This window comes from Acinetobacter schindleri CIP 107287 (assembly GCF_000368625.1).
Classification (GTDB): domain Bacteria; phylum Pseudomonadota; class Gammaproteobacteria; order Pseudomonadales; family Moraxellaceae; genus Acinetobacter; species Acinetobacter schindleri.
The window spans coordinates 1-56,042 of the sequence record NZ_KB849578.1; the positions used below are offsets into that span (position 1 = coordinate 1).

General features: G+C 35.4%; 72 protein-coding genes. 58 read left to right on the top strand and 14 right to left on the bottom strand.

Going from position 1 to position 56,042, the window contains the following annotated elements; translation table 11 throughout:
• Positions 1-57: 57 nt before the first annotated feature.
• Entirely contained in the window at positions 58-264 is a 207-nt protein-coding gene (locus tag F955_RS16415; RefSeq protein ID WP_080543942.1) for a hypothetical protein, read from the bottom strand.
• Between the two features lie 451 nt (positions 265-715).
• Here F955_RS16415 and F955_RS12845 point away from each other — a divergent pair, with 451 nt between their 5' ends.
• The 7 genes from F955_RS12845 (at position 716) to F955_RS12875 (ending at position 4,219) form a co-directional block, all read left to right on the top strand.
• Positions 716-1,390 carry a recombinase family protein gene (locus tag F955_RS12845; protein WP_004895483.1) on the top strand — a complete coding sequence of 225 codons (675 nt, stop codon included), beginning with the start codon at positions 716-718 and terminating at the stop codon, positions 1,388-1,390.
• Position 1,391: 1 nt separating this feature from the next.
• Positions 1,392-1,571, top strand: coding sequence for a hypothetical protein (locus F955_RS12850; protein ID WP_004895485.1), 180 nt, complete (start codon positions 1,392-1,394; stop codon positions 1,569-1,571).
• Positions 1,572-1,611: 40 nt separating this feature from the next.
• Complete coding sequence (locus F955_RS12855) at positions 1,612-2,253, top strand: hypothetical protein (protein WP_004895487.1); 642 nt, start codon at positions 1,612-1,614, stop codon at positions 2,251-2,253.
• Between the two features lie 54 nt (positions 2,254-2,307).
• Complete coding sequence (locus tag F955_RS12860; protein WP_004895488.1) at positions 2,308-2,814, top strand: hypothetical protein; 507 nt, start codon at positions 2,308-2,310, stop codon at positions 2,812-2,814.
• Positions 2,815-2,859: 45 nt separating this feature from the next.
• The gene (locus F955_RS12865; RefSeq protein ID WP_004895491.1) at positions 2,860-3,375 is read left to right on the top strand and encodes a thermonuclease family protein; all 516 of its coding nucleotides are present in this window, start codon (positions 2,860-2,862) and stop codon (positions 3,373-3,375) included.
• Positions 3,348-3,845: a hypothetical protein gene (locus F955_RS12870; RefSeq protein WP_004895493.1), complete on the top strand. Its 498-nt coding sequence runs from the start codon at positions 3,348-3,350 to the stop codon at positions 3,843-3,845. The genes F955_RS12865 and F955_RS12870 overlap by 28 nt, the downstream gene beginning before the upstream one ends.
• A gap of 125 nt (positions 3,846-3,970) precedes the next feature.
• Positions 3,971-4,219, top strand: coding sequence for a hypothetical protein (locus F955_RS12875; protein ID WP_155757528.1), 249 nt, complete (start codon positions 3,971-3,973; stop codon positions 4,217-4,219).
• A gap of 120 nt (positions 4,220-4,339) precedes the next feature.
• Here F955_RS12875 and F955_RS12880 read toward each other — a convergent pair whose 3' ends face one another.
• The gene (locus tag F955_RS12880) at positions 4,340-4,777 is read right to left on the bottom strand and encodes a hypothetical protein (protein WP_004895497.1); all 438 of its coding nucleotides are present in this window, start codon (positions 4,775-4,777) and stop codon (positions 4,340-4,342) included.
• 104 nt (positions 4,778-4,881) lie between these two features.
• Positions 4,882-5,130 carry a hypothetical protein gene (locus tag F955_RS12885; protein ID WP_004895499.1) on the bottom strand — a complete coding sequence of 83 codons (249 nt, stop codon included), beginning with the start codon at positions 5,128-5,130 and terminating at the stop codon, positions 4,882-4,884.
• A gap of 473 nt (positions 5,131-5,603) precedes the next feature.
• Between F955_RS12885 and F955_RS12890 the strand changes: the two genes are divergently transcribed.
• The 9 genes from F955_RS12890 (at position 5,604) to F955_RS12930 (ending at position 9,087) form a co-directional block, all read left to right on the top strand.
• A complete protein-coding gene (locus F955_RS12890) occupies positions 5,604-5,897 on the top strand; it encodes a hypothetical protein (RefSeq protein WP_004895500.1) in 294 nt (97 codons plus the stop codon).
• A 55-nt stretch (positions 5,898-5,952) separates the two neighbouring features.
• Complete coding sequence (locus F955_RS12895) at positions 5,953-6,270, top strand: hypothetical protein (RefSeq protein ID WP_004895502.1); 318 nt, start codon at positions 5,953-5,955, stop codon at positions 6,268-6,270.
• Positions 6,271-6,415: 145 nt separating this feature from the next.
• Positions 6,416-6,727, top strand: a complete 312-nt coding sequence (locus F955_RS12900; RefSeq protein ID WP_004895506.1) for a hypothetical protein — start codon at positions 6,416-6,418, stop codon at positions 6,725-6,727.
• Positions 6,702-7,214: a hypothetical protein gene (locus F955_RS12905; RefSeq protein ID WP_228127695.1), complete on the top strand. Its 513-nt coding sequence runs from the start codon at positions 6,702-6,704 to the stop codon at positions 7,212-7,214. Before F955_RS12900 ends, F955_RS12905 begins: the two co-directional genes overlap by 26 nt.
• Before the next feature lie 41 nt (positions 7,215-7,255).
• The gene (locus F955_RS12910; RefSeq protein WP_004895510.1) at positions 7,256-7,660 is read left to right on the top strand and encodes a hypothetical protein; all 405 of its coding nucleotides are present in this window, start codon (positions 7,256-7,258) and stop codon (positions 7,658-7,660) included.
• A gap of 12 nt (positions 7,661-7,672) precedes the next feature.
• Positions 7,673-7,975, top strand: coding sequence for a hypothetical protein (locus F955_RS12915; RefSeq protein ID WP_004895512.1), 303 nt, complete (start codon positions 7,673-7,675; stop codon positions 7,973-7,975).
• Positions 7,976-8,140: 165 nt separating this feature from the next.
• Complete coding sequence (locus F955_RS12920) at positions 8,141-8,362, top strand: hypothetical protein (RefSeq protein WP_228127696.1); 222 nt, start codon at positions 8,141-8,143, stop codon at positions 8,360-8,362.
• A 3-nt stretch (positions 8,363-8,365) separates the two neighbouring features.
• Positions 8,366-8,782 carry a hypothetical protein gene (locus F955_RS12925; protein WP_004895516.1) on the top strand — a complete coding sequence of 139 codons (417 nt, stop codon included), beginning with the start codon at positions 8,366-8,368 and terminating at the stop codon, positions 8,780-8,782.
• 23 nt (positions 8,783-8,805) lie between these two features.
• Entirely contained in the window at positions 8,806-9,087 is a 282-nt protein-coding gene (locus tag F955_RS12930) for a hypothetical protein (protein ID WP_004895518.1), read from the top strand.
• 124 nt (positions 9,088-9,211) lie between these two features.
• On the opposite strand, the gene F955_RS12935 is transcribed toward F955_RS12930, so the two are convergent.
• On the bottom strand, positions 9,212-10,294 hold the full coding sequence (locus F955_RS12935; RefSeq protein WP_004895519.1) for an AcrVA2 family anti-CRISPR protein: 1,083 nt from the start codon (positions 10,292-10,294) through the stop codon (positions 9,212-9,214).
• Positions 10,295-10,455: 161 nt separating this feature from the next.
• Between F955_RS12935 and F955_RS12940 the strand changes: the two genes are divergently transcribed.
• The 8 genes from F955_RS12940 to F955_RS12975 all read left to right on the top strand — a co-directional run bounded on the left by F955_RS12940 (position 10,456) and on the right by F955_RS12975 (position 16,307).
• Entirely contained in the window at positions 10,456-11,181 is a 726-nt protein-coding gene (locus F955_RS12940) for an N-6 DNA methylase (RefSeq protein ID WP_004895522.1), read from the top strand.
• A gap of 46 nt (positions 11,182-11,227) precedes the next feature.
• Positions 11,228-11,521 carry a hypothetical protein gene (locus F955_RS12945; RefSeq protein ID WP_004895525.1) on the top strand — a complete coding sequence of 98 codons (294 nt, stop codon included), beginning with the start codon at positions 11,228-11,230 and terminating at the stop codon, positions 11,519-11,521.
• Positions 11,522-11,544: 23 nt separating this feature from the next.
• Positions 11,545-12,087 carry a hypothetical protein gene (locus tag F955_RS12950; protein WP_004895527.1) on the top strand — a complete coding sequence of 181 codons (543 nt, stop codon included), beginning with the start codon at positions 11,545-11,547 and terminating at the stop codon, positions 12,085-12,087.
• 692 nt (positions 12,088-12,779) lie between these two features.
• A complete protein-coding gene (locus tag F955_RS12955) occupies positions 12,780-13,334 on the top strand; it encodes a hypothetical protein (RefSeq protein WP_004895530.1) in 555 nt (184 codons plus the stop codon).
• 205 nt (positions 13,335-13,539) lie between these two features.
• Positions 13,540-14,022, top strand: a complete 483-nt coding sequence (locus F955_RS12960) for a hypothetical protein (RefSeq protein WP_004895532.1) — start codon at positions 13,540-13,542, stop codon at positions 14,020-14,022.
• Positions 14,023-14,091: 69 nt separating this feature from the next.
• On the top strand, positions 14,092-14,385 hold the full coding sequence (locus F955_RS12965) for a hypothetical protein (protein ID WP_004895533.1): 294 nt from the start codon (positions 14,092-14,094) through the stop codon (positions 14,383-14,385).
• Positions 14,386-14,583: 198 nt separating this feature from the next.
• Positions 14,584-15,660 (top strand): hypothetical protein, encoded by a 1,077-nt coding sequence (locus F955_RS12970; RefSeq protein WP_004895536.1) that lies wholly within the window; start codon positions 14,584-14,586, stop codon positions 15,658-15,660.
• A gap of 140 nt (positions 15,661-15,800) precedes the next feature.
• The gene (locus F955_RS12975) at positions 15,801-16,307 is read left to right on the top strand and encodes a hypothetical protein (RefSeq protein ID WP_004895538.1); all 507 of its coding nucleotides are present in this window, start codon (positions 15,801-15,803) and stop codon (positions 16,305-16,307) included.
• 59 nt (positions 16,308-16,366) lie between these two features.
• Here the strand turns inward: F955_RS12975 and F955_RS12980 are convergent, their stop codons facing one another.
• Positions 16,367-16,597, bottom strand: coding sequence for a hypothetical protein (locus tag F955_RS12980; RefSeq protein WP_004895539.1), 231 nt, complete (start codon positions 16,595-16,597; stop codon positions 16,367-16,369).
• Positions 16,598-17,451: 854 nt separating this feature from the next.
• Here F955_RS12980 and F955_RS12985 point away from each other — a divergent pair.
• Entirely contained in the window at positions 17,452-17,709 is a 258-nt protein-coding gene (locus F955_RS12985; RefSeq protein WP_004895542.1) for a hypothetical protein, read from the top strand.
• 33 nt (positions 17,710-17,742) lie between these two features.
• Here F955_RS12985 and F955_RS16750 read toward each other — a convergent pair whose 3' ends face one another.
• Positions 17,743-17,919 carry a hypothetical protein gene (locus F955_RS16750; protein WP_004895544.1) on the bottom strand — a complete coding sequence of 59 codons (177 nt, stop codon included), beginning with the start codon at positions 17,917-17,919 and terminating at the stop codon, positions 17,743-17,745.
• Positions 17,920-18,077: 158 nt separating this feature from the next.
• Here F955_RS16750 and F955_RS12990 point away from each other — a divergent pair, with 158 nt between their 5' ends.
• Positions 18,078-18,365: a hypothetical protein gene (locus F955_RS12990; RefSeq protein WP_004895546.1), complete on the top strand. Its 288-nt coding sequence runs from the start codon at positions 18,078-18,080 to the stop codon at positions 18,363-18,365.
• 45 nt (positions 18,366-18,410) lie between these two features.
• Here F955_RS12990 and F955_RS12995 read toward each other — a convergent pair whose 3' ends face one another.
• Positions 18,411-18,767 carry a hypothetical protein gene (locus tag F955_RS12995; RefSeq protein ID WP_004895548.1) on the bottom strand — a complete coding sequence of 119 codons (357 nt, stop codon included), beginning with the start codon at positions 18,765-18,767 and terminating at the stop codon, positions 18,411-18,413.
• Positions 18,768-19,241: 474 nt separating this feature from the next.
• Between F955_RS12995 and F955_RS13000 the strand changes: the two genes are divergently transcribed.
• The 24 genes from F955_RS13000 to F955_RS13115 all read left to right on the top strand — a co-directional run bounded on the left by F955_RS13000 (position 19,242) and on the right by F955_RS13115 (position 46,105).
• The gene (locus tag F955_RS13000; RefSeq protein ID WP_034429780.1) at positions 19,242-19,631 is read left to right on the top strand and encodes a hypothetical protein; all 390 of its coding nucleotides are present in this window, start codon (positions 19,242-19,244) and stop codon (positions 19,629-19,631) included.
• Complete coding sequence (locus tag F955_RS13005; protein ID WP_034429782.1) at positions 19,628-21,730, top strand: type IV secretion system DNA-binding domain-containing protein; 2,103 nt, start codon at positions 19,628-19,630, stop codon at positions 21,728-21,730. Before F955_RS13000 ends, F955_RS13005 begins: the two co-directional genes overlap by 4 nt.
• On the top strand, positions 21,730-24,960 hold the full coding sequence (gene mobF, locus F955_RS13010) for a MobF family relaxase (RefSeq protein ID WP_004895554.1): 3,231 nt from the start codon (positions 21,730-21,732) through the stop codon (positions 24,958-24,960). Before F955_RS13005 ends, mobF begins: the two co-directional genes overlap by 1 nt.
• An 88-nt stretch (positions 24,961-25,048) precedes the next feature.
• Positions 25,049-25,474: a hypothetical protein gene (locus F955_RS13015; RefSeq protein WP_004895555.1), complete on the top strand. Its 426-nt coding sequence runs from the start codon at positions 25,049-25,051 to the stop codon at positions 25,472-25,474.
• Between the two features lie 355 nt (positions 25,475-25,829).
• Positions 25,830-26,399, top strand: coding sequence for a lytic transglycosylase domain-containing protein (locus tag F955_RS13020; protein WP_004895558.1), 570 nt, complete (start codon positions 25,830-25,832; stop codon positions 26,397-26,399).
• A 28-nt stretch (positions 26,400-26,427) separates the two neighbouring features.
• Positions 26,428-26,733: a hypothetical protein gene (locus F955_RS13025; protein ID WP_004895559.1), complete on the top strand. Its 306-nt coding sequence runs from the start codon at positions 26,428-26,430 to the stop codon at positions 26,731-26,733.
• 76 nt (positions 26,734-26,809) lie between these two features.
• A complete protein-coding gene (locus F955_RS13030) occupies positions 26,810-27,166 on the top strand; it encodes a hypothetical protein (RefSeq protein ID WP_004895562.1) in 357 nt (118 codons plus the stop codon).
• Positions 27,167-27,198: 32 nt separating this feature from the next.
• Positions 27,199-27,486 (top strand): type IV conjugative transfer system protein TraL, encoded by a 288-nt coding sequence (gene traL, locus F955_RS13035; RefSeq protein WP_004895563.1) that lies wholly within the window; start codon positions 27,199-27,201, stop codon positions 27,484-27,486.
• Positions 27,487-27,493: 7 nt separating this feature from the next.
• Positions 27,494-28,066 carry a TraE/TraK family type IV conjugative transfer system protein gene (locus tag F955_RS13040; RefSeq protein ID WP_004895566.1) on the top strand — a complete coding sequence of 191 codons (573 nt, stop codon included), beginning with the start codon at positions 27,494-27,496 and terminating at the stop codon, positions 28,064-28,066.
• Complete coding sequence (locus F955_RS13045) at positions 28,053-28,784, top strand: TraK domain-containing protein (protein WP_004895568.1); 732 nt, start codon at positions 28,053-28,055, stop codon at positions 28,782-28,784. Before F955_RS13040 ends, F955_RS13045 begins: the two co-directional genes overlap by 14 nt.
• Positions 28,785-28,794: 10 nt before the next feature.
• Complete coding sequence (locus F955_RS13050) at positions 28,795-30,117, top strand: TraB/TrbI/VirB10 family type IV secretion system protein (protein WP_004895570.1); 1,323 nt, start codon at positions 28,795-28,797, stop codon at positions 30,115-30,117.
• Between the two features lie 2 nt (positions 30,118-30,119).
• Positions 30,120-30,848, top strand: a complete 729-nt coding sequence (locus tag F955_RS13055; RefSeq protein ID WP_004895572.1) for a DsbC family protein — start codon at positions 30,120-30,122, stop codon at positions 30,846-30,848.
• Positions 30,838-31,533, top strand: a complete 696-nt coding sequence (gene traV, locus F955_RS13060; RefSeq protein WP_004895574.1) for a type IV conjugative transfer system lipoprotein TraV — start codon at positions 30,838-30,840, stop codon at positions 31,531-31,533. The genes F955_RS13055 and traV overlap by 11 nt, the downstream gene beginning before the upstream one ends.
• A gap of 2 nt (positions 31,534-31,535) precedes the next feature.
• On the top strand, positions 31,536-34,145 hold the full coding sequence (gene traC, locus F955_RS13065) for a type IV secretion system protein TraC (protein WP_004895577.1): 2,610 nt from the start codon (positions 31,536-31,538) through the stop codon (positions 34,143-34,145).
• Positions 34,142-34,690 (top strand): hypothetical protein, encoded by a 549-nt coding sequence (locus F955_RS13070; protein ID WP_004895579.1) that lies wholly within the window; start codon positions 34,142-34,144, stop codon positions 34,688-34,690. Before traC ends, F955_RS13070 begins: the two co-directional genes overlap by 4 nt.
• The gene (locus F955_RS13075) at positions 34,687-35,178 is read left to right on the top strand and encodes a S26 family signal peptidase (RefSeq protein ID WP_004895580.1); all 492 of its coding nucleotides are present in this window, start codon (positions 34,687-34,689) and stop codon (positions 35,176-35,178) included. The genes F955_RS13070 and F955_RS13075 overlap by 4 nt, the downstream gene beginning before the upstream one ends.
• Positions 35,165-35,806, top strand: a complete 642-nt coding sequence (traW, locus tag F955_RS13080) for a type-F conjugative transfer system protein TraW (RefSeq protein ID WP_004895582.1) — start codon at positions 35,165-35,167, stop codon at positions 35,804-35,806. The genes F955_RS13075 and traW overlap by 14 nt, the downstream gene beginning before the upstream one ends.
• The gene (traU, locus tag F955_RS13085; RefSeq protein WP_004895584.1) at positions 35,803-36,843 is read left to right on the top strand and encodes a conjugal transfer pilus assembly protein TraU; all 1,041 of its coding nucleotides are present in this window, start codon (positions 35,803-35,805) and stop codon (positions 36,841-36,843) included. The genes traW and traU overlap by 4 nt, the downstream gene beginning before the upstream one ends.
• A gap of 9 nt (positions 36,844-36,852) precedes the next feature.
• Positions 36,853-37,584 (top strand): type-F conjugative transfer system pilin assembly protein TrbC, encoded by a 732-nt coding sequence (gene trbC, locus F955_RS13090; RefSeq protein WP_004895587.1) that lies wholly within the window; start codon positions 36,853-36,855, stop codon positions 37,582-37,584.
• On the top strand, positions 37,577-40,279 hold the full coding sequence (gene traN, locus F955_RS13095; RefSeq protein WP_004895590.1) for a conjugal transfer protein TraN: 2,703 nt from the start codon (positions 37,577-37,579) through the stop codon (positions 40,277-40,279). Before trbC ends, traN begins: the two co-directional genes overlap by 8 nt.
• Positions 40,266-41,099 (top strand): conjugal transfer protein TraF, encoded by an 834-nt coding sequence (locus F955_RS13100; protein WP_004895593.1) that lies wholly within the window; start codon positions 40,266-40,268, stop codon positions 41,097-41,099. Before traN ends, F955_RS13100 begins: the two co-directional genes overlap by 14 nt.
• Before the next feature lie 10 nt (positions 41,100-41,109).
• Positions 41,110-42,528: a conjugal transfer protein TraH gene (locus F955_RS13105; RefSeq protein WP_004895595.1), complete on the top strand. Its 1,419-nt coding sequence runs from the start codon at positions 41,110-41,112 to the stop codon at positions 42,526-42,528.
• Between the two features lie 14 nt (positions 42,529-42,542).
• Positions 42,543-45,512: a conjugal transfer protein TraG N-terminal domain-containing protein gene (locus F955_RS13110; RefSeq protein WP_004895598.1), complete on the top strand. Its 2,970-nt coding sequence runs from the start codon at positions 42,543-42,545 to the stop codon at positions 45,510-45,512.
• Positions 45,513-45,559: 47 nt separating this feature from the next.
• A complete protein-coding gene (locus tag F955_RS13115) occupies positions 45,560-46,105 on the top strand; it encodes a transglycosylase SLT domain-containing protein (RefSeq protein ID WP_228127698.1) in 546 nt (181 codons plus the stop codon).
• A 160-nt stretch (positions 46,106-46,265) separates the two neighbouring features.
• Here the strand turns inward: F955_RS13115 and F955_RS13120 are convergent, their stop codons facing one another.
• The 7 genes from F955_RS13120 to F955_RS16425 all read right to left on the bottom strand — a co-directional run bounded on the left by F955_RS13120 (position 46,266) and on the right by F955_RS16425 (position 49,146).
• A complete protein-coding gene (locus F955_RS13120; RefSeq protein WP_155757529.1) occupies positions 46,266-46,688 on the bottom strand; it encodes a hypothetical protein in 423 nt (140 codons plus the stop codon).
• Positions 46,689-46,874: 186 nt separating this feature from the next.
• Positions 46,875-47,183 carry a hypothetical protein gene (locus F955_RS13125; protein WP_004895603.1) on the bottom strand — a complete coding sequence of 103 codons (309 nt, stop codon included), beginning with the start codon at positions 47,181-47,183 and terminating at the stop codon, positions 46,875-46,877.
• 58 nt (positions 47,184-47,241) lie between these two features.
• Complete coding sequence (locus F955_RS13130; RefSeq protein ID WP_004895605.1) at positions 47,242-47,655, bottom strand: hypothetical protein; 414 nt, start codon at positions 47,653-47,655, stop codon at positions 47,242-47,244.
• Positions 47,656-47,670: 15 nt separating this feature from the next.
• Positions 47,671-48,015 carry a hypothetical protein gene (locus tag F955_RS13135; protein ID WP_004895609.1) on the bottom strand — a complete coding sequence of 115 codons (345 nt, stop codon included), beginning with the start codon at positions 48,013-48,015 and terminating at the stop codon, positions 47,671-47,673.
• Between the two features lie 78 nt (positions 48,016-48,093).
• A complete protein-coding gene (locus F955_RS13140) occupies positions 48,094-48,537 on the bottom strand; it encodes a hypothetical protein (protein WP_004895610.1) in 444 nt (147 codons plus the stop codon).
• A 34-nt stretch (positions 48,538-48,571) separates the two neighbouring features.
• Complete coding sequence (locus F955_RS13145) at positions 48,572-48,847, bottom strand: hypothetical protein (RefSeq protein WP_004895612.1); 276 nt, start codon at positions 48,845-48,847, stop codon at positions 48,572-48,574.
• A gap of 41 nt (positions 48,848-48,888) precedes the next feature.
• Positions 48,889-49,146: a hypothetical protein gene (locus F955_RS16425; RefSeq protein ID WP_004895613.1), complete on the bottom strand. Its 258-nt coding sequence runs from the start codon at positions 49,144-49,146 to the stop codon at positions 48,889-48,891.
• 647 nt (positions 49,147-49,793) lie between these two features.
• Between F955_RS16425 and F955_RS13150 the strand changes: the two genes are divergently transcribed.
• The 8 genes from F955_RS13150 (at position 49,794) to F955_RS13185 (ending at position 55,850) form a co-directional block, all read left to right on the top strand.
• A complete protein-coding gene (locus F955_RS13150; protein ID WP_004895614.1) occupies positions 49,794-51,071 on the top strand; it encodes a replication initiation protein in 1,278 nt (425 codons plus the stop codon).
• A gap of 125 nt (positions 51,072-51,196) precedes the next feature.
• Positions 51,197-51,679 carry a hypothetical protein gene (locus F955_RS13155; RefSeq protein ID WP_004895616.1) on the top strand — a complete coding sequence of 161 codons (483 nt, stop codon included), beginning with the start codon at positions 51,197-51,199 and terminating at the stop codon, positions 51,677-51,679.
• A gap of 115 nt (positions 51,680-51,794) precedes the next feature.
• Positions 51,795-52,049 (top strand): hypothetical protein, encoded by a 255-nt coding sequence (locus F955_RS13160; protein ID WP_004895618.1) that lies wholly within the window; start codon positions 51,795-51,797, stop codon positions 52,047-52,049.
• Positions 52,039-53,211, top strand: a complete 1,173-nt coding sequence (locus F955_RS13165) for a zeta toxin family protein (RefSeq protein ID WP_004895620.1) — start codon at positions 52,039-52,041, stop codon at positions 53,209-53,211. Before F955_RS13160 ends, F955_RS13165 begins: the two co-directional genes overlap by 11 nt.
• Positions 53,212-53,213: 2 nt before the next feature.
• Complete coding sequence (locus F955_RS13170; protein ID WP_004895621.1) at positions 53,214-54,425, top strand: DUF1173 domain-containing protein; 1,212 nt, start codon at positions 53,214-53,216, stop codon at positions 54,423-54,425.
• Complete coding sequence (locus F955_RS13175; protein WP_004895623.1) at positions 54,426-54,932, top strand: hypothetical protein; 507 nt, start codon at positions 54,426-54,428, stop codon at positions 54,930-54,932. It abuts the gene before it with no gap.
• A gap of 28 nt (positions 54,933-54,960) precedes the next feature.
• On the top strand, positions 54,961-55,350 hold the full coding sequence (locus tag F955_RS13180) for a type II toxin-antitoxin system HicB family antitoxin (protein WP_005401852.1): 390 nt from the start codon (positions 54,961-54,963) through the stop codon (positions 55,348-55,350).
• A gap of 125 nt (positions 55,351-55,475) precedes the next feature.
• Positions 55,476-55,850 (top strand): hypothetical protein, encoded by a 375-nt coding sequence (locus tag F955_RS13185; protein ID WP_004895626.1) that lies wholly within the window; start codon positions 55,476-55,478, stop codon positions 55,848-55,850.
• The last annotated feature ends 192 nt before the right edge of the window (positions 55,851-56,042 follow it).

Below are 56,042 nucleotides of genomic sequence, written 5' to 3' on the forward strand. Positions count from 1 at the left end.
TCCAATGACAAACTATGTGTCGTCCAATGACAAACTATGTGTCGCAATACGATGACTTTAATAGCCAGTACATAAATAAGAGTGATCAACAGCTTTTTCTTTTGTTTGATCAATAACCTTTGAACACATAGAACATTTTATATAACGATGTTTTTTTATGTCGGTGGATATGCGACCGCTAAGTGATATTTCAGGCATAGACTGCATTGATTCACTATTTTCACTTATAACTATATGTTTTTTCTCAGATGTGTTTTGAGACATTTTTATTAGCCTTTGAACTTATGCTTTAGTTGCGGTGACGCAACACAACGACCATTTTTTTAATAAATATGATTGGTGTGTTCTTGGTGTATAAATTTTATAATACACTCTCTTAATAAATGCTTCAATAGGGTATACCCTATTGAAACATTTTGAGAGGTCTAAAATAATGTTTCAATTGAGTTCCAAACGAACTTATGAAACAATGTTTCATTGAAATATGTTTCATAATGAGGAAGTTTTAATGGGTAATATGAACCAACCAAGTTTTGCAAAGCAGCAAGGCATTATTGTTTTTCCACGTCCATGCACGTTCTGTGACAGCAATCATAATGTCGCATTGAATTTTGGGTTGTGGGTATGTGAAAGTTGTGTGAGTAATATTAATCAAGCAAATTCGGATGTGCTTCACCTGGATAATAAAAAGCTACCAGTGAATTTGTAATTCAGTATGAATGTTCAAGCTAAGGCTGTTACAGGCTGCAAAGTTGGTTATGCACGTGTATCGTCAGAGGATCAAAATCTTGAACGTCAATTTGAAGAGTTCAGACGATTTGATGTTGAGAAAATTTATTTTGAAAAAGTTCAAGGTGATAAGCTCGATGGAGATAGGCCGGAACTTTTAAAATTAATGGATTATATCCGTGAGGGTGATACCGTTTATTTTGCTAGTTTTGATCGGTTAAGCAGAAGGCATCTTAGGTTGCTGAGTTTGATTGAAGAGATTAAAGCAAAGGGTGTAGCAATACACTTTATTGAAGAAGCTATTTATATAAGCCCTACTGTTGAAAATCCATACGATGAATTGAATGCTAATATATTTTCTGCATTTGCCCAGTTCTTCAAAAAACAGCTAAAGATTAGGCAAAGACAGGGAATTAAGAATGCAAAGAAAGACCCCACTAAATATAAGGGGAGAAAGCCTAAGCTAGAGAAACAGCAAAAACTAGACGTAATGGAAAACATTATATTAGGTAATTGTTGCTACTCGATAATGCAAAAAAAATATGAAATCAGCAGAAGTACAGTGTGGAGGATAGCTTATCAAGATCCAACACTGGCAGATGAGAGAAATGATTTTATAAAAGCTAACTTAGAGAATCAGTTAGGTAAATTAGAGCCATAATATGGAAAAAAATGAATGGTATAGGAAAGGCTACAAAGCAGGTTGTGAATTCTTATCTAAGCAATCTGATGATGACCTACTCTATTGGGTAGATCATTATGAATGGGATGAAGATTGTCCTGAATATGAAGCATTTTGTAGTGGCTTTGGTTCAGCTTATGGTTGTGATGATTTAATTTGAATTAATTGGCTTAACAAGCCGAAAGGCTAGGAGTAAACAGTTGAAAAACAAGATAGTGAAAATTGTTGTTTTGGCATTAAGTGGTTTAGCATTGAGTGGTTGCTCAAGCTTGGATGTTGAATCAGAAGATTATAAAGAAGCAGTTGAGAGCGCAGGGTATTCAATAGCTAGTTCTTTCCTAGAAGGTAAGGTAGAAATACTAAATAATTTAAAAGTTAATACAGAACACAAGCCTTATATGTCTGATGTGGAAATTCAATCAAATAAAAATGTAATTAGCAGTAGATTTAGTGAAGAGTATTATCCAGGGCGATTCAATAAGCAATGCATACATCTTCTAAAAGTTAATCCTGATGATTTTGAAGAAAAAAACGGGTGGGTAACAACAAATAAGTATTATGTTCTAAAAGATATAAATGATCCAAAATTAAATGATTTTAAAAAATGTATTGAAATAAAGTACAAAACAAGTGCGATTTTTGAAGATGATTTAAGGTTGTTTTTATCGGAACCAGTTTTGATTGCTTATCGTGATAATGAAGTCGTTAGAGAGCAGTTAGATCTAATAAAAAAAGATGGTGTGTTGACTTTAAGTGAAGTGATTGAAACATATAAGCTACTGGATCAAGTGTATGATCAGGATTTTATTAATGAAAATGAAAGCTTATTAAATGAAATCTAATTCTTTATCTATCGTTGCGGTGACGCAACATTTAAATATTTTGTAGTGTGCTAAATGAATATATACGGAACCGTAAAACCCCATAGTGAGCAGCGTAAAATTAGATTGATGGAAGTTGCCAAATCATGCGGTATTTACATAGTGCTTTCAATTACTGTGTTGTTTTTATTGTGGGTGTACTTTGATATAAATCTTGGCAAAATCATGATACCTATTATTGGGGTTCCGTGTATTTGGATCGCTATTGATTTATTGAAAGATCTAAAAAAAGTGAAAGTTGATGATCTTGCTCAACTAATAGCTTTGGGTGAGAAAAACACTACTTTTGTGAATACAATAAACTGTATGTTAGAGAAAAATAGCAGTCTAAATTTTAGTGATTTGAAAGGTTTGCAAAGTGAAATGCATTGGGCAAATTTAGAGATAAAAAGAGTATTAGATCTTGCTGCTAAAGGTGCGATTGTAGGCAGTCAGAATGATAAAAACATGGCTGCAACTTACATTGAATATGAAAATAATAATTCGATAATTGAGCAGATCAAAAAAGTTATAAGCAAATAACTTTTGTTGTTAATAGAAATGCCCTCATTAGAGATAGCCTGTAAAATGAGGGCATTCTTTTATGTAAAATTTGGTGGATCATTGAAAATAATAAAGTGCTTTTCTATCGTGGTGCTTTCCCTGGGGGCAAGCTGCTTAAGTTATGCTGATTTTGTAGGCCGGGTGGTTGGTGTACATGATGGGGATACTATCACTGTCTTAACTCAAGATAATGTCCAGTATAAAATTCGCCTGGCGAATATAGATGCTCCGGAACTAGGGCAACCATTTGGCCAAAAAGCAAAACAAGTGCTTTCTGATTTTGTTTACAACCATCCAGTCTATATCAAAGAACATGGCGAAGATCGCTATGGGAGAGTCATAGGAACAGTTTTAAAAGGTAATGATAATGTGAATAGGCTTATGGTGCGATATGGGTATGCATGGGCTTATCGGCAGTATTTAAACGACAATGTTATCTTAAATCTTGAGACATACGCACAACAACAAAAGGTTGGTATATGGAAAGATGCTAATAATATTTCACCGGCACAATGGCGAAGAATGCAGAATCAAAAGTAGGGTTTATGGATATATATAATTTTTATGCACACTACTTTTATGTGGGTGTGCCCTACGGTATAGGGCTTGCTATTGTTTGGTTTCTTATTAAAGTTGCTGTAAGACATTTCCGAACAGCTATACCATCACAATTTCTTAGAATGGTAATGGTAAAGAGAAAAGCACTGCAACTAGAAGCATTGGGGTATCAAGTTTATTGCTATATATCTTGGGCTGATGGTAAGAAAATTCGGGTTAAGGACATGGAGAAAGAAAACAGTATTCAGGTTAAAGATCCACTAATTTTCGAGCACCATAGAGTAAAAGATCTTCCGTTTGTACTTGATGATAGTTTCTTGTTTTATAACAATAAAAAAAGAAATATTGTAGGTTATTTTCATAGAATAAATTCAAAGGAACGAGAGGTTTTTAAAGGAAAATTGGTAGAAATTGAATATAGAGCTGAAACTGAACAAGGGAAAGATAAATGATCTTCATAAAAATTGTCATCGTATTGTTTGGTGCTTATATTTTTTTTGTTTTCACATCAATTATTCTAAACTGGATCAGATCTAAATATATTAAGTTGAAAAGTAAGGAAAACGAAAATTTACACATGGTCAACCAGGCCGGTGAAGAGGTTCTTAAATTTGACGTTGATAGTTGCTTTGTAATAGAGGACTGGAAATTTATAGGTGATTTACCAGTTAAGGATCGTATAAAATTTCATGATTTTATTGAATGCTTAGAAGAATATAGGGTTCCATATATTTATGTAGCAGATAAAGAAGGTAAAAATTTGATCCATATTGCAATTGGCAGAGATTTTAATAGAGCAAAAATTGAGTTAGAAAAAATCCATTAAATGCCAGGTAAAAAAAAGTGGATGTTTGAGCATCCACTTGAAAAAAACTACAGCAAAATTAATCATTCATATCTTAAATAAAATCAGAAAAATATCAATAAGTTTATTTAATTAGTGCCATTATTTATCATCTCCATTATTCAAGATTTTAATAAGGTCTGATCTATTGCCTTGATTGAAATTTCTTGATGCTTCAATAAGCTGTGCGGATTCCATTTTTTCTTTAGCGATCAATTGAGTAATTTGTTGATCATCTAAAGTTCGGATGACAGCATCTTTTTTTATGCGCTTGATTGATCTAATAGCATTTTTAATGTCTGTGAAAATCCATGCTGTACCATCATAAGCTTTTCCGGCCTGAATCAAATAATGAATATGATGAGCACCGCTATTCATTGGAACATAAGCAATAGCTACAAAAGAGCCATCCCTTTCTTTGCGTTTATGGTAGGCATCACCAAAACTTGCAGCCATATAAGCGTTATAGCTTGAGATAATTATCTCTGCTGAAGAAATAATTGCGTCTTTACCGAATTTGTTAATCCGTTCTTTAAACATGGTCAACATCCCTTGAGCAAACACATTGCTTTTGACCACTAAATTACCACTAAACCACCGCTATTCCAAGTAGCTTTTTTAAATAGCCTAAGCGAAAAAGAAGCTTAAAGCTGCTTTTCATTTTCTATTAAAGAAATAAGTCTACCTTCTTCATATTGGAGGTTGTTATCACACCAGGCTAGTTGAGCATGGGTTTTTGCTGTGATACCAGTTTTATAGTCATCAAATAGATAGTTCTCATTACCTAAAAGGAAAGCTAAATTTTCATCATTTAAGTATTTTTTGCCGAGCATCTTTTTGAATTGTTCAATAAGGTCATTCTTCCAAATGGGAAATGTTATTTCATTGGTCATTCTTTAGCCCTATAGATTGAGTGAGGTAAGCTTTAATAATCAGCCATAAAAATACTAATTTGAATATCTGTAATTATATCAGTAAAAAAACTATGGTTATTTATTTGTTGCAGTCACAAGATATTAGTGAGCTGCAAAAAATCACAGATTTTTATGGCTCCCGAAACCTTGTTCTGTGGCCACCACGGATGAACCGACTTAAGGGATGGTTGTAATCAAGGAGTAGGAAGGTGGATAAGCGAAGATCCCGGCTGTGGCGGTAGACACCGCCTACAGATTTCTTTCATTGAGGATTTAAAAAAGCATAAGCTATTGATTTAATTGATAAAATAATAATTAAAACCAGGCAAAATAAATCATAAGTCATTGTTTTATAAAGGTTTAATTATGGTAAAAAGATTGCATTTATAACCTAGGTTATCTATAATTAAGGCTCAAGATTCAATCAAACCGAAAGGTTAGGAGTAGCAGAAATGCCAAGTAATTTAAACCGGAACCATGTTCTAAAACTGGTTGAAGAGCAATTCACCAATCGTGAAAACATAAAAAAATCACAGTATTGTGATCAGGTCTACCACACAACCGGGAAAGTCGGTCTATCTATTTTAATAACTGAAAATGAAAATATTAGCGTCTTTCATAAAGGCGAAGTGGTTGAAACAATACTTGTTATCCCACCTAGTAGTGAAGATCGTGCAAAGTATCAAGCAAGTCGGATCATGGATAAAATTGATCTTGTGATTGAAAAAGAAGCTGCTGCAATATAAGTCAGTCAGCCAAAGCCAGGTTAGAACTTGGCTTTTTTTGATGTTGGAGAATCATGTGGGTATCAAACTAAGTTTTAGTAATCAATTAGGTGAAGAACTTAAGAGTCTAATCAATCATATAGATCAAATTGAATCTAAAATATTAAGAGCTTTAGGGAGTTCAAGCATTGAGCACAATAAACTTTATGCGCTTCCAGTGGCGTTTTTAGAGGATCTACAGCGTTATTTAGATGGGTTTTGGTCTGAATCAAACCTAGATAAAAATGACGATAAATTTCAAGAATACAGTGATTTATTGGTAAATTTGACGAATGCAGTTGAGAGTGGCAGTGAATTATTTGTTCAGTATTGTTGCGGTGACGCAACGACTTAATTAGTGTTTTTTAAGTTGTAAATAAATCTTATCTTATTGTTTTATAACTATTTAAATAGTGTTGATATTGTTGTATTTATAACCTAGGTTATATATAATTAAGATTCAAGATTCAATCAAACCGAAAGGTTAGGAGTGTTGGAAAGTGGGAAATTGGATAGCTAATAAATTAATCGAGCATGATGCAAGTCGTGAAATCCATGTTTTTAAGAAATTCAAAGAAGGTGCGAAACAAGTTACCTATGGGACTTTTTCACGCACATTGGGTACAGATCTTCTTGATATGGTTCGGAACAAAATGAACTACGTTAAAGATAAGCGTTCAGGTTTAACCATATCAGCCGATGAAGAAGTAAAAATATACCGTGGTTATTATGACCAAAAGCTTGCCCTGGTGATTGAAAACAATAAAAACAGAATGGTGTTTACTTATGAAGCCGGACACTTTGGAGGTTGATGATATGCCATATAAAATCTTAGCCTTGAAAAACTTCTGTATTGGCCAGTTTGGATACCCTAACTTTATGGGCGAAATTAAAGGAATTAAGCCTGATTTTGAGTTTAATGATGGGATTGATTACCTAGGCTCAAAGATGTACCAATTTGAGGATTTTATGCTTACTGAGCTTGGGAGCTGTAAACAGTTCAGAAGTTATCTAAAGTGCCTTGAGCAAATCAATGAGATCCTACAGGATTGCCCTTTTATTGATGCATATAAAGCAACCAATACGTTTACAGGTGAGATTATAGAAGAGTGCAAAAACTGGTGGGAATCGAACCTAAATCTAATTTTTCAACCGCATTTAGTTAAAGATTTCTTTGAAAATGAAGTAGATCATTTGCAATTTCAAGTTACCCATTTAAAAATGCTGGAAATTTTTAGATTTTGTTCAGGTTATGGCTTCTTGCAATTGGCAACGAATAAGGAATTAAGTGAACAATGAAAAATAAACTAAAACAGCTTTTTGTGGCTTAGGAGTACTCTATGGATATGCTTTTCTTTTACTGGAGCAATGTTGGTGCGGTAAATTGGATTATTTTGGGAGCAATTTTTCTATGCATGTTTGTTGTTTTATCAATGATGGATGAAGTTTGGTTGGGTGCTTCGGTCACTCTATTTTTCTTAGCAGTATTTTTTTTCGGAACAATGTTATATGCAAAACTTCCCTGGGAAATTAATGAAAACGAGTACCAGGAGGTTCTAAATTTTAAAAAAGTTGCTGTAGAAGGAAAGCATTATTCAAATGAATATAATCAAAATATTTTGCATGTGTTCGATATGGCGCTAGAAGATAGAAAGATAAATCAATTTGAAAAAATGGTGATTGACGCAGTTAAAGAAGCTGCTGATAAAGATGTTTATGTATCAGAATTAAAGAATCTAAAATAAGAAGGGTGATTAATGAAAAATCAGTTAAAAATAGCAGTCATGCTCGTTTTGAGTGTTTTATTGGTTGGGTGTGACAATACACCACCATCACAGCAATTGATTGAGTTTATTGCGAAATTCTATAACTGGATGTTTGCATTTGGATGGTTGGCGTTTTTATTTGGTTTGGTGAAAATGTACTGGCGACCACAAAAGGGATTTATGATAGTTGGTGCATCTGTGATTTTTTTGATAGCTGCATACATGGCATTTTATTGTGCCATTATCTTTGATCCAAGATTTACTATCAAACTTGTTATACCGTTTTTGAATTGAAATATAGAATTAAAGAACTAAATAAAACAGTTATCAAGCCGAAAGGTTAGGAGTACAGAAAATGTCAGTAAAACGAATACAAATTTTTGTTGAAGTATTTGCCCAGGGCTTAAAGGTTAGTTCCTGGTCAAGCTGCTTGTTGCGTTGACGCAACATGAATTATCTGTGAGTAAAAAAATGTTTTTCTTATTAATTCTAATCACCATTGTAAGCATTGTTTTTGTCGTTGCTTTAATTGTATATGCATACAAATACCCTAAGCGTAAAACATATTTCTTTGCTTGTGCATGGGTTATTGCTTTAGGTGGGCTTGGTATAGGTGTAATGCTGATTGATTATGAAAAGAATCAAGCTAAGCATGAACATGGTTTAAATCAAAAAAGGTGAGTCGTGGAATTATTTAATCTATTTCAAATCGTAGGTGCTTTGCTGTTACTTATTGCGGGGCTTATTTTTATGATAGCAGGAAGGGAGCGTGGGCTGTTTCTAGCAATCATATTCTTTGGTGGTGGCTGCCTATCGGTTCTTACTGGAACATTGCTTGAAACGCAAAATAATCCGTCTAAGCGCTATATCAGTAAAGATGAAGCACGTGCAGCTAAAATGTTTAAGCAAAACTGTAAACAAGTGAGCTTTATACAGGCAAATAATACGTCAGGCATTGGCGTGGGAATGACTGGCCAAGGTTCACCAGTATTAGGAACTGTTTCAAGCTCAAATGAGGATAGTTTTGTTTATGTTTGTGATGGGAACGTTCAGTACACATTAACCTATGATATTGAGAAATACAGAAAGTTTTATCAATAAATCTTTTTTGGAGGGTATGAAATATGTCCGAATCTAATCAAAGCCCAGGTATTAAACTTACACCGCTTCTATTGTTGGCCATTCCATTAGCTATGTATTCCCATAGTAAAGGCATTGGTATTGAAGACATTAGAAATTATCTTTTTTGGATATGGATTGTTTGTTTTGTGGCTACATTTGCAATAATGACAATAGGGGAGTCAAACACTAAGAATCCTATGCACTTTCAAAAGAGTGTAATGGCCTTCGGCATGTTTGGAACAGTAAATTTTATACTATGGCTTTTTGCTAAGTTGATGGGTTAAGGCATAGCGAGAGTTCAAAATCTTATTTTTATGTTGAAGCAAAATCACTTTTCAAATTTTTGCGAAAAATTAATAATATTTAAAGACACCTTTTATGTGTCTTTAAATAGGTGCATATTCTTACTTAAGCTATCTTATCTTTTGGTACTCCACCAACAATTTTAAAAGGTATCCAATGGTTCACCCACTTTTCACGGCTGCCACGTTTACCTAACCAATAAAAGTTCCAATGAGGTTTACGTGGGTGGGGTTTTTTTGTGGTGACATAGTTTCCACTTTTCAAATCATCTTCACGCTGTTTAAGCGCATCATTAATTTTCCGATTTGTTTCAGTACCAACAATGGTTGGCTTATATTTATTTGCTTCAAATAAACGCAGCTCACGTTTAACAAGTTCAAGCTTGGGTTTATATTTGACTGGCTCATTGGTTAAATTTCTAAAATCGGGTTCCTTTTGGCTAAACCATAGAATCAGGTTAATCAGTTTTTTTTGTAGTTCCATGTAGGTTGTAATTTCATCTTCATCCGGCTTCTTATTTTCATCAAAGAATGTATCAATGAAGTCTGTCATGCAGTCTTCAACTGTCGAATCAAAATCACCATCTTCCGGGAAATTCATTGTTATAGTTTTGGCCATACCTGAATCAGTGTATACCGTGGTAAACAAGACTGGCTTATCATGAAGTGTGTTTTTAGCAAAAATAACCCCCACGACCATTTCATCATTCACATACAAATTTGCATTATCTGTTTGGATGTAAATTGCGAGGTCAGGCAAGTTAAGTAAGAATCCGGGCAAACTTCGGTTGTATTCCGTTTTAACAAGCATTTGGATTACTTGATCTTCAAAGCGGTAAATGTTCTTTGTAAGTGACCAGGAACCCAGGGTAATAATTTCACCAATGTTGCAAGGCAATTGGTTGATAAAGGATAGGGGAATTTCCGTAGACTCAGATTGAATACCCATAATATTCTGAGTTCTTTTTAACCGGGTGCGCCAAATAGGATCTTTACAATCTAAAGCTGCATAAGTCCACTCGTCACCACTAATTAAACACTCATGTAAATCATCTGATTTTTGGCGGTCTATTGCATACGCTTCAACTCTTTTAATCAAACCAGTTAGATTTATTTTTACGTGCTCTAATCGGGCTGTAATAACTTTTAAAGGTAATCCAATTTTAGGATCTAAGTCTTTGTTACGCATTTATGTGAACTGCCATATAAAATATAAATAGTATTCATTACGATGCTATAGCTTAACTCTAGCTTGATTTGCAGCAAGAATAAAGTTGTATTTATAACCTAGGTTATATATAATAAAGGCTCAACTATCAATCAAACCGAAAGGTTAGGAGTAGAGAGAAAATGAATTCTCATGTGGATTTTGAGCCAACTAAAAAGAAGTTCTCATTTCAAGAACTTGAAAAATTGTTCGATGAAATCTTTCTTAAAATTGACCGCAGCAAAAGCCGTTTTGAAGTGTTTAAAGACTTTGTTACTTGTTCAGCTTGTGCCTTAAGAAATAGTTTGTCCGGTATCAGTAAAAATCTAGTTGTGCAAAGCCTGGAAGATGAATACCACAAAATTATGGCCAAGTATTCAAAGGAAGATAAAAGCAATATTCATCATTTGTTTGGCTTACTTATCGCAATGATGGAAGCACGTGCATTACCACATGATGTTTTAGGTGATCTTTACATGCGCTTTGAATTTGGTTCATCACACAATGGCCAACACTTTACGCCTACACATATTTCAAATTTATTGGCAGTAATGAATTCTGGCCAAATTCCTGAGTTAATCAAACAAAAAGGGTATGTCTCTTGTGTCGATCCGGCTTGTGGTGCAGGTTCCACTTTGTTGGCAAAAGTTAAATGTGTCATTGATGGTGGATTTAACCCGGCTAAGCATCTTTATATGGAGGGAACCGATATTGATCGGCTAGTGGCTCTGATGTGCTATGTGCAACTTAGCTTGTGGAATGTTCCCGGCCGTGTATTTGTTGGTGATAGTTTAACGTTAAAAATGCGTGAAATGTGGATTACCCCGGCATACGTTCACGGCGCATGGTATCGAAAATTAAATCATTAATATTTGGTCTGCCTAGCTAAACGCTAGGCAGACTTTTGAGGTTGGTATGAGTAAAAATCAAACAAGAACTGGATATATTTTTTTCCACTGGATGATGCTATTGGCAATGATGTTAGCTTTTGGGCTATTTGCTAAGTATCGAGACAACATTGATCTTGTATTTGATACAGCGATAAAGATCGGCCTATGGGTGACATTATGTTGGGTTTTCCTGGTAATTTTGCTTGCTTTTTCGATGGATCATAAAAGTTCAAGGTATACGGAAACTTTATTTAATGTGAGTGGTTGTGCTGTAATGACTTTAATTTTCGTGGGCTTAGTTTCTGTAATGCGCCCATAATTTATATAATAGGATTCCAAAAAATGGAAAATGCAGATTATTTTTATGTACCTAATGAATTAGATAATAAGGGGGATGTTAAGCGTCTTGTTGTCGCTATTCTTTGTGTCGGGCTTCTTTTCTTTGCTGCTTATGTACTTATCTCTTATGTAGGTGAGTTTCCAATTACTGCACATTTACCACTTTATGCTGTGGTTTGGACGGCTTCAACAGTTTTTCTTGTGATTAAATTCTTAAATAATCAAGCTGCATTGAAGCCTGAATTGGTTTTAGAGTTAATCAAAAATTGTAGTGATACGCCAAAACTTAAAGATACAATTCTGAATATTATTAAGGTTCAAGAAAAAATAACCAAGAGTGATTTATTTAGAATTCTTTATGTTCTCCAAGAAGATCTTTCGGGGCTTTATGTAAAAAACTATCGGGATCTTGTGGGAATTGACAAGGATCAAGAAGCAGAAAATATAGCGAAAGGTGAAGCAGAAGTTGAAAGTTATACCAAAAGTATAGCTGTACTAGAAAATGCTTTACAAAATATGAAACTCCGTGAAGAAAGAGGTGGATAGTTCTATTTTGCGCTCATTTGCGATTTAAGCGGGGTTTAGGTGTTTTTGTTGCTAGTGTGCGTTATTTTGTTTTGAGTCGTATTGTGAAGAGAATAGTGCTATTTAAGCGCTATTTTTTTTGGGCGTTCCCTTTCAGGTCGTGCTCTAGTTTTTCTAAGCAGCATAGCTGCTAAGAAAAATCGAACCAAAATTTATGCCTGGACCATCAAAGATGGTCTGTCATAAATTCCGTTTCGCCCCGTTCGGGCTAGGATCACTAACGCACCCAGGTTTAAATGGTGGTTGTGATAGCACAGTAGGTTTTTGGCCAATATGCAGTTTTTATTTGTTGCAGTCACAAGGTATTAGTGAGCTGCAAAAAATCACAGATTTTTATGGCTCCCGAAACCTTGTTCTGTGGCCACCACGGATGAACCAACTTAAGGGATTGTTGTAATCAGGGAGTAGGAAGGTGGACAGGCGAAGATCCCGGCTGTGGCGGTAGACACCGCCTACAGATTTCTTTCATTGAGAATTCAAAAACATAAGTCATTGATTTAATTAGTAAAATAATAATTAAAACCAGGCGAAATAAATTATAAGTTATTGTTTTATAAAGGTTTAATTAAAGCAAAAAGATTGCATTTATAACCTAGGTTATATATAATTAAGACTCAAGATTCAATCAAACCGAAAGGTTAGGAGTACAGAAAATGAAAATCCAATTTTTAAAAGACGTTAGCAGCATTGCAGAACTTAAAAAGACTTATCAAAAACTTTGTTTTAAACACCATCCCGACCGTGGCGGTAACACTGAAACAATGCAGATCATCAATGCAGAATATGATTTTTTGTTAAAAAACCTTATTGATCAGGAAGAGGAAAGCGAATATTCAGAAGAAAAATTTTGGCAAAGTAAAGAACAACAAACAGAAGTTGAACAAGTTATTCATGCGAAAATTCAGGAAATTATCGGGGCTAATTTGGACGGCATCAAAATTGAAATTATTGGCGTGTGGATTTGGTTATCAGGTGAAACCAAGGAGCATAAAGAAAAATTAAAAGAGCTTGGCTTTTCATGGAATCCAAAACATAAAAAATGGTCATTTGCAGGGAAAAAAAGCCAAGGTTGGAGCAGAAAAAGCATTAACCATATTCGCAAAAAATACGGCTCTCAAAGTGTTAAGAATGAGAAAGGAGAACAAGCCGAAAGTAAAAAAACAGATCAAAAAGGAAGTGCAATTCCAAGCAAGGCAAAATTAGCCTAAGCAGAAAATAAAAAGCCACTGGAAACAGTGGTTTTTTTATGTCATTGATTTTATTAACAATATTGTGTTTAAAACCAGGCGAAATAAATTATAAGTTATTGTTTTATAAAGGTTTAATTAAAGTAAAAAGATTGCATTTATAACCTAGGTTATATATAATTAAGACTCAATAATCAATCAAGCCGAAAGGTTAGGAGTATCGAGAATGTCAGCAATTAATCAAGACCAAATTATCTCTTACAGCTATATGTCTGAGGGTAAAAAACTGGAATCAATGTACAGCTATGCGTACTTAAAAGATGGTGAGTTTTTTAGCTTGGGCGATAATTTAAGTATCAGTGCTGTAACTGAAAAGTTAAAAATGTGGGGTTATCAAAATCCTATTGTAACCGTAGAGCTAGAAGAGGATTTTTATAAAAGAACAAGTGACCTTGGGAGCATTACAGAAATAGATCAAGAGCGCTTTAGTGATGCTTTTAACTGTTTGCCACCATTGCGCCATAATAGCAGTACCAGTTATGAAATTTTTATGCTCAGAGAAGAAATTGCAGCAGGGTATTTTAGTTTTTTTGTTCGAGTTGATGGGCGTTTTTTTGAAATGAAAGAACATTTTAAAAAATCATTTTCCGAATTGCAGACGAAAATTTTTGATCATATCAAAGCTGAATCGGAAGCAGTTACAGCATAAAAAAAAGGGGAGGGCTTCGGCTCTCTCTTCACTTTTATAAATCATGCTTAAGGCAAGGAATGAAAAAAAATGTCAGAAAACACTGAAATAAAGCAAGCTGTGAAAGTATCAAAAACGAGTATTAATTATGCTCAAAAACGAGGGCTAAAAGTTGTTATAGATGAAAAAAATCAAGCCGTATATTTGCACCATAACAAGAAAAAAAAGGAATGGGCTTGCTGTTATTCAATCGAAAGAAGAGGTTTATTTTTTAAAAGTTCACATTTAAATTTTACCATTAAACAGGAATTGCCGTACTGGGTGACAAGTGATAAACATTTCAGGGAGGTAATAGAATTTATTGCCACCGAGCTAAAAAACTAAAGTTTAAGCCACTGGGAACAGTGGTTTTTTTATGTCATTGATTTTATTGACTATATTATGGTTAAAACCAGGCAAAATAAATCATAAGTTATTGTTTTATATATATTTATTATCTAATAAAAAGTTGTATTTATAACCTAGGTTATATATAATTAAGACTCAGCAAACAATCAAACCGAAAGGTTAGGAGTATCGAGAATGAAAACTGAATTTTTAAATACATTTAAACGCCTTGGTTTAAAGACTATGCAAGAAGCAGAGGGCGCAAAGTTATTTTTAGATGGGTGTACGGTTCAAGTGTTAATAACTTCGCTTGATGAATCAATGACTGAATCAGAAGTTTATTCACATTTAGAAAATTTTAATACAGATGAGATCATGCATTGCACTGATGAAACACAGTTAAATCATTGTTTAAAAATGTATGAAAATATCTTGAGTCATGCAGGAAGCACAGAAGATATTTATTGTTTAATTAAGCCAGTAGGCGAAAAGAAGTTAAACGGTGAAGCTGATTATTTTGTGGGTAATCTAAAGATGCCTAATACTGGAAATACTCAAAACTATAGCACTGATGAAAACACATTTATTCAAATCCTGAAAGAGTATGCAGGGGCTACAGATTCAAGCCTGAATGATCTTTTATCGTTGTTAGGTCTGGACTATGCAGATTTAAAATTGTTCATGGATAAGTATAAAAAATTAGTTCTGCAAGAATTTTCAAGAATGTGTGATTTTCTATTTTATGATGTGAACGTTAATTGGTTGCTAGGGAATGGGTGCTATTTGCCTGAGACTGTTCACCAGTTAAATGATGATGGTGAGATGGGTATATTTGAACTGGCGATCTATAGCAACCTTGTAGCAATCACACAGTTATCTATGCCAAGCAATTTAAAAAATTTTAAAGGTCTTCGAGTCGAAATTTTGCAGGGTTTAATCAAATATCTAAATGAAATTTTAGATTTAAATGATAGTGATCATGTAGAAAAATTGCGTATTGGAACGCTTGACGAGTACACACTCAAAAAGGATGGTTATCACATCTTAAGCGAACTAGACTCAGATGATATAGATGAAATATTTTGCGAAAACGATTATTCAATTCATCTTATTAAGCGTGAAAACAACCGCTATTTAATGGATAGTATCACAGGGGCGTTTGACTCATACAATAACGGTGGAATCTATGATTTAAGAGAACTGATTGATGCACTAAGCAAGTTTTTAGACTTATCAGAAATGGAATTTTTAGCAAGATTGACGAGAAGATAAGATTAAAAAAGCCACTGGAAACAGTGGTTTTTTTTGATTTAAATCTTTTATTTTCGACATAGATTATTGTATTTATAACCTAGGTTATATATAATAAAGACTCAATAATCAATCAAGCCGAAAGGTTAGGAGTACAGAAAATGTCAGCAATTGAAGTGAAAAAAGAAGTGGTACATTTAACAGATGAAGAAGTGCTTTTGATGGGCGATTATGAGTTAGACAAGCTCAAATATTTGAACATGTTCAAGGCTCACCAAGACGATGAGCAAGAAAATCAAACTAGCAATGTTATGTGGGAATTTCTGAATGCTTATGAGCAATATGTTTTTCATTTTGCTAACCAGTTAGGCGGTGAACAATATAAAAGTGGCTATTGGAAAATGGACAACGGCTTTTTCATATTGCAAGGCAACGAAGATACAATTTTCAATGTTAGCAATGATTTTGGTTTTGAAACAAAATTTAATCTTTTAGAATTTTCTATTGCAGTCAATCTATTTGCATTAAGTCATTTATGCTTTTGGGCACATGATCGAAATAAAAGTTTAATCAATAATTTGGCTGTTTTCTTTTCAGATTACACCAAAGATTTTCTAAAAAAGAACTCAGGAATTTTGAGTGAAGACATATATATAATTATTGATTAATGTAAGGGGAGGGCTTCGGCTCTCTTTTTTTTGTTGCGTTACCGCAACAAAAAACACAGCTATTTTTTCTTATCAAACATTTCTAAAATTTCATCGGCATTTTCCAAGCACAGCATAATAAATGCCTTTTTTGATTTCAGATTTTCCCATTTTTCATAAGCTGAAAGTTCTGCATCTTTTGACAAATAAAGATCTATACCAATCGGCATACGTTCTTTTTTTTCTTTAAATTTAGTAATTGCTTTTGCAACATTTGGGTGTGTTTTCTTTTGATCTTGGTCGTCAGTCACTTATTAAAAATTCCATAATTACATTTAACTTGAGTATAACACAGGTTATATTTATTTCTATTTTTATTTGGGGCGTTCCCTTTCAGGTCGGGCTTATTGGCTGCGCTCAAACCATTTGTGAAAAATATAAAAGCAAGCCTTAAAACTCTAGTTTCAAGCAAGCTTGAACCTGAATTTTATAGCCTTCCTTACATATTTTTTTATCACAAATGTTTTGACCCTTCGGGCAATATCCCTAACGCTGTCATGAATTTTTATAAAGTTTTAGATAGCTAAGCCTGGCTTAATTCAAATACTGAAAACTTCATTGTGATAGTAAATTTCAGGTTTTTTGTGTCTGTGGATTTGTGGACAATCGCAAGCGAACACCATTCCTGATCTGTGCATAACCATTGTGGAAAAACATAAGTTTTACCACAAGGTTTTACACAGGGAATGGCTTTGCCCGACAAGCTCCACAGACATAATAATCATTTTAAAATTTTATTTTTTATTTTGTTTTTCATGTCACAAAATGTAGTGCTCTTCAAAAAATCACAGATTTTTATTGATCACTAAATTTTGTTTTGTTGCCACCACGGATGAACCGACTTAAGGGATTGTTGTAATCAAGGAGTAGGGAGTTTTTTTATCAAATATCTCGACTGTGGCGGTAGACACCGCCTACAGATTTCTTTCATTGAGGATTGAAAAAGAATAACCTATTGATTTATATAGATAAATATTGATTAAATTAATCAAAAATAAATATAAGTCTTTGTTTTATAAAGGTTTTATTATTTGATTTTATAACCTAGGTTATATATAATTAAGACTCAATAATCATCAAGCCGAAAGGTTAGGAGTAACGAAAAATGTTTACAATTGAAGCAATGAAAAGCATGATTTCAAATCAATTAGATTGCATTAAAGGACTAGAAAAACAGGGGGCAACGTACACAAAATATGTAAACGGTTTAAAAGTTAATATTCACATTACACAGATTCATTGCCAAATTTTTAAAGATTCAAATCATTACAAAAACTTGAGAATAAACCCTCAAAAAGAATTTAAAGAAGCTGAAAAACACTGTAAAGAAATTATCAAAGAAATAAAAGAAGCATTAAAATAAGATAAGCCCGAAAGGGCTTTTTTTACGTCTGTATTAAAGGTTTTTAATTTTGTTTATATAGGCAAGCAAGGCAAGAAAACAAGCACCGCAGATAAGCAGAGAGCCTAATGATTTACCTGATTCTTGAGCACCAAATAACAAGTAAGCCATAGCGGAAATTAGAACAATACCGACAATGAAACAAAGCCCAAGTTTAGATTTTTTGTTCATATAAAAGCCTAGATTAAGTGATAATTTATTGAGCATTATATGTATTTTTTTTCACAAAAAACATGATTATTTTCGACATAGATTATTGCATTTATAACCTAGGTTATATATAATTAAGACTCATTAATCATCAAGCCGAAAGGTTAGGAGTAAAGAAAATGTCAGCAATTAATCAAGCAAAATCACAGTTAAAATACTTTGTTAAGCGTTCAGCAGTTTGTTCTATTTACGAGCATAGTGCTAATTCAAAAGTATGCTTTGGTAAAAACCTAGTGATTGTTTTGAAGTTGAACAAAGACCGTTTAATCTATAAAGAATATACTTTTGTAGATGGTCAAGCGAAACTTGCTGTAGAACATAAAATCATGCTTAATCAAGCTGAAATGTTCACAGTTAAACATCATTTTAAAAAGACCCATCAAGAGAAAGATATTAAGATTGCTTAATACTTAATTGATAAAAAAAATGACTGCTTAGGCAGTCATTTTTTTTTAGCTATTTAATAAATCTGATATATCTTTTAGATTGTTTTTCCATACAGAGAGGGGGATTTCTAGCAATTTTTTCTTGTCTAATAATTTTACAATATCTTGTGTATTTCGTTCTTTTTCAGCTTCCTTTTCCTTTTCTAATTCTAACTCAGCTAGTCTTAATTTTTCTTTTGCATCATAGACCTTTTTTTCAGCTTTTGACATATTTTTAGTGGGATCATTATTTTCTGATTCATCACTTTTAATTGATGTGTTTAATGGGGTTGTAGACGTTGCTTGATTATCAGTATTTTGAGCATGTTCATTTTGTTTAGTATCTGAATTGCTTTGATCATTTGAAACTTCATTTTGTGACATGGGTTTTTCCAGTTGTGAAGATTTTTATCTATTCTATAAGTCAATTTATACAGGTGCAACTTATTATTTACAGGGATGGACACTAGCAACTAACTCAAAAGCCTAGAATGCGATTACAGATTAAAATGTCATCACAGGATGACGATTTTTTTTTCACACACCACGCATCTACGATGCTTTGCCGTGTATCCCATACTGTGCAAGGGTTTCAGGCTTTTTGTGTTGCATTATAAAGCGATAACAAAATAAAGCATTAAAATTTAGTAAGTCATTAATAAATATAAATATTATAAGGTATCGCTTATGTTATCACCAAAACCTTTTAAAATATATATATAACAATAAGTTAAGGCGGTATCATTGCTTAAAATTAAATGTTATCGCAAAACAAGCATATATCTTTTGATTACAAGTTCTTAAGTGGTATCACTGTTTTTATAATGTACAATATGACTTGAAATGATTTAAGGGAGTATGAAATTGAAAAATTCACATCAAGTTGGCATAAGGTTAGATGGTGAAGTGGCAAGTGCATATCAGCAAATGGCTGATGCTAGAGGGGTAAAGTTAGCTACATTTTTGAAAGAAGTTTTAACCAATAACTTGCATACAATTGCTTTTAAAAATGAAGTTGATCGAATGGAGGATATTGTTGATTCATTTCAAAAGAACCTTAATCATTCTTTGGAAAAATTCAGTTCTGAAAATACTCTTAATGATAAATATTTTGAAGACTTTGGAGGTATTTATATGATGATGCTTGGTCTGTTAATGCAGCAAAAAGTAGATCGTGAAGATATAAGAGGTATGCAGGCAAAAGGTATTAGTTATGCAAATGCAAATTTCAAGGGGAAGAAAGAGTGAAGAAGAAAAATTACTCGAAGTTTGTAGACTTCACACGTGGTAGTGAGTTATGGACTCACCAGTTCAGAATGTTTGTCACAGGCATATCAAATGTCTTAATACTTTGTCTATTTATCACAGTCTTTGTTATGGGGCTTTTTTTGTATTTGAAGGTAGACAATACACAATTTTATGCAATTAAAACAGAGTTAGAAATTGCATATAAAAGCACATTGAATGTTCCAAATAAAGAGATTGAATTATTTATAAATGGGGTTCCCGAAAAAGTTTCGATTAAAGAAGCAGAGCAGATCATTGAGCCTTATTTATCTAGTTTTTGGTGGGCTGTAGAAAGAGCACTTCTTATAGGGTTGATTTTAAGTATTTCTATTGTTGGTGGGCTTATTTGGTACTGGTATAACTATGGCCGTGATGTCATGGAAGATGAGCAGTTAAGGGGTGCTAAGCTTGTTGAAAAAGAGAAGCTTATAGAAATTTTAAATCAGAGAAATGATGCAAGTCATTATACTATTGCTGGGGTTCCAATTCGCAAGGGATCGGAAGGTAATAATATTTGTTGTGTTGGTGCGCCACAGTCGGGGAAATCTCAAGCAATACGTGCTTTCTTAGCACAAGTAAGAGCACGTGGAAAGAAGGCAGTAATCTATGATCCTAGTGGGGAATTTACGCAAGAATTTTACCGTGAGGGAAAAGACATTATTTTAAATCCATTTGATGAGCGTTGCCCACAATGGAGCGTTTGGAATGAAGTTGAAGAGGATCATCATATTGATTCAATTGGTGACGGTCTAATTCCGATTACACCTAATGGAGATCAATTTTTCCCACCGGCTGCTAGACGTTTAATTTCGGATGTAATTCGTGTCCTAGGTCGTCAAGAGGGAACAAAAACAAATAAACATTTATTTGAATCTATCTCACTAAGCACTCTACAAGAATTGCATGAAATGTTGGCCGGAACTTCGGGTGCAACTTATGTTGATCCTAAGACTGAGAAGACAGGTATTAACATTAAAATGCAGATTCTAAACTACTTAACCCCTTTTAGATTTTTAAAAGATCATGGTGAGAAATTTTCTATCAGAAAGTGGGTTAGAGAAGAAGATGATAGTTGGGTTTTTATCACGACAAAAGAAGAGCAAAAGGAAGCGATTAAACCTATTATATCGTTGTGGATCAGTACGGTTATTAAGGCCACTATGTCACTTCCGGCTATTCACAAAGAAAGAATGTGGTTGTGTATTGATGAAATGCCTACATTGCAGAAAATGGATGATTTGGTGCTATCTTTAACCAATACACGTAAATATGGTTTATGTCACTTAATCGGACTTCAAGATTTTAGCCAGAGTGTTCATACATACGGAAAAGATGTAAGCAGTACAATTATTTCTACACTTCAAACTAAATTAATTCTACGTGTAACCGATAGTGATTCTGCTGAAAAACTTTCTAAAATTATCGGCCAAATGGAAGTTGATGAAAAGAATATGTCACGTTCTATGGGTGTGACTGATGGTAGGGATGGTGATAGTTTTTATGGTCAGCGAAAAGAACGAAATGTGGTAATGCCATCTGAAATTATGAGCCTTCCAAATTTGGTTGGATATTTAAAAATTGTTGGTGACTACCCAGTAACGAAAGTTGTAACTGAGTATGTGCCACATGCACATAATGCAATTCCATATATTCCACGTGAAAAGGATATAGATTTAAATGTGGTATCGGAAATGGCAGATGAAAAGCATGAAGGTATTAATGAAGAAGCAAATACAGTTAATCAGGATGTTAATGAAAATGTTAATGGTCAAAATGTCGAAGGGAATGTTGCTAAGCCTGAAATTAATTTATCTTTAAAAGATAACGTTACTAGCGGTGAAGTGGAACAATTGCCGATTAAAGAAAGTGTACTTGATCCTAAAGAAGTGAAGCCGGTGCAGGTTGAAGAGGGTGTACTTGATCCTAAAGAAGTTGATTCTCAAGAGACTAAAAAAGTAGCTAACGATATTGAGGTTCCAGTGAAACCAAAGCAAAGTGAAAAGCATTATCAAACTAATCTTTTAGATGGGTTGAATGACTTTACAGGAGAAAATAACTAATGATGAGCATGACCACTTTAAAGTCTTCTTCACAGGCTTCCACTTATTATTCAAAAGATAACTACTACACAAAAGAACCAACTGCTGAGAGCTTAGAAAAGGCAGAATGGTATGGTAAAGGTGCAGAAGTTTTAGGCTTAGTTGATCAGGATTTCGATCCGGATAAATTTAAGGAGCTTTTGGAAGGAACTATTGATGATGATAATAAAATTGGTCGTGTTACTTATGAGGATGGTGTTGCGGTAACGCAACATCGTCCAGGTGTTGACTTAACATTTTCAGCACCAAAATCTGTATCTATTATTTCAGAAGTTTTTAAGGATGATGATGTAAGAAATGCTCATGAAGATGCAGTGAAAGCGACATTAGATTTTGTAGAAAAAAAATATGCACAAACACGTATTAGTGTTGATGGAAGTATGCAGAAAGTTGATACAGAAAATTTAGTTGCTGCTTTGTTCTCACATAACAATAGCCGTGATTTAGATCCGCAAACACATACTCACGCAGTCGTTATGAATGCGACCCTAAACAGTAAGGGCGAGTGGTCAGCAATGAGTAATGAGCAGATCTATCAAAATCAAAAATTGATTGGTGCAATTTATAATTCAGAACTGGCCGTTAATTTAAAAGATCTTGGTTATGATTTAGATTTTAAAGCGAATGGTAATTTTGAAATTTCAGGTATAAGCCAGGATGTTATAGATGAATTTTCACAACGCAGAAAAGCTATGCTTGAAAATGCAGAGGAAAGAGGTGTTGATCTTTCTACTGCTTCGGCTAGTGTTCGAGAAGTCATAGCACTTGATACAAGAACTAGGAAAAAAGATGTTACTCAAGAAAGTTTAGATAATGATTGGTCGGAAAGAGCTGCTTCATTTGGGTTGACTAAAGAATACATTGAAACCTTGGTTGATCCGAGACAGAAAAAAGAAAAAGAAGTCATTGTTAAGGGTGATAATGACAATGGCTTTACTATCCCAGGTAAAGATAAATCTACAAATGAAAATGAGATAGAAAAACCGGATGAAAAAATTAATCCAGGGCGCAATAAAGAAAAAGATAATTCAGATAATAGAGAAGATAGAAAGCCTGAAATACATTCTGAAAATGAGCATGATGTACATGATCATGAGAGGTCAAAGGAAGACCCAATTGGCGATAGGCAGCCAAAGACAAAGGAAGAACATCAAAACCCTAGCGCTGAGCATTCAGGCGTAAATGATGAGGGTATAAGTAAAAGTTGGATGGATCGTTTATGGGCTTTCTTTAAAAAAGATGATCAACAATCTGTGCCAGGAAATACTAATGCTGCATTAAATCAGAAGGTGCAAGACGTAGAAGAGTTATCAGATCGAGAGCGAGCTATAAGGGAAGCTGTTTTCTATGCGGTAGGACACCATACAGAGCGTGATATGTTGGTTACTAGATCAAACATTGAAGCAACTGCTTTAAATAAATCTAAGGCAATGTTTAAGATTGATGATGTGAATAATGAGCTTGATAGGCTTTTAAAAAATGGGATTTTAGTTCAGTCCGATACAGGGAAGCTTACAACAAAAAGACTTGCTCATAGTGAAATTTGGTCAATTGATCATGTGAGGGAAGAAAGACATTCTGTTGATAAAATATTAACTGAGGAACAAATAAAAGACGATTTGAAAGAGCGTGAGCAATTTAATAAATTTGACTACACAGAAGGTCAGCGAAATTCAATTTATAGTATTTTCACTACGGATAGTAGATACCATGCTGTAGACGGGCTTGCCGGAACTGGTAAGACTACAATGTTGTCGGCTTTAAATAAGATTGCTGATAAAAATGGCTTTATTGTAAAGGGAATGGCCGGAACTGGCGTTGCTGCAAAGACACTAGAAGAAGAAACTGGAATACCGTCAACAACAACTGCAATGTTTAAATACAATGAAAGTAAGCTACAAAACAATCTTAATCAGTCCGGGAATAATTTTGATAGAAAAAACGAGATTTGGATTGTTGATGAATCTAGTTTCGCAGGGCAAGAGAGTTTTGTTGATGTTTTGAAATTAGCTAAATCAGCAGATGCAAGAGTTGTTTTTCTAGGTGATAAAAATCAGCTTCAATCTATTGAAGCCGGTAAACCATTTGAGCTTCTACAGAAAGAAATGTCTTTCTCTTCAATGCAAAATATTAACCGACAAAAAACACAAGAATTAAAGGATGTTGTTTCTCTAATTACAGCAAAAAATGCAAAAGGAGAAATTACATTATCAGAGAATGCTAAAGCATTTGATCTATTGGATAAGCAAGGTAGTGTTAAGGAATATGATCAATTAGATCTACACGAAGAAGTTGTTAAATCATATATGTCGAATGATCTTGAAAAAAGAAATAAGACAATGATCATTACACCTTTTAACAGTGATCGAAAAATACTAAACGATATGGTTAGACAGGCAAAAATTGATAAGGGTGAGTTACAAGGCGAAGAACATGCATTTACAACTTATGCCAACAAGAATTTAACTAGAGCGCAGCAAGGCGAGATTCTTGAATATTCAAAAGGTGATGTTTTAAGGTTTAACAAAACTTACTCTCCAGAGGGTGTGTCTTTCAAGAAAGATGAATATTACACAGTGGTTGAAACTTATAAGCAAAATGGTGGAAAAAAAGAAGAAGGACTTGTTTTGCAAGATAAAGATGGACTTCAACAAAAATGGAATAGCAAAAATAAAAATCAAATTGAAGTTTATGAAAAAGAGCAAAAGGAGTTAAGGAAAGGTGATCTCATTAAAATTAACCGAAGTAATGGTGAATTTAAGAATGGTGAGAAATACACATTTAAGGAAATACAGGGTAATGAAATTGTATTAATTGATGATAAGAACCAAGAGAAAAGAATGCCAAAGGATGAATTTAATCATTGGGATCATGGCTATGCAAATACAATTTATTCGAGCCAGGGCTTAACAAAAACGAATGTGCTTATGCTAATTAATAGTAATAAATTATCTAATACACAAAACAGTGAGCAAGCAATTAAAAACTTAGGTAAGATATTTGGTAATCGTGCTTTTTATGTTGGTGCAACAAGGGCATCTCACGATTTAAAAATATTTACACATGATAAAAATGTTGCACGTGGCGCTGTTGGTTATGAGCAAGACAAATCTAGTTATGCTCAAGAAACGCAATTAGGCAATAATGAAAAACAATTTGATCAAGGTAAGGGATTAGATATAGAATTTTGATGCAATTTGAAACTTTTGGAGTACCTAACTGTAACTATTGTAAGCTATATAAAGTATTATAGTTTATTGAGTTTAGGGGAGTGGTCAAATGAATGATTTAGTGGCTGAAAAGAAAATAATGAGCAATGTGAGTGGGAAACTATATGACGAACAAAGGACTGTTGATTCGTTATACATTGAGCCTGAATTAAAGGAATTTGCCTCTTTTTATGGAAAGAGAAATGAACTATCACTCACTTTTATTCTTTCACGTATTATTGAATTTTGCGTAACAAATAAAAGCAAGATTTCAGTGAATAAGAAAGAGCTTGTTGATGGTGTAACACGTAAAGGTGTGAAGACAACTGTACGTGTTAAGAAGGATGTTTATAGTAAATTCACTGATTATGTAGAAGGTGAAATTGAAACAAATAGATCCGCTTATTTGAATATGATCTTGAGAAAAATGTATCAAGAGAAAAGTTATGAGACTGAATTTAATACTGGTTATTTAGAAAAATTGCTTATTGCTTAAGTGGATTAGTTCTATATAATGCAAGCCCATCGAAAGATGGGTTTTTTTTATCCAAAAAAAACAATAAAAATTCATAATTCTGCTGTTTAAAAAACTTTTGTCGTTTTTTTCTTATAAAAATACTGATGTATTTTCCTTGGTTTTTTTTAAACACCCTATCCACTTGTTTTTATTGGATTTAAATTAAGTAGACGAATCTATCTGTTTTAGACTTCACTTTGACAGCTAAAAGAAAAAAAGTGATAATTATTATGCAATTTGACTTACATGGTCTTACACACTTGAAGTGAAAAGTGAACAAATTATGCATAAAAAAGCAACCAACTTCATAAAAAGAACCCTAGGGCTTTCAGTTTTGTCTGTAGCGTTTTTTAGTATTCAGTCAGTCAAGGCTGAGTGTTGGGAAGAAGCTGCTGCAATGTATGGCCATGATCCATATTTATTGAAAGCGATTGGGTGGAAAGAAAGCAGAGGTCATGTTGGTGCTGTGGGTTCCTTATTGAAAGATGGGAATAGAGCGCTAGGCTTGATGCAAATCAATACAATCCATTTACCACGCTTAAATAAGTTGGGTATTCATCGTTCTGATTTATTTGATCCATGCACTTCTCAAAAAGTTGGTGCTTGGGTATTGGCGGATTGTTTGAAGAAAAAGGGCGATATTTGGGTTGCTGTAGGGTGTTACTACGGTGGCCCGGCTTCACGTGCATATACGGCAATGCGTGGCTATGCAACGGATGTTAGACGCTACTATGAAGGATATAAAAGACAGGCCGGTTTGCCGGCTGTTTATCAGCCCTTGATAGGGTATCAGGCACAACCGGAACTACCTAACCCAATGGCCAATAATGAAAATAAGCAGGTCGTTGCATATCAAAACCAATCGGAAACACCGATTTCTGATTCGAGAATTATTCAATTCTAAGCGTTAAAACTCAAGAGTGAGATAGCTAATGAAATTCAATGTGCTTGTTTTAGCTGCTTGTTGCGTTACCGCAACAGCAGTAATGGCAGGGGAACCCCCTAAGCCTAAAAAGGAAAAGGCTCAACCAATGAGTGAACCTAATCCAGTTAAGGCTTATGTGAATGTTATTCCACAAGGGGGAGAAGGTCGTGATACGGCATTCATCCTTTGTGAACATTCTGAAAAGGGGTGTGAAAAGCCAGTACGCACAAAAAAGCATTTGGCAGTATCCAACAGTCCGTTCCAAGTTCCGGTGGATACTGTCAAAAAAAGCAATAGTCAAACTGATTATTGATTTCATGTGTTAAGCCTTGGTCACAATAAAAAAATTGGGGCGCTTTTTTTTAAAACAACCTTAAGGGAGTTCCATTATGGAATTAGCTTTACAAACTCCATCACAACAGATGGATATTTTAATGGCTCGTATTAAGCCGGTTGCTCGTACAGTTTTTATGGTGCTTGCTATTTTGGCTATGGGTACAGTTTTGATGATGCTTGCTCAAGCTGCTCAAACTGGCGCAGCAGAGTTTGATGATTCAGCAAACAAAGTTGAAGGGTGGATTAAAGGTAACTTAGGTAAAACGATCATTTTAGGTGGTTTGATCTTTGCTTTGGCTGCATTCGCTTGGACACGTGATTTTAAATTGTTGTTCTTACCTTTAATTGCAGCAGTTGTGATTGGTGTAGTGATCGGGATCATTAACTCGTCATTCACAGCAGTTATTTAATCTTACTGCCTAAATAAAAAAGAAGGTGATGTATGAGCGACAACTTACAACATTATGTACCGACTAAACTGGATGATCCCGGAAAGTTTCTTATCTTTGATCAGAGCGTAGCTATCCTGGCATTGATGCTGTTTATCGCAGGATATTGGGTAAACCATCCATTTATAGGTTTAGTTTTAGGTATCGCAATAGCTTATTGGTTTAACAAGGTGAAAGCCGGTTATCACATAGGCTTTGTACATCACCTTTTTTATTGGATCTCAGGTACTCCAAAATTAAAGGAATTGCCTGGCTCCGGTGATAGGTATTTTTTCGGATGAAAAATAAATGCTTAAGAAAAATGGCGAAAAAACTATCAATGAATTATCTGCCGATAGAAAATCAAGTCGCTTTACAACCGTTTTAATGGGTATATCCAATTTAGGTCTAATTGGCCTAATTGGATACATTTTAATGAATCAAACAGTCGTAATCATGCCTTCGGAACAAACTGCAAAGTACACCATCGGAAATGATCAAGCGAATAAAGAATATTTCATTGATATGACACGTGACAACGTAAACCTTCTTTATAACGTCACTCCAATCAATGTTGATGAAAACTTCGGAACTCTTTTAAAACGTGTGGCTCCGGAACATCAAAAAGATATGAAAACATATCTTGATAAAGCTTCAGAACAAATCAAGCGTGATCAAATTACACAAGTTTGGTCAACAACAGGTCTATATCAATACATCCCAGGACAACAAGCAGTCATTGCAAATGGTGTAACCAAAACCTATTTAGCAGACAAACTTGTCACGTCTCGTGCTCAGAAAATTAAATTTGAATATGTGATGAAGAGTGGGCAGCTATTCCCGAAAAACATCACGGAGGTTTTGCAAAATGAACCTAAGTAAAAAACTGGCACTCATACCTTTAACGCTCTCATTATTATTTAGCCCTTTTGCTCAAGCTGTGCAGCATGTAGACAAAGCATACCTTGATAATGTGACGGTAAATGTATCGAGTACCGAACAAAATGCGCTTGTTGTTCAAGATCGAAAGATTACAAGTGTTATTCCTTCAATTGCTGATGCATTGGAATATGAAAAAGATGTAACTCAAGGCGTTTTGTATTTCAAGGTTGCACCTTGGTATGCAAATAGAACTATTTCAGCATTTGTTAATGATGACCAAGGTACACGCTATAAGTTGGTAATGCGCCCAACAGCAAGCTTGGGTGCAGAAGAATTAATACTTATACCGCCAAAAGTAAAAGAAGGTTCATCTACAGATAAAGGTAGCCAATCTTATCTACAGCAGATCAAAGAACTAATTTACGTGATGGGTGATGATGCTGATGATCCACAAGATGAATTGGCAATTGAAGGGATAAGCCGCAGCTTTGTTAATCAGCAAATTCCGTTATGGAAAGAAGCAAGAATGACTTTTGCGAGTCGATATGACGGTGATGGTTTATATGGTGAGCACTATAAAGTGACCAACATCACTAATTCAAACTTGATCCTTTTAGAGCAAGAGTTTTATAGAAAAAAAGTCGTAGCTGTTTCTATTGAGCACCTTAATTTGCTTCCAGGTCAAACTACTAATGTTTATGTCGTTAGAGAACGATAAGGAGTAAATCATGAGTGAAGATTTGGATTTAAATCCGAATGAACAACGGAAAAAGAAACAATTAACAATTATTGTTGTTGGTGCAATTTTACTAATTGTTGCAGTTGTTGGTTCATTGTTTTTCTTAGGCGAAGATCCGGCTCAAAAGCAATCACCTCAAGCGAAAGCAGAAGATGTAAAGCTTACTCCACCAGGCGGTATTGATGATAATGCAGCGTGGCGTACAGGCGCAGCACAAGATTTGGCAGCAACAAATGAACGTTTAGCTAATCTTGAAACAGTGCAAAGTAATAAAGATTCAGAAATCAACACTCTAAAAAGTCAACTTGATGAAATGAATCAACGTGTACAAGAAGCTGAACGAATTGCAAATAATGCATCACGTACACCAAGACTTCCGGCACAACCAACAAATACAAATCCACCAAGTAATACATCTTCTGCCTTTGGTGCAAACTTGCCACCAAATCGTCAAGGTTTACATGGTGACTCTATTTTGTCTGATCCAATGGGAAGCACAGTTAATCCGGCTACTGGACAAGTAATCCCTTTACCAAGTAATGCAAGAGGAAATGGAACAGCTCCACGACAAGCAGCCTTAATTGATTTAACAACCAATGATAATGGCCGTGGTGGTTCGGTTGCGTCAACGCAACAAGCAGCGAAGAAAGAAACATTTATTCCTGATGGTTCGTTCGTCCGTGTAGTTATGGTTACAGGTATTGATGCGCCTACAGGTGGTGCAGCTCAAAATGATCCACTTCCGGTTTTATTTGAAACTGTAGGCAAGTTGGATATGCCAAATAGCTACAAGATGAACATTAAAGGGTGTCGTTTCTTGGGCTATGCATGGGGTTCTTTATCAACAGAACGAGTGAATGCACGTATCGAAAGTGGTAGCTGTATCGTCAATGGTAAGACAGTAAAAATAAACGTTAAAGGCAACTTGATTGGTGAAGATGGTAAGCCTGGTATCCGTGGCAAAGTCGTTAGTAAGCAAGGACAGGCTTTAAGTGCAGCAGCGCTTGCAAGTGCTTTAGAAGCAATTGGCGGTTTATATAGCAGCACAACAGGTACTACAACTATGGGCGCTTTAGGTGTTCAACGTACTGTAAGCGGTGAAGATGTTCGTAACAGTGCAGTTGGTGGTGCTATTTCAGGTGCAGCAGAAAAGTTATCAGATTTCTATTTACGCAGAGCAGAAGAGCTTTTCCCAATTGTTGAAGTTCACGCAGGGCGAGCAGTAGAAATTTTAATTACAAAGGGCGCAGTCGTTGAAGGATTAAACATTCAAGGCTCTTCAAACTCAAAACGTATCTTATTGGATGACTAATCATGAAAAAAACGATTCTTTTATTATCTTTGGCATTGGCAACTTCTTTTAGTGTAAGTGCATCTGTAGAAAAAACTACAGCAAATTTAAAAAAAGCTTATCCGGCAACAACTTTCAATAAAGTTGAAAAAACGCCAATTAGTGGAATTTATGAAGTTGTCATGGGGCAAAACGTTGCTTATACAGATGTGAATGGCCGTTATTTTATCTTTGGTAATTTGTATGACATGCATACTCAAAAAGATATTACGGCTACGCCTGATAGTTCTCAGAAAGTTTATTTCCCAAATGCAGAACAATTGAAAAATGCAATTAAAGAAGTAAAAGGAAATGGGCAACGTAAAATTGTCGTTTTCTCAGATCCGGACTGCCCTTACTGTGCTCGATTGGAGCAGACATTAATTGGTTTGGATAATGTGACAATTTACACGTTCTTATATCCATTAGAGCAGCTTCACCCTACAGCAAAATCTACAGCAATCAATATTTGGTGTTCAAAAGATCCGGCAAAAGCCATGAAAGACTACATGTTGGCGAAGATTAAACCTGAAATAAAAACATGTAAAAACCCAATTGATAGCAATATCGCATTTGGTTCAGGGTTCGGTGTTCAAGGTACTCCAAGCATCATCTTTGAAGATGGCACTCTAATTCCTGGTGCAATGAGTCTTGAAGCAATTGAACAACAATTACAAAAATCTCATGACAAGGTGGTGAACAATGCAAAGTAAATTTTTAGCTCTCTCATTGTTCTGTATTGGCCTTAGTGGTTGTGCAACATTTGACGGATTGGATGGTAAAAGCTCATTTGATTGTAAAGCACCTGATGGGGTTGTTTGTGACTCGATGACTGGTGTTATGGCTAATGCAAAGGCAAATAACCTTCCAGGGCAACAGGTAAACAGATCAAGTAAAACCCCTGAAAAGGGAAGTGAATATACGGCTGTGCGTTCTAAGCCTACATCATCGGTTTTACCAACTATGGAATACACCGGAGCACCAATCCTACGCAATCCAAAAACATTGCGTGTTTGGGTTGCACCTTGGGAATCAGCAGACCGTACTTTGTTTGATCAACAATTCTTTTATATCGTAATTGATAACTGGAAATGGAACATCGAGCACAACAGCAGACGTGTAAGACAGGCATACGCTCCTAGTTCAGCAAGTGGATATGTAGCATCACCTTCAAGCGTAAGTGCTGTATCGGGAAATCAAGATGCTTACAAAATGCGTGTTGAGGGCAATTCAGTTGTTCCGGATGACGATGCAATTCCATTGGGTGGAAAAGGTGGTGAATCAATTAACCCAATGCCAGGGAAAAGAGATATTGACGCAAATGTAGCTAAAGAATTGAAAAATATGAACGTTGATATTTCTCAATTTACAAAGCCACTCCAAAATGTGGGGAACTAAAAATGATGCTAGATATGAAAGCAACATTGAAGAAGTTTTGGAATGAAACAGTTCTAGGTGAAGTTTCTCATGACTCAAAACGTCCTTCTCCAGTAAAGCTATCTAATAAAATTCTTGAATCCTATGGGATGCATCAAGTATTTAAATACGACATGTTTGATCCGGAAACAGGTTTATTTTTTAATGAAGGCACAATTGGCTTTTGTTTTGAAGTGATTCCACAGACAGGTGCAAACGATGAAATGGTCAATCGTTTGCTTACGATGTTCACTCCAATTCCGGCAGATACAGGAATTCAAATACAAACCTTTGGAAATACTGTATTTGATGGAATGATTGATCGTTATTATCAAATACGCCAAGCAGCTCAAGAACAAGGTGATATTGATAGCTTTGGTATCGACTTAGCGAAAAAACGGATTGCCTATTTTGAAAGAAAAATTGGTGAGCCGTTATATGGGAGCCAATCAAATTATTCAATCAAAAAACCTACAATGGTTATTTCGGTAACACGTGAAGGTAATTTAGAAAATCAAAAAGAAATTGATTTGATGACCAACTTAAGGCATTCAATGCTTAATTCATTAAAGCAAGCTGAATTAGCTGCTTTTCACATGGATGCACATGCATTAATTACGCACTTAACTATCATATTAAATCCGGAAATTCTTTTTAGTAATGAGCGTTTGCCTATTATTGAATATGATGAAAATAAGCGTGTTAAAGAGCAAATAACAAAGATTGGTCACATGGCTGAGGTGCGTAGAAAATCAGTAGTTTTCGGTGCTGTGCCTGAGAAAAATGAAAAAGATGAACGTGTAGCAATGCGTAGCTATGGTGTTATGCGCTATCCAAAAAGAAAGCAATTATGGGAAATGAGTGAAGTTGTCGGGGCTATGTTTGATGACTCTTTACAATATCCTTGTCCGTACATCATCACATGTGGCATCTATACTTTAGATGCAAACCAAACTGAAACAATGGCTCGTGTAAAACATGCACGTGCAAAGCAGAACTCACAGTCTTCTATGGCTAAGTTTCAGCCGGAGTATGGCGAAATTGAGCAAGATTGGGAATCTGTTGTTTTCCATACAAGTAATGGTGGTGCAATGTGCGAGATGTATCACATCATCACATTGATAGCACCAGTAGATAAAATTGATAGCTACTCACAGACAGCTATTAATATTTGGTCAAGCAATAAGTTCAATATCATTGCTTTGGACTTCCTTCAACTTGCGGCACTTTATGTTTCATGTCCGATGACATTAAATAAAAGCACACGTGATGACCTTAAAAAACTAAAAGTCATGACGACAAAGACAACAATTAATGCGATTGATATGTCTCCATTAATTGGTGAGTGGCAAGGTGTTGGTGATCCAGTTGTAATGTTGTTTGGCCGAAAGGGAACGCCTTGTTTCATTGACTTCTATGCGAATACTGATGGTAACTACAACTTATATGTTTGTGGGGTATCGGGAGCCGGTAAATCAGTTTTGCTACTTGAGATCCTTGCAGCGTACAGAGCAGTAGGCGCTAAACTTTTCATCTTAGACGTTGGCCGTTCATTTAAAAACTTTGTTGATCTTGCGAAAGGTACAACGTTTGACTTTAACAGTGGACGCAGTTTATGCATGAATCCTTGGTCATGGATTCAAGTTGCGGAAGAGGAAGAAGAAGGCGGTTTAAATACATTCCAACAAGAGCTAAGAATGCTGTTGCCAATTTACGCAAAAATGGCATCACCTAAAAACTCATTGAATCAATTCCAAGAAGCGCTCCTTGAAGAAGCATTAAGTGCTACATGGAGAGAATACGGCAATGAGAACAACGTAGATAATGTTCAAGCCTATTTATTGCAAATTAAAGACCAAGGTGGCCAACAAGTAGACCGAGTTGCTTTTGAATTAGGCAAACAGCTACAAGCATTCACAACTAATGGTATGTATGGCTCGTATTTCAACGGTAAAGCGAACATTTCATTTGATAACGATGTTATCTACCTGGAGCTTGAAGAGCTTAAGGATGCACCGGCATTGCGCTCAGTAGTGATGTTCTGTGTGACTAGCCGAATCATGAAAGAAATGTACCTCACACGTGATCGTAAAAAATTATGTTTCATTGATGAAGCTTGGCAGTTACTTGGTGATGATGCTGAAACAGCTAAGTTTATTGAAGAAGGGTATCGAAGAGCACGTAAATATAACGGTATTTTTGGAATTGGTACTCAGGGTATTGATGATGCTTTTAAAAATGAAGCTTCACGTGCTGCATATACGAATGCCGATTGGAAAATTTTCTTGCGCCAAGATGAAAAGAACTTCCAAGAATTGATTGATTCTAAAAAGGTTAGCTTCTCTCCATACATGCAACGGTTGATTAAGTCATTGCGTAAAATCAATGGCATGTATGCAGAAATGATCATTAGTTCTCCACGTGGGGAACATCTATTAAGACATATTCCTGATGAGTTCTCATTAGCTATGGCTTCAACAAACGCTAAAGACTATACACGCCTTGATAACTTAATGAAGGGTGGTTACACAACCATTCAAGCTATTGAGCAGTTGTTAAAAGAGAAAGAACAGGAAAAAGGAAGAGCAGCATGAGTGAGCAAAACGATAAAAAAGAAGATAGTCCAGTTGAAGGTGTTCAAAAGGATCTTTCTCAGAGAATTGATGAAGTTATCAATGAAGATAATCAAAACAAAGAAAAAGTAGAGCCTGAATTAAAGACTGAAAAGGTTTCAAGTCAAAAGGTTTCTAAAATTGATAAGTGGATAAGCGGTTTAAAGTTTGTCATTGCAACAGCGCTTATTTCTTTGTTGGTCACTTTCCCCGGTTTATACCTGGTCAAAAAGTCTCAAGTAAAAGTCGGTGTGGTTGATGTGCAAGCTCTACTTGTTGAACATGAAAAGAAAGTCACTCAACAGCTATATGCGAACCAAGGGCTTTATCAAAATAGTGATGCTGCAAGCCTAAATAGCGGAGCTGTAGAAGAGCAAACAAAACAGTTTTTACTAAAGCTAGAAGGCTCAATTGACGACATTAACAATAATTGTGGATGTGTCTTAATCAATAAAGCAGCGCTTTTAACTCAAAGTGGAAATGTTGTTGATTACACACAAAAGGTTAGAGAAGCACTTGAAAAATGAAACTCAATAAAACCAATACAATAAATGCCATATTTTACTTCTTCATAGCGTTGGGTGTAGTGGCGGTTATGGTGGCCATAAGCAACCGATGGTTTATTTATAACATCAACGTAACACACAGTCTTAATGGCCTTGTTTACGTCATACACAAAGGGGAGCCAGTAAAGAAAGGCAATTATGTTGGTTTTAGTTGGAGAGGTGATCAATTCTATAAACCAGGATCAATTTTCGTAAAAATCGTGACCGGTGTTCCAGGTGATGAAGTGCGTTTAAAAGGTCGGGAAGTTTATGTGAATGGAACAAAAATCGGTATTGCAAAAGAAAAGTCAGAGCGTGGGATTCCTTTAGAACCAATAAAGGCAACAACATTGAAAGAAGGTGAATATTTTGTAAGCACACCTTCTAAAGATGGTTATGACAGTAGATATGCGAGAGTTGGTTTAATCAAACAAAATGAAATTCTAGGTAAAGCTTATGAAATTTTTTAAAACGTTTGGAGTAGGTTGTGCTCTTATTGGTTGCGTCACCGCAACGATGGGCGCAGACTTTGGTACACATGGTCAAGTCTATAAAATTACAGAAAAGAATGCACTGGATGCAATCTATGAAAAATTAAAGGCTATGGAAAAAACTGGCGAACTAGCCAAAAAGAAAAAAGAAGCAATTGATCGTTCAATGCATTCTGCTAAAAACCCAAAACCAGTTGAAGGTATCACCACGGCTACTGAGAAAAAAGTATATAGCTTTGATCCAACGATGACGCTTAGCAACAACATAACAACAGATGAAGGCCATATTGTTGCCCCGGCCGGAACCGTTATCAATCCATTAGACACAATTACAATGTCTCGAACATTGGTGTTTTTTGACGGTAATAAAAAAGATCAAGTTGAAGCGGTAGAGCGCTTAATTAAAGTGTATGACCGCAAAGTTACACCAGTTTTAGTTAATGGTACTTGGTTGGAGTTGACCAAGAAATGGAAAAGACAAGTCTATTTTGATCAGTATGGTTACATGACCTCAAGATTTGGGATTAAAGCAGTTCCGGCAATTGTGAGACAGAAAGGAAAGCTTTTAGAGATTACAGAAATGCCGGCACAGGAATTAAAGCCATGATAAAAAAAATTCTATTAAGCATCATTTTGATGTTCGCAACAGTTTCAGCTATGGCAGAAGATAGCGGATCAAATAACAACACAAAAGACGCAAACATTAAATGTGCCGGAGAGTTTGCCAATCCTTTAACGGATATTTGTTGGAGTTGTATTTTCCCCTTAAGTATTGGTGGGCTTGAAGTTTGGAGTGGTGGACAGGAAGACAATAAAAATCCACCTGATGTTTTATGTAGCTGTATTGATGACCTAATGTTTTTAGGCATCACCCTGGGCTATTGGGAACCGGCTCGAAGAGTTGATGTTACACGTACCCCTTATTGCTTTGTCAGCTTAGGCACTGAAATTGATGTGGGATCAGCAGCACCGGAAGGCGAAGTCAGACTTTATGATGACAATACTCGCAGTTCTTTCTATCAAGCACATTGGTATTCAGACCCAATTTTATATTGGCTAGAAGTTATGTATGAGCACCCTTGTTTAGAAACAGGGAAATTAGATATTGCTTATATGACTGAATTAGATCCTTTGTGGAACGATGATGAACTATCAGCGATCTTAGCACCTGAATCTAACTTGGTTGCAAATCCGTTAGCTCAAGCAGCTTGTGCAGGGGATTGTGTACTTGCTTCGGCTAAGTTTGGATCTAATGCTTTGTTTTGGTGTGCAGGGTGTAATGGCAGTATCTATCCATTTACCGGAAATGTTGGTTATCACGTAAGCCATATTCAGGCTAGTTCATTAATTGCTCAACGTTTAGCAGCAAAAATGCATCGTCAGTTTTTGACATGGGGAACTCACGGTTCACAAGGTTTATGTGGTGTATATCCGCTTCCAGTAATGGATAAAACTGCATACAAATATCAAATGTTATACCCGAAGCCACAGACAGAAAAAATCGGTGGCAAATGCTGTCAGCCGTTTGGCCGTACAACAGTTAAATGGGGTGCAGGGCGTACTTGGCCAGTTAAGGGTGAACACTTCTCTTATGAGTTGTTCAGAAAGAAAAATTGCTGTGTCGGTATCATCACATATAAATAGGTGCTTGAAATGAAAAAATTATCTCTAGTCGTATCATTGGTTATTGGTGGTTTAGTAGGACAAAACGCCTATTCAAATTATTACGCTGATGATGCTGCAATTAAAAAGAACATGCTGAATGAAAATGTATTCAGCGAAAATAATGCTGATTGGCAAAAGGCTCAAGAAAAAGCAGCCGAACAGCGCAAGGCTTTTGACAAAGTGCAAATGCCTGAAAGAAACAGTTTTCCAAATGTTCAGGTTGGCCAGTTTAGCAATATTGATGTACAGAAAATCGCTGAGCGTTATAAAAAGAAAGTTAATGATGAAAAGAAAACCATTAGTGGTGTGATTGGATTCGCAAGCTTTTCTATGCCGGATAGTTCTTTAAAGAAGTTAATAGCAGACACGCTTAAGGTAAACGGAACAGTTGTCTTCATTGGTTTTAAAAACAATGATTTTAAAGAGACAGCTAAAGAGATCCGAAGACTCGATATTCGCAAAGGCAATATTCAGATTAATCCAAATGCATTTAAACAGTACAAGGTAGACGTTGTTCCAAGCATTGTTATGGTTAAGGCAAATGCAGAAGAGAATATGGATGAAGAAGGCTGTGTAATGCCAGAAAACTATTCAAAGGTTACAGGCGATATTTCAGTTGAATATGCTTTAGAAATAATGGCCAAAGGGGAAAAGGGCGAACTACAAACATTAGCAAATGATTATTTGAAACAAGTAAAAAGAGGGGGTGGAAATGAATAAGTTTCTCCTTCTGATCATGACGATTTTGCTAAATATCAATGTTTATGCAAATACATCACAAGGTCAACAACTTGGAATAGAAGCAGGGAACCAAGGTTTAGGAAGTGCAAACAATGCTGTGAATCAAAGTAATGGTTCACAGTGGTTGCCTGGCTATTCTCAGAATTATGAAGACAAAGAAGATGGAATTGATGCAGAATTTGATGGTTTAAGTAACGTAAGCCAAAATGGTTATAATAAATATACTCGTTGCTCAAATCCAAATAGCGATTTAACGGCAGATAAAAAAATCGAATGTGAAGCTATCACATTCGTAAATAAAAACCCACGGAACCGTAAGCTGTATGAAGTTGATCCAAAAACGGATGCTGTGATTAAAAGCAGTAATGAAATCAAAACCAATACTTTTGAGTCATTCAATAACAATCAAACATGTTTCCAAAAAACTGTAAAAATCAATCCGGTTTATGAAGAGCAAGTTTGCACCCAAGGATTGGCGCTTAATGAGCAGCAATGCTTAGAAACAATCGTAAATGATGTTTGTCCTACTGCTATTGATGGGAATACATGTAACGGTGTTACAGGCGTTGATAGAGGTGCATTAACGGCAAGTGGTGATCATAATTCTTATATTCGATACGAAGGAAATAGACTTAAATTAGGGTTAGGTTACAGATGGAATACCCCGATTGGTAGTGCTACATCCACGTTCAGAATAACGATTAGAAATCGTTCAAAATTGAACAATATTAAACTAATTAATAGTACCTACGATGATGCATATTTATTGAAAATTAACGGTGTACAAGCGCTTGCTGTAAATATTGGCGGTGCAAATGATGGTACTACTGGTTATTCATCAAACCAAGAATTAGGCCAATATTTTGTTGAGGGTGTAAATACGATTGAATTGACTGTTTATAACAACGTTAAAAATTCACCGTATTACGCAGATCTTAATATTGATATTCCTATGTATTGTGAGTGTACAAAAAAGAAAACCAATACATGCAGTGAAGATATTCTTGATAGCAAAATGTGCGGTGTTAAAGATACAGTTTGTTTAGAGCGTGATTGGAAAGAAAATTGCGTAAAAACTCAGCAAAACTATGTTTGTAAAAACACAATGTATGCTCAGCAAACACAAAGCTGTCAAACACAAACTCAAATGCAATGTAAAAACCCATCGGGAACATTGCGTGATGTTTCTACTTGTGATCAAGGGATTGACTACGACACATTCAAAATTAGTAAAAGTGATGGAAATGCAAGTCTTAATAAATTACCTACGGCATTCACGTTAAGTGCAAGCGGTAATGATGGAAAAAGGGGTTCAAGCAAAAGAAACTTTATTGTTGATTTTGATATTAAAGATGTCAACTCAACAAATATGGTGCTTAAGCAAGTGCATTACGACAATAGAGGAATTATTTATGTAAATGAAAAGGAAATCTTTAATAGATCAACAGGTAATAATAGAACTGATAACGTAAGTATAGATTTAAAACCCTACTTGAAAGTTGGTTCTAATAATATCCGGATGTATATAGACAACTGGGCAGGGCCGTGGTCGGGAGCAATTCATGTAGAAACTAATTATCAGTGTTCATGTACTCAACAAAAAATTGATACATGTAGTACAAATGATTCTTGCAAATTGGTATCTGAAACTTGCTCAGATGAATCAACAAAAATCATTAATGGTGTGATGGTTAAAGGTTGTTGGAATACAACTAAGAAATATAGCTGTCAAACAAATGGATCTACAGTTTCAGATTGTCGCCCTTTACTAGAAAAAGGATGTACACAAATCGGAAGTGAATGTACAAGCAAAGATGCTAACGGCACATGTGTTTCATATAGTCAGAAATATCAATGTGAGAAAACACCGGCTAGAGAAGAAGAGCAAACTATTTGTGTTGATGTTGACTGTGTAGATGGTAAGTGTTTGGAAACGGCAGCAGATGAAAAAGATGCTGATTTTGCAGAAGCAATCACGATGATGGAAGCAGCACGTGAAGCCGGTGTCTATATGGAAAAAGACTATCAAAATACATTGCGTTTATTCACTGGTGAAGAAAACAAATGCACAGTTAAAGTTCTTGCCGGCAGTAACATTATGAGTTGCTGTAAACAAATTAAAATTGATGCAAGTTCAGCAACGAACAATAACAGTGGTAATTCTGCAACAGGGGCATTTAATAATAATCCTGATTCACCGCCACAACAAACACAAGGTTCTAAATATCAATACGATGATATGTATAACGATGATAAAACCATGAAGCAATTACAGTCACAGCTTACTTTTGGTTGGCTTGAGTGTAGTGAAGGTGAGCGTGAACTAGGTATTAAACGTGGTAGTAGTTTATGTACACATTCAAGAACTTGGTGCTCTAAAAAAGATCCAGTGTTTGGATCATGTTTAGAAGAAACGAGAGCTTATTGCTGCTTTAAATCTATTCTTGCAAAGCTAATCAATCGTCAAGGCCGAGCACAGCTAGGATTGTCTTTAGAGACTTGTGAAGGCATTAAAATTGATGAGCTACAACGCTTAGATTTTTCAAAAATGGACTTAACAGAGTTCAAAAATTCAATCACAGCAACAAACATGAATTTAGATCAACGTGTAAAAGAGTTGCGTGACCAAGTGACTAAAAAAGCAGTAGGGGGTTATTACAATGATGCAGAATAAGTTTAAATTTTTACTACTGCTTGTTTTCGCTTTGGTTGGTTTTGAAGTAAATGCAGAGCCTAAATCAGTTTTTGATTATGACTCAATTTGGAAATGTGATCAGACGAAGCGAAATTGGTATTGTGATGATGAGCCGGAGCCAGTAAAAGCGACCCCGGCACAACGACCAAAACAAGAGCAAGTTGCGTCACCGCAACCATCACCGGTATTAAGAGACTTGTCAAAGCTTAAGACAGCAGAAGAGCTAAGACAAGAACTTAAGATCCGTGAAGATCTTGCCGTTATGAACCCAACAGAGCAAAACATTAAGAACTATCTTGATGCATGGCACATGACAATGGACAAAGGTACTGTCTTTGCAGATCAATGGCGTAGGGTTGTTTGGACTAATCCTCAATACGATTACTCCCTAAAAAATCCAGTTAATAACACGGCCGTAAAAGTAAACAACCAAGCTAAAGAACAAGACAGAACAAACTATATGAAAAATATAGCACGTGAACATGGTTTGATCTTTTTCTTTAGAAGTGATTGCCCTTATTGCCACCAATATGCACCAACTTTAAAACTGCTTTCTGAAATGTATGGAATTGAAGTTTTAGGCGTTTCAATTGATGGGGGCGGTTTACCTGAATTCCCGAATCCAAGAGACGGACGTGCAGTAGCTCAGCAATGGGGAATTGAAAAAGTTCCAGCAACTTTTATTGCATCTAAAAAAACAGGTGAAAAGGCAACAATTGGTTTTGGTGTTATGAGTCTTCAAGAGGTTGTAGACCGTATTTGGACATTAACCAATACAGAACCAGGACAAGAATTTTAAGGGCTAAAACATGAACAAGATTAAAGCATTAGTATTAGGATTGGCGTTAGGTAGTGCATCATTAAGCGTAAATAGTTCGCAGTCAATGAGTGATGTATTTGATCAAATAAATGCCTATGGAAATGTGGCCGGTGGTGCAGCAATCCAAGGGCAAACAATGAACTACTATACAGGTGGTTCAGCATTTGTGCGGATTCCAAAAAACACATATAACCTTGCGAGTTTAACGCCACCTTCTGTAAGTGCCGGATGTGGCGGTATTGATCTATATACAGGTGGTTTTAGCTTTATTAATAAAGAACAGTTTATTGCTATGGCTAAAAACATCGGAAGCCAGGCATTAGGCTATGGTTTTAAATTAGCGATTCAAAATTTATGCCCTACTTGCGATAACGTTATGCAAGCTTTGCAGTCAACGACACAAGCTATCAATAGAATGAATATTGATAGTTGTGAAGCAGCCAAAGGTATTGTAAATGCAACTACAGCACAGCTCGATTTAAAAGGCCGTGAACAGTCAGCAATTAATTTTGGTACGTTTAAAAATATCTTCTCAGATGCAACTGATGCATGGGGAGGTATTAAAGGAAATGCAGGGAAAACAGAGCAAGTAAACCAAAGTTTACAGAATGCAGATCCAAATATTAGGGATCATACGCCAAGCAACGGAAACCTTACATGGAAGGCATTAAGTAGAGCCGGTTTAACCACGACAGAGAAACAAATGATCATGGGTATGATCGGAACTGTTTCTATAACCAAAGATGCCAATAACAATAACATCGTGAAGCCGTATGCAAGACGTGTGAACAATATTACAGACTTCATTGGTAAGCCTGGTGAAACTAGCGTTAAGTTGCCAGTATGGGCATGTGGTAATGGTACAGGTGTTGATGAATGTACAGAGCTAACGGCAGCCGAACAAAATAGCACGTCATTCTATTGGATGGTTAAGCTTAAGCTCGATGGTTTAATCAATGCGATTGCTAATCGTCAAAACATTACAAATTCACAGGAATTAATTGATTTTGTGAATGTGACTGATATTCCAGTTTATAAATTAGTGGCAGTAAACACACGTTATGGCAATGGTGATGCAGCACGTTTTGCTTTGAATAATTACTATGAATTATTGGCTGCAAAATATGCTCAAGCGTATGTAGAAATGGTTGCACGTGATGTAAATGCAGCCTTAGATAATTACCTGGCCGGAACTCAAAGTGAATTGTATTCACAAGAATTGAAACGCTTAAAAGAAGAAATCATTCAACTTAGAGCAGAAATAAACACATCTATTGCAACGACTTATCAACGTACAAACGTTGCATATAACATTGCAATGGAAGTGAACCAAATGGAAAGAACTTTGCACTCTAATATGTCTCAGTCTCTTCGCCAATCCGTTAATTTCGCCAATTCCTTACAGTAAGGAAGGAGGGAAATATGAACTTTGAGATTAATACTTATTGGAATGTGGAAGTCACATACCAAATCTTAAACGGTGTGTCTTCAATCATGCAAAGCGGTAACTTTGTTGGATTGATGAAACTAGCTTTTTTAATCATGTGTCTCATATCTTTAATCACATTTATGTGGAACAAAGACATGGGGTTTTTCCGTTGGTTCTTCCAGGCATTGTTATTCACTATGTTGATTAACATGCCAATTGGAAAAGTGGTTTTAACGGATAACCTGGCACAACAACCGCCAAAAATTGTACAAAATGTTCCCTGGCTATTAGCAGCCGGGAGCGCATTTATTAACAATGCTTCGGGATGGTTGGTTAAGTCTTATGAAACGGTTTTCAATATACCTGATGCATTAAGCTTAACTGGAACAGGTGACATGGGGTATGGCCAAGCACTGATTAAACATGCAAACAAGGTCACTATTACAGATCCAGTATTGCGTAGTGATGTTATGCAATTCTTTAAAGAATGTACGATCTATGACATACAAGATGGTTATGTTTCTGCAAGTGATTTATCAAACAGAGCAGATAGTTGGAACTATGTTTTATCCAATACGAATCCGGCTCGTTTTGTGACGTTTGGAAGTCTAGGTGCAAACCGAGTAACAAGAACGTGTACCGATGCTGCAAATGACCTTAGAACAAGAGTACAGAACGGTTTAGAAGCATCAATGCGCTATTACGGTAAATCATTCTTCAACCGGTTCCCGGATGATATAGCTTACTCGATGTATTTAAACTCTTTGGGAACTTCATATAGTTGGCTTTTAAATAGCAATCAAAGTGCTAGTGATGCAGTGAAACAGTCAATGTTTAACAACGTGTGGCGTGAAGCCGGCACAGAGTTACCGGCTTTGATGAATGATCCAAGCCGAGTAGCAGAAATCACGGCTAACGCAGGGGCAGCACTTGGCGCTAAACAAGTTCAAGGAAATATGTCTGTAGTCACAAAATTGGCTTATGAAGTAATTCCACAGATTAGAAACTGGCTTGAAGCAATCATGTATAGCATATTTCCAATTGTGCTAATCATTCTTATCTTAAGCAAAGCAGATAACATGCTAGGTGTGTTAGGAACCTATTTTTCATCTTTAGTTGCATTAGGGATTATTCCTATTTTCTTTGCAGTTATTAATCACATTTCATTGATCTATTTGAAAATGAAAACAGATGCATTGGAGCTTGCAGCCGGTGTTCCATTTGGAATGATGGGTGTGCTCGATGGTACGTTGATTGATGAACAAACTATGGTCGGCTATATGGTTATTTTGTCCATATTTTTAGCCGGGTGGTTGGCATTTAAAATGCAGGGTTCAATCACTGGTGTTGGCCAAAGAATGCTTATGTCATGGAGTGCAGCAGGAAGTGCCGGATCGAGTCTATCTACTGGTAATGCAAACATTGGTGAGCAAACAATAGATAATATTTCTGCAAACAATACCAATATGCACAAGATGGATACATCCGAACTTTACAACAATAATGGGCGTTCTTATGTTGGTTCTGATGCAACAAGAACACAATATAATAATGGGGATGTCGCAACACAGTACCACAACAATGACCTACATTATGGTGCATCGGTTAATAGTGGTATCTCAAGGAATTTAGGATCAGAAAGAAGCTCAGATACAACGTTATCAAAAGGCCAAAATTTTGATGCTAATTCGACCCTAGGATCAACGTATAGCTATGATGAAACCAAAGGGCAAGGACGTACTAATTTACAAAGTATTGGTGTTAATAGAGCAGAAGGCGTAAGTGGTAGTGATAACCGTGGATTTGATAACAATCTTGGTTATGGTGTAAATGCATCTAATAATAACTCTTACAATGAAGACAGACGTTTTGATCAAAGTTTGAATGGTGGTATGAGTGGAAGTTTAGGGCTTTCAGTACCAGGCGGTGGAAGTAGTGGTGGTGGTTCTATTAATCCAAATACTGGTCAGCCTGGCGCAAGCTCACAGGGTATTCCTGGCGCTCCTGGTTCTACAGGTGGTGCTCCAAATGGCAAAGGTGGTGTTCCAGGTGGACAAGGCAATAATGCTGTTCCTGGCTCAAATGCAGCCCCAGGAAAAGGTGGGCGTGGTGGACTTCCGGCTTATGGGAACTTAGGTGCTCAAGGAGGAATAGATTTCCGTTATTCAGAGGGCGCACAAGTTGGGAATGGTGCTGAGGTAAGATTACAAGGTGATCAACAACAGGGCATTAATCAACATATTTCACATGACCGTAATGGCAGTTTGACAGATACAAATGAATCTCAAAGACAGTCTAACCAACAATGGGGCATCCAAGAAAACGCATCTGTATTTAATAACAATCAAGTTATTACTGGAGAGAGTGCAAGCATAAATCAACAACAAGGAACAAGAGAAACAGCCGGACTAAATTATTCTCGTTCACTTAACTTTGACACAGACTATGGCCGAAGTGTTACACATGCAAGTGATGTTGCTAGAGAAAACAATATGTCCCCTGGCCAGTTCTCATTATTAAGTCCAAAAGAGCAACAAGCGTTGTCTCAAGAGTATTTAATAAAGCAAGAAGCGAACTCGTTGAAAATGCCAACTCAATTCCTGAATGGAGATGGTATTAAAAACAACAAAGAATTATTTGTTAGTTTTGATCAATATAAAAACGAAATTGCGGATCGTTACGGCTTTGATCAAAAGGCTCAAGCTAACTTAGATAAAGTTGGTGTTAGTCAAAATGATGTTGCAGCACTAAATCCAAATCTAAGCACACCATCAATTGTTAAAGATGCACAAGGCACTGTAGCGGATCGTGCTCAAGAGTTGGGGGCGAAAGAAAAAGATTTACGTGAAGGAGCTAAAAAGAAAACCGACTATGAACAAGACCTTGAGCCAAACAGTAAAATCACACGGATATTACAAGATAAGCTTGGAACGTTTGGAGGTGGTGATACACCAAAAAAGTAAAAGACCATGCCTTAAGGCCGAACTTTGATAGGCATGGTGGCCATGTAATTAAAGCAGCACAAGAAATGGGGGTTAATCCAAATCTAGCCGTTTCTATCGCTGCTGTAGAAAGTTCATTTAACCCAAGTGCTATTTCATCATCGGGGGCAACTGGCTTAGGGCAGTTCACACGTGGGGCATGGTTAGATCGGATTAAGGGAGCAAAGCATCCGGAGTTAAAAGCTTTGCAAAAACTTTCAGAAAAACAGCAATTGGCATATCGGGATAATCCACGATTAAATTCAATTGCTTTAGCTGAAAATATTATTGTTGCAGAAAGACGCATTCAGAATGCTTTTAAAGCAAATGGAATTGTTAGTCAGGTAACACCGGCTGATATTTATGCATTGCACAATATTGGGAATCCTGGAATGTCTGTAGCAGCAAGGAAGGGGCAAATGGCAAGAACGGCCGTAAGTGCATCTGCATTGAACCTAAACAAAGGCTTATATATTAAAGGGAACCAAACTACTGCAAAAGAGTACATGAACCAGGTAACGAAGAAGTTAAACCAAGGTATGTATGATATTCAGAACGGAAAAAGCCGGAAGTAAATAGATATGAAAAAACCGCATTTCGATGCGGTTTTTTTTGGCAATAAAAAACGGATCTAAAAAGATCCGTTAGTGACTTTATATAGAAACATACAAAGACATCGTAATCAAAGTATCTTCTGTATTCATTGCAAGGTCAAGTGTCAGTAAAAAAATTAAATTAATATGAACCTAGTTTTTTACGAAGTTCTATTTCAATAAATACGATTAATATAGTTGTAGCGAATAGCTTAAGCATAGTTTCAATACTTATATTCATTGCAAGTATTGAATGATAAGCATCAAGAACAAAGGTAAGAAAATTATAAATTAGCGAGAATAATAATAAATAATATAAACTGCGTAATTTGGTTAGACTAGACATAAATTTATGTCTAATATTTTGGATGTTTTTATTTTCCTCATAGCAGTTTTTGCAAATTAAAAGGTGTTCATTATTGCCAGTTGAAACAATGATTTTTTGACAATCATGTTGTGTACAAAAGTATTCAGAGGTAGGAAGAAAATTTGTTTGAGTAACCATTTTTGCCTTTAATATTTGATTTAATGAAATAAGAAATCTGTAGGCGGTGTCTACCGCCACAGCCGGGATCTTCGCCCTGTCCACCTTGCTACTCGCTGATTACAACCATCCCTTAAGTCGGTTCATCCGTGGTGGCCACAGAACAAGGTTTCGGGAGCAATAAAAATCTGTGATTTTTTGCAGCTCACTAATACCTTGTGACTGCAACAAATAAAAACTGCATATTGGCCAATAATTTACATTCAACTATGCGACAAAAATGACAAAAGCTAATGTACAAACAAATGCAAGCGTATATTTTGTCGATGTATAAAACCATGAGTAAATAAGCTCATTTTTCTCAGGTTTATTGTTTATGAACCTTGCTAAACCGAGCAATACACAAATCAAAGTGGTAGCAATAGTTGCAAACCACAGACCTAGCTTAAACCCATAAAACAACATTGATAAATTTGTAATTTCAGCATTTGAGTGAACATAAGTCATAAAAAAACTGAAAAAGAATAATCCAATTACAAATTTCCAAATGAAGATATGGACATTGGCTTTTTTCATCTAAATTCACCTTAGTAGGCATATCGCATAATTAATTAAAACTCACACAATAAATAGCCTAAGCACGTCCATCAACATTGTGCTTCATAAACTGTTGAACACTAATTTGAAGGTGTTCTTTCTCAGTAAGTGGTTGGCCACTAACATTAATACGTGCCGGAAGGAATGTCGTTTTATCATTTAAATGAGAAAGTAGATCCTGGTCAATTGAAACAACATTTGTAAGAACATTAATGAAGTCAGGATCGTCATGGTGATAAGTGGTTTTAATAGAAAAGGCAGCAGTAATTTTTTTGTTATTCGTAGAGTTGTCAGCAATACAAACTGAATATAGATAAGGTAATTCAGAATACAAAGAATGATCTAAATCATGCATGAAATGAGTTAGGGATTCACTAGAATTAAAATAGCAGTGAAATAGTAATAACGTAACACCGCCTTTTTCATTTGCGATAGATGAAACTGTTTTCATAAATATTCTCCTAATTTAGTTGCCTTTTATTTGAAATTGATCAAGTGAATTTACAATAATTTGGTATTTTCGATATTGTCCGTAATGGATTCGTATAGTGCCAGTAGCACAGACTTTTTTATTCAGGAATGAGCTTTTAGGGAAGGTAGAACTAGGATAAAAAAAATAAAAGTCCTGATATGGGTGGAATTTATTTAAGTTGATAAAAGTGTGATCTTCTCTCGATACAATATGTACTGCTTTGCCACAAACAGTTGCCGTTTTCCCAACGTAATCTTTTGTCTTTTCCGGTGGTATAACATCTGCAAATAGAGAAGATGAAACAGTAATAAGAATACTTAAAGGGATTAAATATTTCATAAATTAAAAAAACCTTAAATTATAGAAAACACAATATATTGTGTAGATCCAGGTTCCGACCGATACTATATGTAGTGTTTAAGCTTTTGAAACAACCCAATAGAATTGTTGAACAACCAATAAGAATCCAAAAAATATTAGAGCATGGGAAATCCAAAAATATCTCGTAGTTTTAGATACCACGGTGGATGTGTCGATTGCTTTTTCAGGAAAGTATTTAATAGAACGAAGAGCTGTATTAAGTTGTATAAATTTATTTTTGACGTGCATTAAAACAAAGAAAACAAAAAGTAAAAATAAGATAGAAGGCACAGTTGCATGAAGAACATCAAAGCGACTATATCCAGTCATCATTTTTAACATGTTACTTGGAACTATAAATCTAACTGTTTCAAGGAATGGTTTAACCTGGTAATTAACAAAAAGTATTGTTGGAATAAACCATAAAAAAAATGAAAGGCATTGCAATAATTGCTTATTAGTAAGTAGGTCAGAGCGTTTAGAAGTGTGTGGTTTAGCCATTATATTTACCAACTAATTGCGGTGACGCAACGCTTTATTTTCCTAAATACTGATTGTGAAGAGGGTGAGCCGGCAAATCAACTATATTCTGAGGATCGTTATTCAGAATAGGGCTATTCGCTGCATCGTCACACCACTGTTGAGCTGCACGTTCGTCTCGAATAACATTAATGCAAAGAACAAAGATCCTGAAAAACAAAAAGCCAAAAACAATGCCACAAATAGGATTGAAATAGAGAATTACAGGCACAAAAGTAACCAGTAACAACCCTACAAGAAAGGCATTAATGATCCATAAAATAGAAGACATTAGACTACTCCCCATTCAGAGTAGAAACATATAGATATGTTTTATTGTTGCTCAACTATCAAGGCAGCAATATTGCCCTGAAACGCTAAAGACGCAACTCGATAACCCATATTATATATTTCAGAAATTGATAAACGATTTTGACTAAGTTCAGGACATAAAAATTTAACTTCGTATATGTTGCTCATTTGGCTTGAAACGCTTGTACATGCAGTACCTTTTTTAGCTGCCATTGCATTAGAAGACAAAGCAAGTGTTGAAGCTGCAAGTGTTAAAGCGATTAAAGTTTTCTTATGCATTGTTCAATTCCTTTAATTAAGTGATTTGGATTTAAATTCTTATCTAATAGGGTAAGTTGAGATTCAGATTGAAGTCAATTTCTTTAAACGACAAAAATTTGAAAAGTGTTTAATTCTTGTTTGTATAAAAGCATAATATAAGCTCCAATTTGAAGCTTAACTATAACTGATTAGGAATTGATATGAAAAAAGTATGGGTTTTATCCGGGTTAATTATTGCTGTTTTAGTAAGCGGGTGTACCACAATGCAGCAGTCCGATTATAACGGTGTTGGCCAGTGCCGTAACGGTACTGTTAATTGCGGATCTTGTTAGAAAATTAAAGCTAGAAAAGGCATATCATTTATGATAATTTAATGAAATATTTAGGCTTCACTATGAAGTTGAATAGGGCTTTTGTCTTCGATATAAATATTAAAGGCAGAAAAATTAAAAGCCCAAGCAGTCGGTAAACTACTTGGGCTTAAGGTTTTAGCGGAAACTAAGACCAGTATTTTTAGGGTGGCAACCCAACAAGACAAATATACAAGTAATGGATTGGCGTTCAAACTTGTACTGTGCTAGAACAATAATACATGCGGTTTTTTCATTTCGCAAGTGTATTTCAGCATAGTGATGCGTCTTGTTGGTTATAACAGGACAAGAATTATGTTTGGAATGACAGCTTTAAACAACCAACAGCAAAACAATGAATCTTTAAATACTGTTTTAAAAAGATTTTATGAGAATTTGCCAAGTAAACCTTACTGCACCAATGGTTTTGAGCTAGAAGGCTTAAAAATTAATAGAAAAATAGAAGCAGTAAAAAAACCATACATTCAATACAATCACCCAATGTGGAAGAAATACATCATTGTTGATATAGATCTTCCTGGCGCAGTCGTTGAATGGCTTTATGAAAAATCACATTTACCTGCACCAAATATAATAATAGAAAACAAAGATAATGGCCGGGCACACTTCATTTATGAACTAATGGACGCTGTATCGTTCACAGAGAAAAGTTCAATTAAGGCACAACAATATTATTCAGCAGTAGAAAGAGCGCTCACAAGAGAATTAGAGGGCGATGAACGATACACCGGATTAATCGGTAAGAACCCTTTATCTAACCAGTGGCGTGTATCAAGCTTCAAAACAGAACCATATCACTTAAAAGACCTGGCATCTAAATTAGAACTTAATCCAGTTAATGTAAGATCCCTTGAAAAAGCACAAAATGATGATGATGTAATTTGCGGTCGGAACGATGAAGTTTTTCATTCTGTAAGGCGCTTAGCATACAAAGACGTTCGAGAATTTAGAAATAGCGGTCGAGTATTCACACACTGGTTCAATCATGTGTTGAGCCTGGTTAAAGAAAAGAATAGTAATTTTATTAATCCTTTGGATTACAAAGAATGTTGCCACATAGCTAAATCAATTAGCAATTACACCTTTAAACACGATCAGAAGTGCTATGAGCAATTTGTAGAGCGACAACGTGCAAAAGGATCTAATGGTGGAAAGAAGAAATCAGCGAAGTATGAGGCCGTTAGAATTGCAGCTAAAAAGCTTTTCCGAATGGGCGTAAAATTACTCGACATAGCTGAGAAACTAAAAATATCGTATAGAACAGTGCTTAGATATACAAAAGGACTGGCCAAGCTAAAGCTTTTGGATTTCAATGAGATAAATAAATCTCGCACACACGCATTGGCGAAAAAAAGCATGGAGCGTAGCGGAATGCATAAAAGCTCTGAGCGCAGCGAAGGCATTAAAATGCTTTGTGACACTAGCCAAAATCAGGTATTAGCGCCTAGTCGTGCTTGCCCTGCCTTCTTGGGGATCTTTTTAAAAAACCCTAAAGGCATGAAGCTTAAAATTTTGAATATTGATAAAAGAGAAGATTCAGAAGTTAGTTTTTATTATTGTGGATTTAGTTAAAGAAATACTGCTTAGGCTAAGTGCTTAACGATGTTCTTTATATAGCACTTATTGTATCAAATTTTAAGCGCAAGTATCAAAGATTTCAGTAAGTTATATCTATTTGTTTGTAAGGTTAATTGATTATGCGTTACAGAATTATGGATGGTTTAATTCAAGAAAGTAAAGCCTATCCAACAATGCCGGCAGGGTTCAAAACGTTTGAAAATGAATCTTTTGAATATTACGGACTGAGTTCAACTTTAGATATTTATTATGTTTTTAAAGATGATACAGGTACTTTTCATGAATGTAAGAAAGCACATAGTTATGAGGTAAGGGAAAGAAACATACCGGATCATTTAATTTATAACGATGAATCGGCAACTTTTTTAATCTGCAATCTTGATCATCCGTATTTTAAAGTGAAACCTAAAAATATAACGGTCGAAGATCTGGCCAAAGCACGTAGCGAATTTATTGCTAAATATAACGTTCTGATTTTGGATATTGAAGATCGGCTTAGCGAAGAATTTAACGGATCAGAAAGTTCTAACAGTGTTCTAGTGAATGAGTTGTATCAAAACAGGATTGTAATTGAAAGGTTGAAATTAAAACTTTTCCAATAAGTTAGACTTGTGAAAATTGTTGCGGTGACGCAACAATTTTATGAAAAACTTTTGTTGGCGAAAGTTCAAACCGGTTAAAGATTAAACTTTATAATAGTGTTGGATGGGAGGGCTTATGCAATTTGATGAAAAAGAAAGAAGAGAATATGACCTTAGATACAATTTGCTTGTATCAATTCAATATGAAATATCCATGTATCAAAGTCTGATTTTAAAGCAATATCAGGAAAATCAAAAATCTAAAAACATAGATGACTTTGTGCTGTTAAGTGAGCTACAAGCTAAATTGACAGGATATGAAACAACCGTGTTAAGACAGATTTATCACGATATTTCTTTAAGACTTGGAGGGAAACTAAATGAGGGATAATTTCGATAATTTCATTAAGGGGCTTGTTAAGTTATCAAATGCTCATTGTACTGAGCAAGAAAAACCAAAGGCGATTATTGCAATTGGTGAGCAAGGTTCAGGTAAAGAAGTTTTAGCTTTACAAGCTCAAGATGAGTTATCTCATAGAGGTGGTAGTGTTTTAGTTGGTACAGATTACTATAAAAGTTATACCGAGAATTACACATCTGAAATTTCAAAAAACGATATACAGGCGACAAAGAACTCAGAAAAAGAAGCTAAGTACCTATCAGATAAAGTTTTAGATAATGCAATCACAAATAAAAATAATGTTGTGATAAATGAAAAAAGTGAAAATCCATACGACTATAAAGAAGTCACAGATAAATTACATGCGAATGGTTACGAGGTTGAAGTTCGAGCTATGGCCACGCCACATGAGCAGAGCCTAATAAGAAACAATACACAGTATGAAGATCAAAAAGGAAATTTAGGGTTTAGTGATCATAAAACCATTAAAGACTTCGATCCTAAGTCAGTTGAAGAAATTCTATCTTCTTCTGAAAGCGAGAAAACAGCAGATAAAGTTAAGGTCTTTGATCGGGTTGGAAATCAAGTTTATACAAATGAGTTAAATCCGGATAAAGAAACTTGGTTCCAAGATCCAGGTGCAACAGATACGTTTAAATTTGAGACGAACAAACCGTTGTCAAAAAGTGAATATCAATACAATCAGGTTGCATGGGAACAATTGGTTCACATGAAATCATCTGCCAAAGCACCAAAATCAGAAATTGAACAAACTATTGCCGAAAAAGAAGCACATAAAGAAAATAAATTAACCGTTGATGGTGTAGATAAGACGGAAATAGGCAACTTAATTATTAAAAGCCCCGATGTTTATAAAGGCATTCAGCAAGGGCAATTGGTTGATCAAGATGAAAGTCAGGTATTGATGAAGATTAACCGATTTACCGCAATTAGATATGATCGAGACAAAATTCAGAACGCACAAGATCAAGAATTAGAGATTGGCCAACAGCTCTTTATGAATCATGGTGGACATGGTGAATATCATCTAATGGATCAAAAGGAAGCTCAACAACAATTAGAACAAGAGCAACAAATTTCACAGGCACAGAATCAGCAGCAGCAAGATCTTGAACAGGATTTTACGAGGTAACTATGTTAATAGAGGTAAGTGGTTTAGAAATAGATTCTTTAGCAGAGAATATAAAAGATATTTTGAGCCAAGCGTATGCAGATCGGCAGCGTCCAAAGTGCTTATGTGTTCCTGGTGGCGTTCCTTTATATATCGCAAAAATTAACAATGCATATATTCTTAAGAGAATGCCTAACACTGGTGGGGCGCATAGTCCTGGGTGTGTCAGTTATGAACCGCCACATGAATTGTCAGGCTTGGGAGAAGTTCTTGGCCAAGCTATACAAGAGAACCCGGAAGATGGTTCGGTAGCGCTTAAATTCGATTTTGCGCTAACAAAACGTGGAGGGAAAGCACCACCACCGCCAAGCGGAAAAGAACATGATAGTGTGGCTACAGATGGGAAAAAATTAACCCTCAGAGGATTACTTCATTATCTATTTGAAGAAGGAAAGCTTAACTACTATATACCTAAAGAAAAAGCTAATAATTGGTACTATGTACGCAAACAATTATTAAGAGCTGCATCCGATAAGTCAGCTAAAAAACAAGATCTAACTCAAACGCTTTATATACCTGAAACTTACAATCATGAAATCAAAAAAGATATTGCAGCAAGACGTATAGAGCAATTAGCACATTTACATTCAAAAACTGGTGCTCAAAATTTAATGATTGTGATTGGTGAAGTGAAATCAATTGAAAAAGCTCGATATGATTTTAAATTGATTGCCAAACATTGCCCGGACTATCATTTTTTTATGAATGAAGATGTACACACCAGGATCAATAAGCGTTTTATTAAAGAACTAGGTCTGTGGAATAACTATGGTGATCAATGTCATCTAATGTTTATTTGTACAATTTTAAAGACCCCAAGTGATTTGCCTTTAATTCAAGAAATCTCATTTATGTTGGTAAATAAACAGTGGATACCTTTTGAAAGCAAATATGAGTACGATTTAATCGAAGAAATGATTGAAAGTAAGCGCCAGTTCATTAAGGGGTTAAGGTACAACTTACCAAGCAATAAGCCCTTAGCTTCGTTGGTTGCCGTTGACACAGTGCCAAAACCTACCGGTATGTATATAATTCCGTCAAATGAAAGCGAAGCTTATATTCAAGGCATTGAACAAATGATTGAAGAAAGCGACTATGCTGCATGGCAATGGGAGATAGAGAAAGCTATGCCTGGATTGCCGGAAAAGGATTTATTGAGTCAAAGAGGTGAGTAGTTGAAAATTTCATACGCTTTTTCATGTGGACGTGTTGAAACGTTATTTAAGCTATCAAATTATTTAAAATTTGGTGAAAAGAATAACGTCAACCAAGAAGAGGAAGTTGTGAAACAATATAGAAATTCAGTTTTTTCAGGTAAATCATTTGAAGAAACTGATCTATATCGACAGATTGAAAATGAAGAAAATACAGTTATTAAAAATCGGTTAAGTTCAGTATTTAGGGAAAACAAAGGAAGTGTTACAGATCCATTTTTAACCAAGGATTACACAAATGGTGTATGGCACGAATTAAACGATTACAAACTTGCAGTTAGATTCTTTAAAGCTAAAGAGTTAATTAATTCAAAGCACATCACAAAAACCGGAATGCAAATGACTGTTCGGGATATTGCTGCTTTAACTGGTTGGAACCAGGGAAATATTAAAACGATTTTAAATCATAAAAGAAGTGCCGTACCTACAATGGTAACAACACTTGAGAAATTAGCAGAAGAGTATTAAGCTTTAGTGTGTTTTTGGTGTATTTAATATGATAAAAGAAAATTTAATTTATCCAGTCTTGAAAGAGGTTGATCAAGGAATGATTAACCTTCACTCAGAAGATTTTAATATCACAGTTCATGTATTTGATGAAGATATTATTAAAGGCATTAGTGAAATCAAAAAATCAATTATTCTTAAGATGATGGAGTTATCAAAGAATAATGAAATTATTCCTTTACCAAATTTTAAAGATATAAAAAACAAAGAGATGATCTATTTAGAAATTAACTCAGACTTCATTAAAGCTAATACTGAAAGAGTGAATATGACTATTCCAAAGAACTTGTTGGCACTCATTGATGAAATTGGATTGAATAGAAGTAACTATGTTTCTAACCTTATATGGCAAGATATATTTAAAAAAATTAGTAAGTAATTTGGCTTAAGTTGATAGCGAAAAAGAATAACTTATAAATTATAATTAGATAAATTTACCGCAAGGTTAATAATAATACTTTGAAAGAGGGTGTGTTTCTGGTGTATAATGAGGGTATAAAGCTAATGGCTTTGAGTACAGAAATGAAAAAAACGCATAAATTTTGGGCTTTCGCTAACGATATAATTCATACAAGTGGTGATGAAGTTGATCTCCATAGTGTTGAGGTTGAGATAGCGGAAGAAGTCTTAAAAGAGTTGAATGACCAAGTTGGTTATTTTAAATCTAAAAATCTATCACAATATTTTGCTTCATATAGTTTAAGTGATGCAGAAAGGAGTAATGTCAATTTAAGTTTTCATCACCCAGGTTCAACGATAACAGATTTTGGATTAGTCTGTAATATTGGCGGTCTTTTTGCTAAGTTCCATTTAACGTACAGCGATAAAGATGCCAGTCGAAATATCTATTATTTTGTGAAATTGATTAACTATCAATAAGCAAATACAGGTTGTCACAAGGTATTAGTGAGCTGCAAAAAATCACAGATTTTTATTGCTCCCGAAACCTTGTTCTGTGGCCACCACGGATGAACCGACTTAAGGGATGGTTGTAATCAGGGAGTAGGAAGGTGGACAGGGCGAAGATCCCGACTGTGGCGGTAGACACCGCCTACAGATTTCTTTCATTAG

Excerpts from the sequence above, each read along its gene's own strand:
- F955_RS16415 (WP_080543942.1), bottom strand. The coding sequence starts at position 264 with ATGTCTCAAAACACATCTGAGAAAAAACATATAGTTATAAGTGAAAAT.
- F955_RS12845 (WP_004895483.1), top strand. The coding sequence starts at position 716 with ATGAATGTTCAAGCTAAGGCTGTTACAGGCTGCAAAGTTGGTTATGCA.
- F955_RS12850 (WP_004895485.1), top strand. The coding sequence starts at position 1,392 with ATGGAAAAAAATGAATGGTATAGGAAAGGCTACAAAGCAGGTTGTGAA.
- F955_RS12860 (WP_004895488.1), top strand. The coding sequence starts at position 2,308 with ATGAATATATACGGAACCGTAAAACCCCATAGTGAGCAGCGTAAAATT.
- F955_RS12865 (WP_004895491.1), top strand. The coding sequence starts at position 2,860 with ATGAGGGCATTCTTTTATGTAAAATTTGGTGGATCATTGAAAATAATA.
- F955_RS12870 (WP_004895493.1), top strand. The coding sequence starts at position 3,348 with ATGGCGAAGAATGCAGAATCAAAAGTAGGGTTTATGGATATATATAAT.
- F955_RS12875 (WP_155757528.1), top strand. The coding sequence starts at position 3,971 with ATGGTCAACCAGGCCGGTGAAGAGGTTCTTAAATTTGACGTTGATAGT.
- F955_RS12880 (WP_004895497.1), bottom strand. The coding sequence starts at position 4,777 with ATGTTTAAAGAACGGATTAACAAATTCGGTAAAGACGCAATTATTTCT.
- F955_RS12885 (WP_004895499.1), bottom strand. The coding sequence starts at position 5,130 with ATGACCAATGAAATAACATTTCCCATTTGGAAGAATGACCTTATTGAA.
- F955_RS12890 (WP_004895500.1), top strand. The coding sequence starts at position 5,604 with ATGCCAAGTAATTTAAACCGGAACCATGTTCTAAAACTGGTTGAAGAG.
- F955_RS12905 (WP_228127695.1), top strand. The coding sequence starts at position 6,702 with ATGAAGCCGGACACTTTGGAGGTTGATGATATGCCATATAAAATCTTA.
- F955_RS12910 (WP_004895510.1), top strand. The coding sequence starts at position 7,256 with ATGGATATGCTTTTCTTTTACTGGAGCAATGTTGGTGCGGTAAATTGG.
- F955_RS12915 (WP_004895512.1), top strand. The coding sequence starts at position 7,673 with ATGAAAAATCAGTTAAAAATAGCAGTCATGCTCGTTTTGAGTGTTTTA.
- F955_RS12930 (WP_004895518.1), top strand. The coding sequence starts at position 8,806 with ATGTCCGAATCTAATCAAAGCCCAGGTATTAAACTTACACCGCTTCTA.
- F955_RS12935 (WP_004895519.1), bottom strand. The coding sequence starts at position 10,294 with ATGCGTAACAAAGACTTAGATCCTAAAATTGGATTACCTTTAAAAGTT.
- F955_RS12940 (WP_004895522.1), top strand. The coding sequence starts at position 10,456 with ATGAATTCTCATGTGGATTTTGAGCCAACTAAAAAGAAGTTCTCATTT.
- F955_RS12945 (WP_004895525.1), top strand. The coding sequence starts at position 11,228 with ATGAGTAAAAATCAAACAAGAACTGGATATATTTTTTTCCACTGGATG.
- F955_RS12950 (WP_004895527.1), top strand. The coding sequence starts at position 11,545 with ATGGAAAATGCAGATTATTTTTATGTACCTAATGAATTAGATAATAAG.
- F955_RS12955 (WP_004895530.1), top strand. The coding sequence starts at position 12,780 with ATGAAAATCCAATTTTTAAAAGACGTTAGCAGCATTGCAGAACTTAAA.
- F955_RS12960 (WP_004895532.1), top strand. The coding sequence starts at position 13,540 with ATGTCAGCAATTAATCAAGACCAAATTATCTCTTACAGCTATATGTCT.
- F955_RS12965 (WP_004895533.1), top strand. The coding sequence starts at position 14,092 with ATGTCAGAAAACACTGAAATAAAGCAAGCTGTGAAAGTATCAAAAACG.
- F955_RS12970 (WP_004895536.1), top strand. The coding sequence starts at position 14,584 with ATGAAAACTGAATTTTTAAATACATTTAAACGCCTTGGTTTAAAGACT.
- F955_RS12975 (WP_004895538.1), top strand. The coding sequence starts at position 15,801 with ATGTCAGCAATTGAAGTGAAAAAAGAAGTGGTACATTTAACAGATGAA.
- F955_RS12985 (WP_004895542.1), top strand. The coding sequence starts at position 17,452 with ATGTTTACAATTGAAGCAATGAAAAGCATGATTTCAAATCAATTAGAT.
- F955_RS16750 (WP_004895544.1), bottom strand. The coding sequence starts at position 17,919 with ATGAACAAAAAATCTAAACTTGGGCTTTGTTTCATTGTCGGTATTGTT.
- F955_RS12990 (WP_004895546.1), top strand. The coding sequence starts at position 18,078 with ATGTCAGCAATTAATCAAGCAAAATCACAGTTAAAATACTTTGTTAAG.
- F955_RS12995 (WP_004895548.1), bottom strand. The coding sequence starts at position 18,767 with ATGTCACAAAATGAAGTTTCAAATGATCAAAGCAATTCAGATACTAAA.
- F955_RS13000 (WP_034429780.1), top strand. The coding sequence starts at position 19,242 with ATGAAATTGAAAAATTCACATCAAGTTGGCATAAGGTTAGATGGTGAA.
- mobF (WP_004895554.1), top strand. The coding sequence starts at position 21,730 with ATGATGAGCATGACCACTTTAAAGTCTTCTTCACAGGCTTCCACTTAT.
- F955_RS13015 (WP_004895555.1), top strand. The coding sequence starts at position 25,049 with ATGAATGATTTAGTGGCTGAAAAGAAAATAATGAGCAATGTGAGTGGG.
- F955_RS13025 (WP_004895559.1), top strand. The coding sequence starts at position 26,428 with ATGAAATTCAATGTGCTTGTTTTAGCTGCTTGTTGCGTTACCGCAACA.
- F955_RS13030 (WP_004895562.1), top strand. The coding sequence starts at position 26,810 with ATGGAATTAGCTTTACAAACTCCATCACAACAGATGGATATTTTAATG.
- traL (WP_004895563.1), top strand. The coding sequence starts at position 27,199 with ATGAGCGACAACTTACAACATTATGTACCGACTAAACTGGATGATCCC.
- F955_RS13040 (WP_004895566.1), top strand. The coding sequence starts at position 27,494 with ATGCTTAAGAAAAATGGCGAAAAAACTATCAATGAATTATCTGCCGAT.
- F955_RS13045 (WP_004895568.1), top strand. The coding sequence starts at position 28,053 with ATGAACCTAAGTAAAAAACTGGCACTCATACCTTTAACGCTCTCATTA.
- F955_RS13050 (WP_004895570.1), top strand. The coding sequence starts at position 28,795 with ATGAGTGAAGATTTGGATTTAAATCCGAATGAACAACGGAAAAAGAAA.
- F955_RS13055 (WP_004895572.1), top strand. The coding sequence starts at position 30,120 with ATGAAAAAAACGATTCTTTTATTATCTTTGGCATTGGCAACTTCTTTT.
- traV (WP_004895574.1), top strand. The coding sequence starts at position 30,838 with ATGCAAAGTAAATTTTTAGCTCTCTCATTGTTCTGTATTGGCCTTAGT.
- traC (WP_004895577.1), top strand. The coding sequence starts at position 31,536 with ATGATGCTAGATATGAAAGCAACATTGAAGAAGTTTTGGAATGAAACA.
- F955_RS13070 (WP_004895579.1), top strand. The coding sequence starts at position 34,142 with ATGAGTGAGCAAAACGATAAAAAAGAAGATAGTCCAGTTGAAGGTGTT.
- F955_RS13075 (WP_004895580.1), top strand. The coding sequence starts at position 34,687 with ATGAAACTCAATAAAACCAATACAATAAATGCCATATTTTACTTCTTC.
- traW (WP_004895582.1), top strand. The coding sequence starts at position 35,165 with ATGAAATTTTTTAAAACGTTTGGAGTAGGTTGTGCTCTTATTGGTTGC.
- traU (WP_004895584.1), top strand. The coding sequence starts at position 35,803 with ATGATAAAAAAAATTCTATTAAGCATCATTTTGATGTTCGCAACAGTT.
- trbC (WP_004895587.1), top strand. The coding sequence starts at position 36,853 with ATGAAAAAATTATCTCTAGTCGTATCATTGGTTATTGGTGGTTTAGTA.
- traN (WP_004895590.1), top strand. The coding sequence starts at position 37,577 with ATGAATAAGTTTCTCCTTCTGATCATGACGATTTTGCTAAATATCAAT.
- F955_RS13100 (WP_004895593.1), top strand. The coding sequence starts at position 40,266 with ATGATGCAGAATAAGTTTAAATTTTTACTACTGCTTGTTTTCGCTTTG.
- F955_RS13105 (WP_004895595.1), top strand. The coding sequence starts at position 41,110 with ATGAACAAGATTAAAGCATTAGTATTAGGATTGGCGTTAGGTAGTGCA.
- F955_RS13110 (WP_004895598.1), top strand. The coding sequence starts at position 42,543 with ATGAACTTTGAGATTAATACTTATTGGAATGTGGAAGTCACATACCAA.
- F955_RS13125 (WP_004895603.1), bottom strand. The coding sequence starts at position 47,183 with ATGAAAAAAGCCAATGTCCATATCTTCATTTGGAAATTTGTAATTGGA.
- F955_RS13130 (WP_004895605.1), bottom strand. The coding sequence starts at position 47,655 with ATGAAAACAGTTTCATCTATCGCAAATGAAAAAGGCGGTGTTACGTTA.
- F955_RS13135 (WP_004895609.1), bottom strand. The coding sequence starts at position 48,015 with ATGAAATATTTAATCCCTTTAAGTATTCTTATTACTGTTTCATCTTCT.
- F955_RS13140 (WP_004895610.1), bottom strand. The coding sequence starts at position 48,537 with ATGGCTAAACCACACACTTCTAAACGCTCTGACCTACTTACTAATAAG.
- F955_RS13145 (WP_004895612.1), bottom strand. The coding sequence starts at position 48,847 with ATGTCTTCTATTTTATGGATCATTAATGCCTTTCTTGTAGGGTTGTTA.
- F955_RS16425 (WP_004895613.1), bottom strand. The coding sequence starts at position 49,146 with ATGCATAAGAAAACTTTAATCGCTTTAACACTTGCAGCTTCAACACTT.
- F955_RS13150 (WP_004895614.1), top strand. The coding sequence starts at position 49,794 with ATGTTTGGAATGACAGCTTTAAACAACCAACAGCAAAACAATGAATCT.
- F955_RS13155 (WP_004895616.1), top strand. The coding sequence starts at position 51,197 with ATGCGTTACAGAATTATGGATGGTTTAATTCAAGAAAGTAAAGCCTAT.
- F955_RS13160 (WP_004895618.1), top strand. The coding sequence starts at position 51,795 with ATGCAATTTGATGAAAAAGAAAGAAGAGAATATGACCTTAGATACAAT.
- F955_RS13165 (WP_004895620.1), top strand. The coding sequence starts at position 52,039 with ATGAGGGATAATTTCGATAATTTCATTAAGGGGCTTGTTAAGTTATCA.
- F955_RS13170 (WP_004895621.1), top strand. The coding sequence starts at position 53,214 with ATGTTAATAGAGGTAAGTGGTTTAGAAATAGATTCTTTAGCAGAGAAT.
- F955_RS13180 (WP_005401852.1), top strand. The coding sequence starts at position 54,961 with ATGATAAAAGAAAATTTAATTTATCCAGTCTTGAAAGAGGTTGATCAA.
- F955_RS13185 (WP_004895626.1), top strand. The coding sequence starts at position 55,476 with ATGGCTTTGAGTACAGAAATGAAAAAAACGCATAAATTTTGGGCTTTC.